The sequence below is a fragment of the Pantoea sp. M_10 genome (assembly GCF_008631515.1).
GTDB classification, from domain to species: Bacteria; Pseudomonadota; Gammaproteobacteria; order Enterobacterales; family Enterobacteriaceae; genus Pantoea; species Pantoea anthophila.
Genome location: NZ_VWUL01000003.1, coordinates 115,344 through 172,102, shown reverse-complemented (window position 1 = coordinate 172,102; position 56,759 = coordinate 115,344). Strand labels below are relative to the sequence as shown.

At 57.7% G+C, this 56,759-nt stretch carries 53 protein-coding genes and 1 tRNA gene (2 of these 54 cut by a window edge); 26 read left to right on the top strand and 28 right to left on the bottom strand.

Features of this window, described 5'->3' with window-relative positions:
• The 5 genes from rpoN to npr form a co-directional block, all read left to right on the top strand.
• On the top strand, positions 1-1,420 hold the 3' portion of the coding sequence (gene rpoN, locus F3I47_RS10605) for an RNA polymerase factor sigma-54 (RefSeq protein ID WP_009092468.1). The gene continues 14 nt to the left of window position 1, outside the view; 1,420 of the gene's 1,434 nt are visible here — the last part of the coding sequence; the start codon falls outside the window, past its left edge; it ends in the stop codon at positions 1,418-1,420.
• Positions 1,421-1,441: 21 nt separating this feature from the next.
• Positions 1,442-1,729 (top strand): ribosome hibernation promoting factor, encoded by a 288-nt coding sequence (gene hpf / locus F3I47_RS10600; RefSeq protein WP_009092471.1) that lies wholly within the window; start codon positions 1,442-1,444, stop codon positions 1,727-1,729.
• 149 nt (positions 1,730-1,878) lie between these two features.
• A complete protein-coding gene (gene ptsN, locus F3I47_RS10595; RefSeq protein WP_009092473.1) occupies positions 1,879-2,358 on the top strand; it encodes a PTS IIA-like nitrogen regulatory protein PtsN in 480 nt (159 codons plus the stop codon).
• A 47-nt stretch (positions 2,359-2,405) separates the two neighbouring features.
• Positions 2,406-3,260: an RNase adapter RapZ gene (gene rapZ / locus F3I47_RS10590; protein ID WP_003851114.1), complete on the top strand. Its 855-nt coding sequence runs from the start codon at positions 2,406-2,408 to the stop codon at positions 3,258-3,260.
• Positions 3,257-3,529 carry a PTS phosphocarrier protein NPr gene (npr, locus tag F3I47_RS10585; RefSeq protein WP_150028729.1) on the top strand — a complete coding sequence of 91 codons (273 nt, stop codon included), beginning with the start codon at positions 3,257-3,259 and terminating at the stop codon, positions 3,527-3,529. The genes rapZ and npr overlap by 4 nt, the downstream gene beginning before the upstream one ends.
• 2 nt (positions 3,530-3,531) lie before the next feature.
• On the opposite strand, the gene mtgA is transcribed toward npr, so the two are convergent.
• Positions 3,532-4,251: a monofunctional biosynthetic peptidoglycan transglycosylase gene (mtgA, locus tag F3I47_RS10580; RefSeq protein ID WP_111208264.1), complete on the bottom strand. Its 720-nt coding sequence runs from the start codon at positions 4,249-4,251 to the stop codon at positions 3,532-3,534.
• A gap of 886 nt (positions 4,252-5,137) precedes the next feature.
• Positions 5,138-7,471 (bottom strand): aerobic respiration two-component sensor histidine kinase ArcB, encoded by a 2,334-nt coding sequence (gene arcB / locus F3I47_RS10575; RefSeq protein WP_150028730.1) that lies wholly within the window; start codon positions 7,469-7,471, stop codon positions 5,138-5,140.
• Positions 7,472-8,363: 892 nt separating this feature from the next.
• Here arcB and F3I47_RS10570 point away from each other — a divergent pair.
• Together F3I47_RS10570 and F3I47_RS10565 are read left to right on the top strand one after the other, a co-directional pair.
• A complete protein-coding gene (locus tag F3I47_RS10570; RefSeq protein WP_150028731.1) occupies positions 8,364-13,895 on the top strand; it encodes a glutamate synthase-related protein in 5,532 nt (1,843 codons plus the stop codon).
• Positions 13,896-14,076: 181 nt separating this feature from the next.
• Positions 14,077-15,834 (top strand): sulfite reductase subunit alpha, encoded by a 1,758-nt coding sequence (locus F3I47_RS10565; protein ID WP_009092478.1) that lies wholly within the window; start codon positions 14,077-14,079, stop codon positions 15,832-15,834.
• Positions 15,835-15,947: 113 nt separating this feature from the next.
• Here F3I47_RS10565 and sspB read toward each other — a convergent pair whose 3' ends face one another.
• The 5 genes from sspB to zapE all read right to left on the bottom strand — a co-directional run bounded on the left by sspB (position 15,948) and on the right by zapE (position 19,600).
• Positions 15,948-16,433 (bottom strand): ClpXP protease specificity-enhancing factor, encoded by a 486-nt coding sequence (sspB, locus tag F3I47_RS10560; protein ID WP_009092479.1) that lies wholly within the window; start codon positions 16,431-16,433, stop codon positions 15,948-15,950.
• Positions 16,434-16,436: 3 nt separating this feature from the next.
• A complete protein-coding gene (gene sspA / locus F3I47_RS10555; RefSeq protein ID WP_009092481.1) occupies positions 16,437-17,078 on the bottom strand; it encodes a stringent starvation protein SspA in 642 nt (213 codons plus the stop codon).
• A 330-nt stretch (positions 17,079-17,408) separates the two neighbouring features.
• Entirely contained in the window at positions 17,409-17,801 is a 393-nt protein-coding gene (gene rpsI / locus F3I47_RS10550) for a 30S ribosomal protein S9 (protein WP_008925401.1), read from the bottom strand.
• 15 nt (positions 17,802-17,816) lie between these two features.
• Positions 17,817-18,245: a 50S ribosomal protein L13 gene (gene rplM / locus F3I47_RS10545; RefSeq protein WP_009092483.1), complete on the bottom strand. Its 429-nt coding sequence runs from the start codon at positions 18,243-18,245 to the stop codon at positions 17,817-17,819.
• A gap of 227 nt (positions 18,246-18,472) precedes the next feature.
• Entirely contained in the window at positions 18,473-19,600 is a 1,128-nt protein-coding gene (gene zapE, locus F3I47_RS10540; protein WP_150028732.1) for a cell division protein ZapE, read from the bottom strand.
• Between the two features lie 178 nt (positions 19,601-19,778).
• Between zapE and zapG the strand changes: the two genes are divergently transcribed.
• The 3 genes from zapG to degS all read left to right on the top strand — a co-directional run bounded on the left by zapG (position 19,779) and on the right by degS (position 22,813).
• Positions 19,779-20,180: a Z-ring associated protein ZapG gene (zapG, locus tag F3I47_RS10535; RefSeq protein WP_009092485.1), complete on the top strand. Its 402-nt coding sequence runs from the start codon at positions 19,779-19,781 to the stop codon at positions 20,178-20,180.
• A gap of 108 nt (positions 20,181-20,288) precedes the next feature.
• Positions 20,289-21,662, top strand: a complete 1,374-nt coding sequence (gene degQ / locus F3I47_RS10530) for a serine endoprotease DegQ (RefSeq protein WP_046101069.1) — start codon at positions 20,289-20,291, stop codon at positions 21,660-21,662.
• Between the two features lie 89 nt (positions 21,663-21,751).
• A complete protein-coding gene (degS, locus tag F3I47_RS10525; protein WP_046101068.1) occupies positions 21,752-22,813 on the top strand; it encodes an outer membrane-stress sensor serine endopeptidase DegS in 1,062 nt (353 codons plus the stop codon).
• A 151-nt stretch (positions 22,814-22,964) separates the two neighbouring features.
• On the opposite strand, the gene epmA is transcribed toward degS, so the two are convergent.
• A complete protein-coding gene (epmA, locus tag F3I47_RS10520) occupies positions 22,965-23,942 on the bottom strand; it encodes an elongation factor P--(R)-beta-lysine ligase (protein ID WP_009092488.1) in 978 nt (325 codons plus the stop codon).
• 135 nt (positions 23,943-24,077) lie between these two features.
• Between epmA and F3I47_RS10515 the strand changes: the two genes are divergently transcribed.
• Entirely contained in the window at positions 24,078-24,602 is a 525-nt protein-coding gene (locus F3I47_RS10515) for a lipocalin family protein (protein WP_111208268.1), read from the top strand.
• A 54-nt stretch (positions 24,603-24,656) separates the two neighbouring features.
• Here the strand turns inward: F3I47_RS10515 and F3I47_RS10510 are convergent, their stop codons facing one another.
• From F3I47_RS10510 to efp, 3 genes are all read right to left on the bottom strand, one after another.
• Positions 24,657-24,791 (bottom strand): entericidin A/B family lipoprotein, encoded by a 135-nt coding sequence (locus F3I47_RS10510; protein WP_003848302.1) that lies wholly within the window; start codon positions 24,789-24,791, stop codon positions 24,657-24,659.
• 101 nt (positions 24,792-24,892) lie between these two features.
• Positions 24,893-25,024: an entericidin A/B family lipoprotein gene (locus F3I47_RS10505; RefSeq protein ID WP_009092493.1), complete on the bottom strand. Its 132-nt coding sequence runs from the start codon at positions 25,022-25,024 to the stop codon at positions 24,893-24,895.
• Between the two features lie 50 nt (positions 25,025-25,074).
• Positions 25,075-25,641: an elongation factor P gene (gene efp / locus F3I47_RS10500; RefSeq protein ID WP_009092495.1), complete on the bottom strand. Its 567-nt coding sequence runs from the start codon at positions 25,639-25,641 to the stop codon at positions 25,075-25,077.
• Positions 25,642-25,684: 43 nt separating this feature from the next.
• Here efp and epmB point away from each other — a divergent pair, with 43 nt between their 5' ends.
• Positions 25,685-26,713, top strand: a complete 1,029-nt coding sequence (epmB, locus tag F3I47_RS10495) for an EF-P beta-lysylation protein EpmB (protein ID WP_009092497.1) — start codon at positions 25,685-25,687, stop codon at positions 26,711-26,713.
• 53 nt (positions 26,714-26,766) lie between these two features.
• On the opposite strand, the gene F3I47_RS10490 is transcribed toward epmB, so the two are convergent.
• From F3I47_RS10490 to F3I47_RS10475, 4 genes are all read right to left on the bottom strand, one after another.
• Positions 26,767-27,114, bottom strand: a complete 348-nt coding sequence (locus F3I47_RS10490; protein WP_009092500.1) for a DUF4156 domain-containing protein — start codon at positions 27,112-27,114, stop codon at positions 26,767-26,769.
• 320 nt (positions 27,115-27,434) lie between these two features.
• A complete protein-coding gene (groL, locus tag F3I47_RS10485) occupies positions 27,435-29,084 on the bottom strand; it encodes a chaperonin GroEL (protein WP_009092501.1) in 1,650 nt (549 codons plus the stop codon).
• A 48-nt stretch (positions 29,085-29,132) separates the two neighbouring features.
• Entirely contained in the window at positions 29,133-29,426 is a 294-nt protein-coding gene (locus F3I47_RS10480; protein ID WP_009092502.1) for a co-chaperone GroES, read from the bottom strand.
• 228 nt (positions 29,427-29,654) lie between these two features.
• On the bottom strand, positions 29,655-30,116 hold the full coding sequence (locus F3I47_RS10475) for an FxsA family protein (protein ID WP_181161912.1): 462 nt from the start codon (positions 30,114-30,116) through the stop codon (positions 29,655-29,657).
• Positions 30,117-30,443: 327 nt separating this feature from the next.
• On the opposite strand from F3I47_RS10475, the gene aspA reads away from it, so the two are divergent.
• The 6 genes from aspA to F3I47_RS10445 all read left to right on the top strand — a co-directional run bounded on the left by aspA (position 30,444) and on the right by F3I47_RS10445 (position 36,187).
• Positions 30,444-31,880 (top strand): aspartate ammonia-lyase, encoded by a 1,437-nt coding sequence (gene aspA / locus F3I47_RS10470; protein ID WP_009092504.1) that lies wholly within the window; start codon positions 30,444-30,446, stop codon positions 31,878-31,880.
• A 111-nt stretch (positions 31,881-31,991) separates the two neighbouring features.
• On the top strand, positions 31,992-33,293 hold the full coding sequence (locus F3I47_RS10465; protein WP_009092505.1) for an anaerobic C4-dicarboxylate transporter: 1,302 nt from the start codon (positions 31,992-31,994) through the stop codon (positions 33,291-33,293).
• A 68-nt stretch (positions 33,294-33,361) separates the two neighbouring features.
• On the top strand, positions 33,362-33,676 hold the full coding sequence (gene cutA, locus F3I47_RS10460) for a divalent cation tolerance protein CutA (RefSeq protein ID WP_009092506.1): 315 nt from the start codon (positions 33,362-33,364) through the stop codon (positions 33,674-33,676).
• The gene (locus tag F3I47_RS10455; protein WP_150028733.1) at positions 33,652-35,364 is read left to right on the top strand and encodes a protein-disulfide reductase DsbD; all 1,713 of its coding nucleotides are present in this window, start codon (positions 33,652-33,654) and stop codon (positions 35,362-35,364) included. Before cutA ends, F3I47_RS10455 begins: the two co-directional genes overlap by 25 nt.
• A gap of 64 nt (positions 35,365-35,428) precedes the next feature.
• Positions 35,429-36,004 carry a transcriptional regulator gene (locus tag F3I47_RS10450; protein ID WP_009092508.1) on the top strand — a complete coding sequence of 192 codons (576 nt, stop codon included), beginning with the start codon at positions 35,429-35,431 and terminating at the stop codon, positions 36,002-36,004.
• Between the two features lie 107 nt (positions 36,005-36,111).
• Positions 36,112-36,187 (top strand) — tRNA-Phe (locus tag F3I47_RS10445).
• A 219-nt stretch (positions 36,188-36,406) separates the two neighbouring features.
• On the opposite strand, the gene argE is transcribed toward F3I47_RS10445, so the two are convergent.
• The 5 genes from argE to F3I47_RS10420 form a co-directional block, all read right to left on the bottom strand.
• Entirely contained in the window at positions 36,407-37,558 is a 1,152-nt protein-coding gene (gene argE / locus F3I47_RS10440) for an acetylornithine deacetylase (RefSeq protein ID WP_150028734.1), read from the bottom strand.
• Complete coding sequence (locus F3I47_RS10435) at positions 37,551-38,225, bottom strand: DUF1028 domain-containing protein (RefSeq protein ID WP_150028735.1); 675 nt, start codon at positions 38,223-38,225, stop codon at positions 37,551-37,553. The genes argE and F3I47_RS10435 overlap by 8 nt, the downstream gene beginning before the upstream one ends.
• On the bottom strand, positions 38,222-38,656 hold the full coding sequence (locus F3I47_RS10430) for a RidA family protein (RefSeq protein ID WP_150028782.1): 435 nt from the start codon (positions 38,654-38,656) through the stop codon (positions 38,222-38,224). Before F3I47_RS10430 ends, F3I47_RS10435 begins: the two co-directional genes overlap by 4 nt.
• Positions 38,657-38,675: 19 nt before the next feature.
• Complete coding sequence (locus tag F3I47_RS10425) at positions 38,676-39,941, bottom strand: NAD(P)/FAD-dependent oxidoreductase (RefSeq protein WP_058957031.1); 1,266 nt, start codon at positions 39,939-39,941, stop codon at positions 38,676-38,678.
• 142 nt (positions 39,942-40,083) lie between these two features.
• Positions 40,084-41,001, bottom strand: coding sequence for a LysR substrate-binding domain-containing protein (locus tag F3I47_RS10420; protein ID WP_046101059.1), 918 nt, complete (start codon positions 40,999-41,001; stop codon positions 40,084-40,086).
• 463 nt (positions 41,002-41,464) lie between these two features.
• Between F3I47_RS10420 and F3I47_RS10415 the strand changes: the two genes are divergently transcribed.
• The 4 genes from F3I47_RS10415 (at position 41,465) to F3I47_RS10400 (ending at position 45,517) form a co-directional block, all read left to right on the top strand.
• A complete protein-coding gene (locus F3I47_RS10415) occupies positions 41,465-42,988 on the top strand; it encodes an amino acid ABC transporter permease/ATP-binding protein (RefSeq protein WP_150028736.1) in 1,524 nt (507 codons plus the stop codon).
• Between the two features lie 27 nt (positions 42,989-43,015).
• Complete coding sequence (locus F3I47_RS10410) at positions 43,016-43,888, top strand: phytanoyl-CoA dioxygenase family protein (protein WP_046101057.1); 873 nt, start codon at positions 43,016-43,018, stop codon at positions 43,886-43,888.
• 19 nt (positions 43,889-43,907) lie between these two features.
• The gene (locus F3I47_RS10405; protein WP_009092518.1) at positions 43,908-44,720 is read left to right on the top strand and encodes a transporter substrate-binding domain-containing protein; all 813 of its coding nucleotides are present in this window, start codon (positions 43,908-43,910) and stop codon (positions 44,718-44,720) included.
• A gap of 65 nt (positions 44,721-44,785) precedes the next feature.
• Positions 44,786-45,517 carry a class II aldolase and adducin N-terminal domain-containing protein gene (locus F3I47_RS10400; protein ID WP_150028737.1) on the top strand — a complete coding sequence of 244 codons (732 nt, stop codon included), beginning with the start codon at positions 44,786-44,788 and terminating at the stop codon, positions 45,515-45,517.
• Between the two features lie 12 nt (positions 45,518-45,529).
• Here the strand turns inward: F3I47_RS10400 and F3I47_RS10395 are convergent, their stop codons facing one another.
• The 3 genes from F3I47_RS10395 to F3I47_RS10385 all read right to left on the bottom strand — a co-directional run bounded on the left by F3I47_RS10395 (position 45,530) and on the right by F3I47_RS10385 (position 48,806).
• Entirely contained in the window at positions 45,530-46,702 is a 1,173-nt protein-coding gene (locus tag F3I47_RS10395; RefSeq protein ID WP_150028738.1) for a Gfo/Idh/MocA family protein, read from the bottom strand.
• 10 nt (positions 46,703-46,712) lie between these two features.
• Entirely contained in the window at positions 46,713-47,630 is a 918-nt protein-coding gene (locus F3I47_RS10390) for a TIM barrel protein (protein ID WP_009092521.1), read from the bottom strand.
• Positions 47,631-47,780: 150 nt separating this feature from the next.
• Positions 47,781-48,806 (bottom strand): LacI family DNA-binding transcriptional regulator, encoded by a 1,026-nt coding sequence (locus F3I47_RS10385; RefSeq protein ID WP_140922742.1) that lies wholly within the window; start codon positions 48,804-48,806, stop codon positions 47,781-47,783.
• Between the two features lie 260 nt (positions 48,807-49,066).
• Between F3I47_RS10385 and F3I47_RS10380 the strand changes: the two genes are divergently transcribed.
• The 3 genes from F3I47_RS10380 to F3I47_RS10370 all read left to right on the top strand — a co-directional run bounded on the left by F3I47_RS10380 (position 49,067) and on the right by F3I47_RS10370 (position 51,305).
• Positions 49,067-49,945 (top strand): sugar phosphate isomerase/epimerase family protein, encoded by an 879-nt coding sequence (locus F3I47_RS10380; protein ID WP_009092524.1) that lies wholly within the window; start codon positions 49,067-49,069, stop codon positions 49,943-49,945.
• 191 nt (positions 49,946-50,136) lie between these two features.
• Positions 50,137-51,000, top strand: a complete 864-nt coding sequence (gene yghU / locus F3I47_RS10375; protein WP_150028739.1) for a glutathione-dependent disulfide-bond oxidoreductase — start codon at positions 50,137-50,139, stop codon at positions 50,998-51,000.
• A gap of 11 nt (positions 51,001-51,011) precedes the next feature.
• Positions 51,012-51,305, top strand: coding sequence for a DUF1330 domain-containing protein (locus F3I47_RS10370; protein ID WP_009092527.1), 294 nt, complete (start codon positions 51,012-51,014; stop codon positions 51,303-51,305).
• A gap of 29 nt (positions 51,306-51,334) precedes the next feature.
• Here F3I47_RS10370 and F3I47_RS10365 read toward each other — a convergent pair whose 3' ends face one another.
• On the bottom strand, positions 51,335-52,276 hold the full coding sequence (locus F3I47_RS10365) for a LysR family transcriptional regulator (protein WP_150028740.1): 942 nt from the start codon (positions 52,274-52,276) through the stop codon (positions 51,335-51,337).
• Between the two features lie 64 nt (positions 52,277-52,340).
• Between F3I47_RS10365 and F3I47_RS10360 the strand changes: the two genes are divergently transcribed.
• Positions 52,341-53,411 carry a tartrate dehydrogenase gene (locus F3I47_RS10360; RefSeq protein WP_150028741.1) on the top strand — a complete coding sequence of 357 codons (1,071 nt, stop codon included), beginning with the start codon at positions 52,341-52,343 and terminating at the stop codon, positions 53,409-53,411.
• Positions 53,412-53,463: 52 nt separating this feature from the next.
• On the opposite strand, the gene F3I47_RS10355 is transcribed toward F3I47_RS10360, so the two are convergent.
• From F3I47_RS10355 to F3I47_RS10340, 4 genes are all read right to left on the bottom strand, one after another.
• Positions 53,464-54,795 (bottom strand): glycoside hydrolase family 28 protein, encoded by a 1,332-nt coding sequence (locus tag F3I47_RS10355; RefSeq protein WP_150028742.1) that lies wholly within the window; start codon positions 54,793-54,795, stop codon positions 53,464-53,466.
• A 103-nt stretch (positions 54,796-54,898) separates the two neighbouring features.
• The gene (locus F3I47_RS10350; RefSeq protein ID WP_009092533.1) at positions 54,899-55,714 is read right to left on the bottom strand and encodes a carbohydrate ABC transporter permease; all 816 of its coding nucleotides are present in this window, start codon (positions 55,712-55,714) and stop codon (positions 54,899-54,901) included.
• Positions 55,714-56,586: a carbohydrate ABC transporter permease gene (locus tag F3I47_RS10345; protein ID WP_009092534.1), complete on the bottom strand. Its 873-nt coding sequence runs from the start codon at positions 56,584-56,586 to the stop codon at positions 55,714-55,716. The genes F3I47_RS10350 and F3I47_RS10345 overlap by 1 nt, the downstream gene beginning before the upstream one ends.
• A gap of 57 nt (positions 56,587-56,643) precedes the next feature.
• Positions 56,644-56,759, bottom strand: partial view of an extracellular solute-binding protein gene (locus F3I47_RS10340; protein WP_046101049.1) — the 3' end only. It continues 1,216 nt past the right edge of the window; only the last 116 of its 1,332 coding nucleotides appear in the window; the start codon falls outside the window, past its right edge — the gene reads right to left on this strand; the stop codon is at positions 56,644-56,646.

Here is a 56,759-nt window from a genome sequence, read left to right as displayed (position 1 = left end):
ACAACTCAGGTTCAGCCAACAGCTGGCAATGACTCCCCAACTGCAGCAGGCGATTCGTCTGCTGCAGCTCTCTACGCTTGAACTCCAGCAGGAGCTACAGCTGGCGCTGGAAAGTAATCCCCTGCTTGAGCAGACGGACCCGCACGACGAGATCGACTCCCGGGACGCTGCAGAAGCGGAGGCGCTGGATACCCGCGAAGCGCTTGAGCAAAAAGAGATGCCCGATGAACTGCCGCTGGATGCCACCTGGGATGAGATCTACACCGCTGGCACACCTTCCGGCACCGGAACGGACTATCAGGATGATGAGCTACCGGTCTACCAGGGTGAAACGACGCAGTCCCTGCAGGATTATCTGATGTGGCAGGTCGGCCTGACGCCGTTCAGTGATACCGATCGCGCGATTGCGACCTCTATCGTCGATGCTATCGATGACACCGGATATCTCACCGTTTCGCTTGAGGAGATCCTCGACAGTATCGGCAATGACGAACTGGAGGTGGATGAAGTTGAAGCGGTGCTGAAACGCATCCAGCGCTTTGACCCGATTGGCGTGGGTGCGCGCGATCTGCGCGACTGCCTGCTGGTTCAGCTGTCACAATATGCACCCGACACGCCCATGCTGACCGAAGCACGTCTGATTGTCAGTGAGCATCTCGATCTGCTGGCCAACCACGACTTCCGTAGCCTGATGCGGGTAACGCGCCTCAAAGAAGAGGTGCTGAAAGAGGCGATGCTGCTGATTCAGTCGCTGGACCCGCGTCCCGGCCAGTCGATTAACACCGGCGAACCGGAATATGTGATTCCCGATGTGCTGGTGCGCAAGGTCGGCAGCCGCTGGACGGTTGAACTCAACGCCGACAGCCTGCCCCGCCTGAAGATCAATCAGCACTATGCGGCAATGGGCGGCACCACGCGTAACGACAGCGACACGCAGTTTATTCGCAGCAACCTGCAGGAAGCACGCTGGCTGATTAAGAGTCTGGAAAGCCGCAATGATACACTGCTGAAAGTGACGCGCTGTATCGTTGAGCAGCAGCAGGCGTTTTTCGAGCAGGGGGAAGAGTTTATGCGCCCGATGGTCCTGGCTGATATCGCTCAGGCCGTTGAGATGCACGAATCGACTATCTCCCGCGTGACCACGCAGAAGTATCTGCACAGTCCGCGCGGTATTTTTGAACTGAAGTACTTTTTCTCCAGCCACGTCAACACGGAAGGGGGCGGCGAAGCCTCCTCTACCGCGATTCGTGCGCTGGTGAAAAAATTAATTTCGGCGGAAAATCCAGCCAAACCCTTGAGCGACAGTAAACTGACCTCCATGTTGTCCGATCAGGGGATCATGGTGGCACGGCGTACCGTCGCAAAATATCGTGAGTCTTTATCCATCCCGCCATCAAACCAGCGTAAACAGCTGGTTTGACAGAAATGAGAAGGAAGACCTATGCAGCTGAACCTGACCGGGCAACATGTTGAAATTACGCCACCACTGCGTGAATTCGTCAGTGCTAAATTTGCCAAACTGGAACACTATTTTGAGCACATCAATCAGGTCTATATTGTCCTGAAAGTTGAGAAAGTCATGCAGGTGGCTGACGCAACACTCCACGTTAACGGTGGCGAGCTGCACGCTACGTCGGAAGCGGAAGATATGTACGCGGCGATTGACGGGCTGATCGACAAGCTCGCCCGTCAGCTGACTAAACATAAAGATAAACTGAAAAAACACTAACCTTCATGCTGGCTACGCGCGCCTGGCGCACTGAGCCGACAGGATGGGGCGGATAATCCGCCCCGTTTTGTCATCTGGCAGGCGTCATTTCCGTCACGTCAGAAGACGCCGGCGGTGAATGGCCTGGTGAACCCGCAAGTGAAACGATAATGAACAACGATCTTACACTGGAATTGAGCACGGTGCTTTCGCCTGACTGCACACGCAGTGGCGTACACTGCCAGAGCAAAAAACGTGCGCTGGAAATCATCAGCGAACTGGCCGCTAAGCAGCTCAACCTGCCGCACCAGACGCTTTTCGAAGCGATCCTGACGCGTGAGCGTATGGGCAGTACCGGTATCGGCAACGGGATAGCGATCCCGCACGGCAAGCTGGAAGAGGATACACTGCGCGCGGTCGGGGTCTTTATCAGCCTCGAACAGCCGATTGCGTTTGATGCCGTTGATAACCAGCCGGTCGATCTGCTGTTTGCCTTACTGGTTCCGGCTGACCAGTGCAAAACACACCTGCACACCCTTTCACTGGTGGCAAAGCGTCTGGCCGATAAAACGGTCTGCCGCCGGCTGCGCGCTGCGCAGAGTGATGAAGAGCTTTATGCCATTATTACGGAAAACCAGACAGAGCTGTAACGCGTCTTTACCGGCCGGGTGCCGGTTTTAAAACGGGAGAGAAGGTCATGGTGCTGATGATCGTTAGCGGTCGTTCAGGCTCGGGGAAGTCAGTGGCACTCCGTGCGCTGGAGGATATGGGGTTCTACTGTGTTGATAACCTGCCGGTGGTGCTGCTGCCGGAGTTAGCGAACTCACTGGCAGAGCGGAATATTTCGGCGGCGGTCAGCATCGACGTACGCAATATGCCTGAATCCCCCGAAATTTTTGAAACCGCACTGAATAATCTGCCCGACTCCTTTTCACCTCAGCTGCTGTTTCTCGACGCCGACCGCAACACGCTGATTCGCCGCTACAGCGATACGCGTCGTCTGCACCCCCTCTCCAGCAAAAATCTGTCGCTGGAGAGCGCCATTGATGAAGAGAGCGATCTGCTGGAGCCGCTGCGTTCGCGCGCCGATCTGATCATTGATACGTCAGAGATGTCGGTGCATGAGCTGGCCGAGATGCTGCGCACCCGCCTGCTGGGCAAGCGTGAACGCGAGCTGACCATGGTATTTGAATCCTTTGGTTTCAAACATGGCATCCCTATCGACGCGGACTACGTGTTTGACGTGCGCTTTCTGCCCAATCCCCACTGGGATCCGAAACTGCGCCCGATGACCGGCCTCGATCGCCCGGTCGCGGCCTTCCTCGACCGCCACACGGAAGTGCATAATTTTATCTACCAGACACGCAGCTATCTTGAACTCTGGCTGCCGATGCTGGAGACCAACAACCGTAGCTATCTTACCGTGGCGATTGGCTGTACCGGCGGTAAACACCGCTCAGTCTATATCGCCGAGCAGCTGGCGGACTATTTCCGCTCGCGCGGTAAGAATGTACAGTCACGCCATCGCACGCTGGAAAAGCGCAAATCATGACCGTCAAACAAACTGTAGAAATCAAAAATAAGCTGGGCATGCATGCCCGTCCGGCGATGAAGTTGTTTGAGCTGGTGCAGAGCTTCGATGCCGAAGTGTTACTGCGCAACGAGGCAGGCACCGAAGCCGAGGCCAGCAGCGTGATCGCCCTGCTGATGCTCGACTCGGCAAAAGGGGGACACATTGAGATTGAAGCCAGCGGGCCGGAAGAGGTCCCGGCGCTGGCTGCGGTCATTGAGTTGTTTGAAGCGGGCTTTGATGAAGAGTAAGGTCAGTTAAGCTGATTACGCTGTAAAAAGCCCTCTCCCCCCAGCTGACGCATCTGGCGCAGTATCCACTGCTGCCGCGACCTGACATAGCCTGAAGGCGCGGCGGCACGGTAACGAATCGGATTCGGCAGTACCGCCGCCAGCAAAGCAGCATCGGCCGCGGTGAGCCGGCTGGCAGGTTTGTGGAAATAGTGCTGTGATGCGGCCTCCACACCAAAGATGCCCGGCCCGAACTCCGCGATATTGAGATAGACGGTCAGAATACGCCGCTTCGTCCAGACCGTCTCAATCCCCACCGTCAGACCCGCTTCCAGCCCCTTACGGATCCAGCTGCGGCCATCCCAGAGAAAGAGATTCTTCGCGGTCTGTTGTGACAGCGTGGACGCTCCGCGCATCCGGCTGTCGCTATTATCCAGTACCGATTCAATCGCCGCCACATCAAAGCCCCAGTGGGTGGGAAACTTTTGATCTTCAGAAGCGATAACGGCCAGCCCCATCCACGGCGAGATCTCATCATGTCCGACCCAGTCTGAATGCGCCACATAACTGAAATCACCGCGCAACCACGCCCCCACCTGTCGCTCCACCATCACCGCGGAGAAGGGCACCGGTAAAAACGAAAAGAGTAAAATGCCGGCCAGCCACACGCCCAGCCAGACCAGCAGGAGACGGCCGGCAATCCGTCTGATACGCCGTCCGGCGCTTCCTTTATGCTTGTTCATGCAATCTTCCCATACCTGTTTCAGACGTTAATCAATTACTCATGTAATCACTGCCAGAAAAATCGCCTTTTTGCGATTTTCGGTGAAAATGAACGGTGCGTTTCCAGACTTCATGCACCTATTTTGCATCAACATGCGGCAACAGATCGAAATAGTTCAAGGACTTCCGAAAAAAGGAATCGGTTCCATTCATTGCCACTGCTTAGCATCTTTCCAGATAAACACTTAATAATGGGTAATAAACGCCGATTTAAATCATTCACCACCCTTAACTGTTATTTTTTTCTGTTGTCGTAATGGTTCAACTCTTAACCAGAACTATTCTTATAACGTCTAAATAAACAGCAGAGGTCAGCGTAAATCCTGTCATAAATGACCCGGTTTTCGATCCCTGCCCCGCAACCCGGCAGACGCAGAAAAGCGCAAAGTTTAAGATTCATTTCTGCCATTCCGAATCGTTTTGGATGATTCGGTTCATTTCAGGCTGCCGGCTTGCAATATCAGCGCGTTACGCGGACTGTCAGGGCAAATGAACCTGCCGGTTCGCTTTTACGCTGTACGGTCTTCGCGACATGGCGCAGCCGCATTAAAAGTACGCGAAAAAGGGTAAATCTGATTAAAATAGCAGCAACATAACGCGCAAATTAATTCCTTGCTTGACTGTGTTGCCAAATTAATGTTTTCTGTGTTTAAACGCTGCTCAACATCACACATTTTAATGAATCTTGTCACATGAGAAGATGAATTTGCTAAGGTGATGACAGTGTTAACCAATACCCTGCGGCGGCATTAATTATTCAAATCATAGCGGCCGCAACATTTTCCCTGGTGTTGGCGCAGTATTCGCGCACCCCGGCCTCGGCTGGGGTCATTTTTTTCTGCCGTTTCACTTCTCCTGTCCGGCAACCCAGTCGCGCAGAACCTGCACATCGTGTCGCCACTCATGTTTCAGCTCTTCAATCCATTCAACCACGTTGTCCCACCACGCCGGCAGCTCCGGACTCTGGATCTGTTTCGCCAGCATCTGTAAACGCTGCAGCCCGACGGACCCGGCCGCGCCTTTGATTTTGTGCCCCTCTTCCGCAATTCCTTTCTGATCGCGCGCCATCAGATTCGATTCCAGTACCGCAAGATAGTCGGGCATCATCTTCTCAAACATCGTCAGGCTCTGCGTAATCAACCCCGGGCCCACCAGCTCGATATACTGTTCGAGCATGGCGACATCCAGCAGCATCCGGGTTTTGTCATCGCTGACGGCGGGCGTTTCATCGTCCGTTTCTGCCTGATAGTCCCAGTATTTTTTGATCATTGCGGTCAGGGCAGGCACGGCCAGCGGTTTACTGAGCACATCATCCATCCCGGCGTCGAAATACTCTTTTTTATCTTTCAGCACGTTGGCCGTGAGCGCCACCAGCGGAGGCAGATGCGCGCCCTGATACTGCTGGCGAATCGCACGGGAGACATCCAGCCCGGTCATATCGGGCAGCTGAATATCCAGCAGCACCAGATCGAACTCCAGCGGGTCAAACATCGCCAGAGCCTCGCTGCCGGTCATGGCGACCTCCACGCTGCATCCCAGCTTCTCCAGAACGGAGCGCGCCACAATCACATTCAGTTCAATATCCTCAACCAGCAGCACATGCAGCGCAGGCAGAGGCAGGCTGTCGTCGACGCCTTCGTCAATCACTTCTTCTGCGATGCGTGGTGCTTTAATTTCGACGGTGAAGCATGAGCCCTGGCCGGGCGCACTCTGTACGCGGATATCTCCCCCCATCGCCTGGGCCAGTCGACGTGAAACCGCCAGCCCGATGCCGGTTCCGGTCGCCGGTTTCCCGCCATGCTGATCTTTAACCTGATAGTACATCGCAAAAATCTTGTCCTGCTCCTCCTGGCGGATACCCATGCCGGAGTCCTGCACCTCAAAGCGCAGTGTTTCATCCTGCTCATACGCGACGCGCACCACGATCTCGCCCTGCTGGGTGAACTTCACGGCGTTACCAATCAGGTTCCAGAGAATCTGACGCAGACGCGTTCCGTCGGTGGAGATCATGTGAGGCAGCGGCAGTTGCGGCGCGAGCACAAACTTCAGCCCTTTTGGCTGCGCCAGCAGGCCGGAGAGATTCTCTAAATCGGCGAGGAAACCGGTGAAGTCGAGCGGCTGATTATCCAGCTGAACTTTACGACGCTCGATTTTGTCCACCTCAATCACATCGTTGAAGATGTTGCCCAGCGTAATGGCCGAGACGTGGATGGTTTTCAGGTATTTCAGCTGTTCCTGGTTCAGATCGGTATCCAGCAGGATGCGGCTCAGGCCGACAATGCCATTAAGCGGCGTACGCAGCTCATGGCTGATGGTGGAGATAAAGGTGGTCTTTTCCCGGCTGGCGTTCTCTAACGCGTCCTGATAGCGCTTACGCTCGGTGATATCGCGGCCAAAGCCCATCAGCCCGCTGCGTTTGCCGACACGATCGTAATAGGGCACCTTGCGGATCTCAAAACAGGCTTTGCGCCCGTCGGGATATTGCAGCCACTGCTCATAGGTCAGGGAGACATTATGGCGGAACACTTTTTCGTCCGTTTCCAGCACCTTGGTCGCGGCTTCATCATCGTAGATATCGCGCGGCGTCAGGCCAATCAGCTGCTTTTCGCTTTTGCCGGTCAGCAGCTCCATGGCGCGGTTGCAGCCGGAGAACTGCTTGTCGATGTTGCGATAGAATACCAGGTCAGGTGACGCATCCAGGAAGGAGCGCAGGAAGGATGATTGCTGCTCCAGCTCAATCTGAGCCTGTTCGCGGCGGGTGACCTCTTCGCGCAGCTTGTCCATCACCTGTTCGCGCGCCAGCTCCGCTTTTTTACGATCGCTGATCTCCTGATTCAGCTGGGTGATGGTTTCCTTCATCTGCTGATTGAGTTCCAGGTCGCGGGTGCGCATCTCTTCCAGCTTATCCACCAGCCTTGCCAGCCGCTGCCGGGACTCCTCAAGCTGATCGACCACCACCGACAGAAAATAGACGGCCCAGGGCGTAATCAGCAGGCCAAAGAAGACCGAGCGCACCACATCGATACTCTCGACGTGCCCCCGCAATACCATCGTGACCGCCATCTGGACAATCATCGCCAGCACCACCAGCGCAGAGGCCAGCAGCAGCGAGAACCTGACCAGGCCAAGTTTGACCATTAAATCGACGTAATACTGCGCCAGCAGACGAATCTGTTTCATAACGACTCCCTGGAAAAGAAACAGCCCCATGATAGCGCAGTTAGCCTGCGGACGTCGCAGCACGTCACGCGAAGATGAGGGATTGAATGCGCTTTTATGGTGCATCCGCCCCTGCCGTTCGGCGACGTTTGGCACAAACCGGTTAAATCCCTTGACTGATTGTGCCAAATGAATAATCTGTAAGGCCGCCTGTGAATCGCAGATTTCACCCGACGGCCTTTTTTCAATATCCTGGCAGCGTCCTGTTGCGCAGGCTCTCTCCTTTATATGAATACTCATTCAACTTTAATGCTGTTTTAAGCATTCGCCTCCTGATTAATTTTTCTTATAACCAACCGCTGTTTCATTCAAATAGGCCGACATAAGAAAAACAGATACATGCTATGTATCAGGGGTGCCGGACAGCATTTAATGCTGCCAGACACCCTGTCACCAGCATGGTGCAGAGATATGACGCCTGCACTACAGTGAGTCAGTTCACATTTATCGGCCGATCACCAGGTGGCAGAGTGAGACATTTTAAACCATAAAAACCATTACTTTCATATATTTATACGAGAAAAGCGCCTGATAAGCCCGCCTGGCCGCCCTATTTGACCTGATTACGCTTTCCCGATAAGTTGGAAATCCGCTGAAAGCTTTCCTGACGGGCCATTGTCTCGGCATATCTATGCAACAAGAAGACTCCCGCGTGGTTTAAGTCATCTCCTTTACGAGACCGGAAATCGAAGAGCAGCTCAATAAAGGACGTTTTACGGATGTCTGGAGAGAAATGCTCAGGGCTATGACGCGCGCTCGACAGAGCATGGCGATGAAAATGAAGCTGCGCCTCAGTTGCGCCCAGACCCTGAAACAGTGCAGGTAATGTCAAAGCAGTTTAAGGAGACCCTCAATGTCCACTAAAAAACCTCAATCCTATGGCTTGTATGATCCGACAGCAGGCAGTGACAGCTGTGGTGTAGGTTTCATTACGCGTAAGGACGGCGAGCAGACCCATGAGATTCTGCAGATGGCGCACAGCGCCCTGTGCACAGTGCCGCACCGCGGCGGTATGTCAGCAGAAGGTGTCGGCGATGGCGCAGGCGTCAACGTTGACCTTTCACTGCACTTTTTCCGCAAGATTACCGGCCAGCCACTGGAAGCGGGTCGCTTTGGCGTCGGCAACTTCTTTGTGCCGAAAGATGCTGAGCTGCGCGCGAATGCCGAACGTCTGGTGGATGAGACCCTCAGCAGTTTCGGCCTGCCGGTGATCATGAAGCGCGACATGCCGCTCGACAGCAGCGTGACGCGTCCGGCTGCCATTCAGTTTCAGTTACCGATTCTGCAGTGGATCTTCACTGCGCCTCAGGACGTGGCCGATCAGAACGACTTCGAACAACGTATCTACCGCGCCCTGTTAACTATCGAAGCACGCGCCTTTACCGAAAGCGAATTTGGCGGTCTCTATCCGCTGTCGCTGTCGTCGCGCACGCAGGTATTTAAAGCGCGCCTGAACTCCAATGAAGTGATTCCTTACTTCAAAGATCTGACCGATCCCGATCATCAGGTCCGCGGGCTCTTTTTCCACACTCGTTTCTCGACCAACACCGATCCGCATACCACTATGGCGCAGCCGTTCCGCCTGATGGCGCACAACGGCGAGCTGAACACGGATCGTAAAAACCGCATCGCCGAATCGGCCCTGGCACTGGCGCGCGGCAAAAAGATCGTGCGGCCTAAAGGGCAGTCCGACAGCTCGCGTCTGGATCAGAGTATCCACAGCCGTCTGATGGAAGATAATCTCGATCTGATCACCGCCGTGGTTTCCATGATGCCGCCCGCCTGGGAAAATGACAGCTCGCTGTCAACCGAGGTGCGCGACATGCTGGAGTATTTCTCTCTGTATGAAGAGAAGAATGACGGCCCTGCCGCCTTAATCTTTGGCAATGGCGAAGTGATTGGCGCACGCCTTGACCGTCTGGGCCTGCGCCCGCTGCGCTCAGTCGAAACCGCAGACTATATCGGTGCGATGTCCGAAGCGGGCCAGATCGCCTTTCCTCCTGAAAGCGTCCTGCGGCGTGGTCGTATCGAAGCGGGCGGCATGCTCTACTTCGATCACCGTGAAAAACGCAGCTACACCACGCTGCAGGCGCTGGAAAAACTGGCCGCCGAGAAAGATTACTCCGCCCTGCTGCGTGAAGCGCGCGTCGGCCTGGACGATCTGCCGGAAATCCCGGCTGAGCAACAGGGTTCACCGCTGCGCTATCGCGGCGATCTGAAAACCTATCAGCGCTTTGTCGCCTACTACTACAACCAGGAAAGCTTCAAGTTCATGATGGACCCGATGCTTAACACCGGCGCAGAGAAGATCTCCGCAATGGGTTACGGCAACGCCATCAACGGCTTATCCGATCATGAAGGTGGCATGGCGCACTACTTCTCTCAGCGCTTTGCGCAGGTTACCAACCCGCCGCTGGACTCTATCCGCGAAGTGGATGGCATGACGCTGCGTGTGGCGCTGGGGGCGAAACCGCACCTGGGCCGCAGCAAAGGCCGTCAGATTGTGGTGCCGACACCGATTCTCAGCCATCTCGATATGCTGCGTTTGCGTGAGCAGACCGTTGCCCCCTACGCCCGCTTCGAGATGCTCTATGAGCCGGTCATCGGCAAAGATCTGCTGAGCACGACCGCCAACGCGAACGCCCTGGAAAAAGCGATTGATGACCTGGCGCAGCAGGTGGTGGATTTTGCCCGGACGCAGGGCGGCATCGCCGTTCTGACCGACCGCCACATCTCCTCGAAGCACGCCGCGATCCCGATGCTGCTGGTGGTTTCCGCCATCAACCAGCGCCTGGTGCAGGAAGGTCTGCGCCTTGATGTGTCACTGGTGGTGGAAAGCGGTCAGAGCATCTCCTCGCACCACATTGCCGCGACGCTGGGCTTCGGCGCATCAGCAATCTATCCGCTGGGCGTACAGATGCGCGCAGAGGAGAAATTTGGCGAGGGTGAAGAAGGCAATAAAGCCTTTAAGCGCTATGCCAAAGCTGCGGAAAAAGCCCTGATGAAAACCATGGGCAAAGTGGGCCTCTGTACCGTAGAAAGCTACAGCAGCGGCGAGTTCTTTGAGCCTAACTTCCTCAACACCGATGACCCGGTGCTGAAAAAGTACTTCCCGAATATCAAAACGCCGGTGGGTGGCGCAGGCTTCGCGGCTATCGCGCAGATGGCCGTTGACTGGCATCAGAGTGCCCTGAAGATTCAGGGTGAATCGGACGTACCATTGCTGGGTCTGTTTAAAGAGCGCGCAGAGGGTGCCGGTCACTCCTACGGCACGATTGCCGTACGCACCTTTATCGATATGACCGAAGAGCCGATTCGCTTTGCTGATAAAGCGCGCGAAGAGGATAACTTTATCCGTCTGATGACGCTGGCAAAACTGGATAACGCTTTTGGCATCAAGCCAGAAACCTTTAAAGACAGCAGCTTCGAGCGTATTCCGGATGAGGTGATCAACAACTTCGCGATCACGGCCGACTATCGTCAGTTCTCCAGCCTGATGTATGAGGAGCGTAAGCGTCGCCCGGCGGCCCTGCGTGACATCCTGACATTCCCGGCCGATCTGACCCATATCGACAGCGAAGCGGAGTTCCGCCGCAAACTGGGACGCTACTCACTGACCAACAACGGCTTTGCCATTCGTGGTCTGGTGTGTGAAGCGGTGGATGGCAGCCTGAATCACTTTATGCTGCGTCTGACCGATGCGATCGAAGGCCTGAAGCCAGAGAACGAGCGCCTGCAGAATCTCTCTAACGCCCTGAAGTTCCGCTTCGGCGACGATATCGAGAGCAGCGAGGTGGTGACCGGCGGTCTGAAAATAACCGCTTACGGTAAAGCGGCAGACTACCTGTCACGTATTTTCACCACTCTGCCCTCCCTGCCACTGAGCGACGTGCAGCCGGCGTGCGAAATCACCCGCACCTTTGCCTCCGGTGCGATGAGTCACGGTGCGCTGGTCGCCCCCGCGCATGAAGCGGTGGCGCACGGCACCAACATGGTCGGCGGCATGAGTAACTGCGGTGAAGGCGGCGAGCACTACTCCCGTCACGGCACCATCCGTGCCTCACGCATCAAGCAGCTGGCGTCAGGCCGTTTTGGCGTCTGGGCCGCCTATCTGGCGGACCCGATGCTGGAAGAGCTGGAAATCAAGATAGGTCAGGGTGCGAAGCCTGGCGAAGGCGGCCAGCTACCGGCGGCAAAAGTCACGGTTGAGATTGCGGCAGCACGTGGCGGTACGCCAGGCGTCGAGCTGGTCTCGCCGCCGCCGCACCACGACACCTACTCCATCGAAGATCTGGCGCAGCTGATCCATGACTGTAAAGCCGCGCGGGTGCGCGTGATTGTCAAACTGGTCTCCTCAGAAGGGATCGGCACCATCGCGGTCGGCGTGGCCAAAGCGGGCGCAGACGTCATTAACGTGGCGGGTAACACCGGTGGTACCGGCGCTGCGTCGGTGACCAGCCTGAAATACACCGGACGCGTGGCGGAAATCGGTATCGCTGAAGTCCATCAGGCGCTCTGCGCCAACGGCCTGCGTGAGAAAGTGCAGCTGCGCTGCTCGGGCGCGCAGCAGACCGGCAGCGACGTGGTGAAATCCGCGCTGCTGGGCGGCGACAGCTTCGAATTCGGTACTACAGCGCTGATGATGCTGAAGTGCGTGATGGCGAAAAACTGTAACGTCAAATGCCCGGCGGGCCTGACGACTAACGCCGAAGCCTTTGATGGCGATCCGCGTCAGCTGGCGCAGTATTTCCTCAACGTCGCCCATGAAGTGCGTGAGATCCTGGCGCGTATGGGCCTGCGTTCCCTGCGTGAAGCGCGCGGCCGGGCCGACCTGCTGCACCTGATGGATCACCCGCTGGAAGTGGGCAAGCTCGACTTACGCGCCATGCTCACCGTAGTGCCGGAGCTGAAGATCGAGAAGCCGGTCTATCTGGAGAAAGATTTTGAGCTGGATGATGGCTGGGTTGAGCAGCTGAAATCAGCGCTGGTCGATCAGGGCAATACCGACGTCGCACTGGGCAACGGCATCGTGCTGAACAACCGCAACAAAAGTGTGGGGGGCCAGCTGGCGATCGACATTGAACGCATGCTGAACCATCAGCTGAGTGCGGCGCAGTTGCAGGCGATGCCTGCGGTTCTGAGCGATGACCGCGGTCGCCATTATCTGGCACCTGCGACCGTAAAAATTTCAACCGCCGGTTCAGCCGGTCAGTCATTTGGCGCCTTCTGCAACGATGGCATGCAGCTGACCCACTACGGCACCTGTAACGACGGCGTCGGCAAGGGACAGTGTGGCGGTGAGCTGTTTATCATGTCGCCGGGCGGCGGCGCGCAGGATGGCGATGGTAACGTGCTGATCGGTAACTTTGCGCTGTTTGGCGCGACCGGTGGACGCCTGTTCGTGCAGGGCCAGGCCGGTGACCGCTTCGCGGTGCGTAACTCCGGTGCCACAGCCGTGGTCGAAGGCGTAGGAGATTTCTGCTGCGAATATATGACCAATGGTGCCATCCTCAACCTGGGCACCTTCGGTAAAGGCTTTGGTAACGGCATGAGCGGCGGCTTCGCCTATCAGTATGACCCGTATGGAACACTCGCCAGCCATGCAGCCGGTGATTCAGTACGCTTCGGTTCGATTGCCGATCAGGATGAGATGGCGCAGGTGCATAAGCAGGCCGTGCTGACCATGCTGAACTGGCATCTGGAGGCCACAAACTCACCGCGTGCCGCCTGGCTGCTGGAGAACTGGGAAACGGAGTGTCACCACTTTGTGTACGTGATGCCGCGCTCGCTGCTGCTCTATCAGGATGGCGGTGAGATCCTGAAAGCCAGAAGCCGTAAAGATCTGCTCGAAGAGCTGTCGACCGCGCTGGCCGGCCATCAGGTTGCGAAGTTCAAAGCGGCCTGGCGTCAGGGCAAGACCATTGCTGACGGTGCGGTACCCGCCTACGGCGCGACCGATACGCTGGAGATGTTTGTTCTGCTTAACAACTACACCGTTCTGAGCTTTGCTCAGCAGCTGGCCCTGAGTAAATTACCGAAAGGGACACCGGTTGAAGATCCGGCGGTAGAAAAAGCCGTGCGTAATCTGCTGATGACGGAAGACTTTTCGCTGATCAGCAAACTGCAGCGCCATGCCCGTTCCGCCATCGAAGCGTATAACGATGACGAACTGGCCAGTCTGATTGGTTCCAAACGCATGTCAGATTACAAAGCGGCGCTGACGCAGCGCAACATCCGCTCCATGGACAGCCTGGCCACCTATGGCTGGATCATGTATCAGGATGCCTGTAACCGGGAAGTGCTGGGCCACCTGCCTGATTTTGAAGAGCTGTTTGCACGTGCGGCCTTGCCTGAAATCGCCGCGGCGGTGGGCAAACTCTCCTGACAGTCACACTGTTCAGGCTGAACTGAATGTTATTCATTGATCATTGCCCGGAGTCGTCGTTGTACCGGACAGATGCAGAACCGCTCTCCCCAGCCGCACACCGCGGTGCGGGAAAGCGGAACCGCTTAAACCGGCCAGCGTTACTGATGACGGGGAAGAACGGGATTGAGTAAAAGTACCCATGAAAATTCCTTATATTCCAGAAGATGCACCTTTTAATGGCGATCAGAAATACTGGCTGGCTGGCTTTCTCGCGGGTCTTCACTCCCGTCTGCTGGTATTAGAAGACAAGCAGCAACCCGCTGCGGGCACAGGCGCAGCCGCGACCACGCAACTGCACATTCTCTACGGCTCACAGACCGGCAATGCCGAAGCGCTGGCGCAGACCGCTGCGAAATCGGCGCGTGCTAAAGGGCTGGTGCCGGTGGTTCAGGCGCTGGGCGACGTCGACCTCGACGTCTTTGCCACCATGCGCCATGTGCTGATCGTCACCTCAACCTACGGCGAAGGCGAGATGCCGGATAACGCGCAGCTCTTCTGGGATGCGATCTCTGCCAGTACCGCACCGCGCCTGGAGCAGATGCATTTTGCCGTGCTGGCAATCGGTGATACCGGCTATGACGGCTTCTGTCAGGCGGGCAAGTTCATCGATATGCGCCTTGAGCAGCTGGGAGCAAAACGCGTGGTGGATCGCATCGACTGCGATATCGACTATGAAGAGCCATCCAGCGAGTGGCTGAACAGCTCCATGCCTCAGTTTGCGGCCAGCGCCGGCAGCAGCGGCACCGTGCTGGAGAGCGCGCCTGAAGCACCGGTCATCCCGGGCAGCAACAAATCGAACCCTTACGCCGCGGCGCTGATCACCAACAAGCGCCTCTCTGGCGAGCAGTCTGCCAAAGATATCCGACATTTTGAGTTTGACCTGACCGACAGCGGCCTGAAGTATGAAGCGGGTGATGCGCTCGGCGTCATTCCGGTCAACGAGCCATCGCTGGTCAGCCTGCTGCTGACCCAGCTTAATGCCGACTACGAGACGCCAGTGCCCGGCTTTGACCGCAGCCTCGGCGACCTGCTGACCTACCAGTTTGAGATCTCTGAACCGTCGCGCAAGCTCATCGAATGGGTCGGGCAGAACACCACCAACCAGGAACTGCGTCATGTGTTACAGCACGACGACAAAGATGCGCTGGGTGTCTGGCTGTGGGGCAAAGATAGCCTTGACCTGCTGCAGCTTGACCTGACGCGCACGCTGGCGGTGCCTGAGTTTGTTGCCCTGCTGCGTCCGCTGCAGCATCGCGCTTACTCAATTTCATCCAGCTCTAAAGCCCATCCAAATCAGGTGCACCTGACCGTTGCCTCGGTGCGTTATCACAGTGGCGGCCGTAATCGTGGTGGCGTCTGCTCAACCTACCTGGCTGAGCGCGTACGTCGTGGCGAAAAGCCAGCCATCTTTATTTCGCCGAACAAAGCGTTCCGCGTCCCAGCCAATAACAGCGCTCCGCTGATCATGGTGGGACCTGGCACCGGCATCGCGCCCTTCCGGGCTTTCCTGCAGGAGCGTCAGGCAACCGGCGCGCAGGGCAAAAACTGGCTGTTCTTCGGCGATCAGCATCAGGAACATGACTTTATCTATCAGGATGAACTGCTCGCCTGGCGGGATAATGGCTTGCTGACGCGGCTTGACCTGGCGTTCTCCCGCGATCAGGAGAAGAAGATCTACGTGCAGAGCCGGATGCTTGAGCAGGGTGCAGAGCTCTATGCCTGGCTGCAGGAAGGCGCTTACTTCTATGTCTGTGGCGATGCATCACGCATGGCGAAGGATGTGGATAATGCGCTGTATGAAGTGGTTCGCCAGTTCGGTGGCCTCTCCAGCGAGCGCGCAGCGGACTATGTCGACCAGCTGAAGAAAGAGAAGCGTTACCTGCGCGACGTCTATTGATAGCGAAGGTGTGATAAAAAATCCGGTTTGCGCAGGCAGCCGGATTTTTTTATGGCTGACAGGCAAAAAAATACCCGCCGGAGAGGCGGGTATCTGTTTTAAGAATGCTGCGGTTATTTCACGACGCGCAGTGAAGGTCGTCCACCCCGCGGCGGTGGATCGTCATCAGGCGGTGTCTCATCATCGCTGGCATCGTCGGGACGATCGCCATCAATCACGGACATCATGGTCTCTTCCTGACCTTCTGACGCCTCCTGAATATCCAGCTCGTAAGCCGGTTCCGGTTCAAACATCGTTCCGGCACCGTTTTCCCGGGCATAGATTGCCAGAATTGCCGCCATCGGCACGTTAACCTGACGAGGAACACCCCCAAAGCGGGCGTTAAACGACACCTGGTCATTCGCCAGATCGAGGTTACCGACAGCACGGGGCGCGATGTTCAGGACAATCTGACCATCACGCGCGTACTCCAGCGGCACCTGAACACCTGGCTGATTGATGTCGACCACCAGATGCGGCGTCAGCTGGTTGTCGAGCAACCAGTCATAGAAGGCGCGCAGCAGATAGGGACGACGTGCAGTAAGTTGCGACATTTCCATACGTTAAGCCCGTGCTTGCAGGCGCATTTCACGTTCAGCTTCAGTTAATGAAGCGAGGAAAGAGTCACGCTCAAATACGCGATTCATGTAACCTTTCAGCTCTTTTGAACCAGAGCCGATCAAATCGATGCCCATTGAAGGCAGACGCCATAACAGCGGTGCCAGGTAGCAATCCACCAGGCTGAACTCTTCGCTCATGAAGTAAGGCGTGCGGCCAAACAGCGGCGCTATCGCCAGCAGCTCTTCACGCAGCTGTTTGCGTGCGGCTTCGGCTTCCTGACCGCTGCTGTTCTCAACCTTCCTCATCAGGCTGTACCAGTCCTGCTCGATGCGGTGCATCATCAGGCGGCTGTCACCACGGGCAACCGGATAAACCGGCATCAGTGGCGGATGCGGAAAGCGCTCATCTAAATATTCCATGATGATGCGGGATTCATACAGCGTCAGCTCACGATCTACCAGTGTCGGTACCGTGCGATACGGATTGAGGTCAATCAGATCCTGCGGCAGGTTATCCATTTCGACCTGCTCGATCTCTACGCTGACACCCTTCTCCGCCAGAACGATACGTACCTGATGGCTGAAAATGTCAGTAGGACCAGAAAACAGCGTCATTACCGAACGTTTGTTGGCAGCGACAGCCATGAAAACCTCCAAGTTTGTTCACAAAAAGATACTGCGAATAGCCAACCACACGGCGACTCACTTGCTTGTCGAACTCGCACGCAACCTGGTCAGCTGCGCCGTAAAACTGACGCCCCGACAGCGGGAAGGCGCATAACGCACCGGCCTGCGGGCGCAAAGTGACACAGAGTTTACCAGATTTTAGGCTGCTTGTGGGCGTGGAATGAATCTTTGCAGGTAAATTGAGCGCGGGCTTACGGTTTTCACCGTTATCAGACGGGAAGGCAGAAAATAAAAAACCCGCCGAAGCGGGTTTTTTGAGCCAATTGCCGCAGCCGGAGCTGCAAACAATTAACGCTTGGAGAACTGAGGACGACGACGTGCTTTACGCAGGCCGACTTTCTTACGTTCAACCTGACGCGCGTCACGCGTTACGAAGCCAGCTTTACGCAGCTCGCCACGCAGTGATTCGTCGTATTCCATCAGAGCGCGGGTGATACCGTGACGGATCGCACCAGCCTGACCAGAAATACCGCCACCTTTAACAGTGACGTACAGATCGAATTTACCAACCAGATCCAGCAGTTCCAGCGGCTGACGAACGACCATGCGGGCAGTTTCGCGACCGAAGTACTGTTCCAGAGAACGTTGGTTAATTACGATGTTACCGCTACCCGGCTTAATGAATACGCGAGCGGTAGAGCTTTTGCGGCGACCAGTGCCGTAGTTTTGAGTTTCAGCCATTGCCTTTAATCCCGATTAAATGTCAAGAACTTGCGGTTGCTGTGCCGCATGGGTGTGCTCGTTGCCTGCGTAAACTTTCAGCTTACGGTACATAGCACGACCCAGCGGGCCCTTCGGCAGCATGCCTTTAACCGCGATCTCAATCACACGCTCAGGACGGCGAGCAATCATCTCTTCAAAGGTCGCCTGTTTGATACCACCGATGTGGCCGGTGTGGTGATAGTAGATCTTGTCAGTACGCTTGTTGCCGGTAACAGCAATTTTTTCTGCGTTCAGAACGATGATGTAATCACCCGTATCAACGTGCGGAGTGTATTCCGCTTTATGCTTACCACGCAGACGGCGCGCCAGTTCAGTCGCCAGGCGACCCAAAGTTTTGCCCGTTGCGTCAACTACAAACCAGTCACGTTGGACGGTTTCTGGTTTAGCTGTAAAAGTTTTCATCGAAAAGCTTACCCAAATTAAGTTACACGTTGGTGAAATCCCAAACGCTTAAGTAAACGAATGAGGCTCACACGACCATTTTGACCAGCAAGCCACCCCTTCGGATAGAGTTACTGGAACACAGAGGATTTGGGAAAAAAATCCTTTGCTGTAACGTGGGGTCGCAAGATTATAGAGAAGTCGATTGCAAAAATCGAACCCTATTTCGGTATTTATCCTGATTATTCTCACGGCAGATGCGGCAGGCGCAGATACTCTTCGCTCTGCATCTCCTGAAGCCGCGATAAACAGCGCTGGTACTCAAACTTCAGCCGCGTCCCCTGATAGATCTCGGTCAGCGAGGTTTCTGCGGCCACGACCAGCTTCACGTGACGCTCATAAAATTCGTCAACCAGGGCCAGGAAACGGCGCGCCTGATCTTCGGTTTTGTAGATCATTACCGGCACGTCATAGAGCAGCACGCTGTGAAAACGGCGGGAAAGCGCGATGTAGTCATGCTGGCTGCGCCCTTCCCCGCACAGCGTCGTGAAGTTGATGGCCAGCACGCCGTCGCTGACGCCCAGCGTCGGCATCTTGCGATGGTTGATCTCCAGCACCGGCGCCTCCTCCGGCTGGCTGCCCGACAGCGCCTTAAACATGCGCGCCATCTCCGTGTGGGTGGCCTCGTTGAGTGGATAGTTCCACAGATGCGCCGAGGTCAGTGTCCGCAGCCGGTAGTCGATGCCGGCATCCACATTCATCACATCACAGTGCCGTTTTATCTGCTCAATAGCCGGCAGAAAACGCGCGCGCTGCAGGCCATTGCGGTAGAGGTCATCCGGCGGAATGTTCGAGGTTGCCACCAGGGCGATGCCGCGCTCAAACAGCGCTTCCATCAGCGTGCCCAGCAGCATCGCGTCGGTGATATCGGAGACAAAAAATTCATCGAAACAGAGGATGTCAGTTTCCGCTTTGAATTTGTCCGCGATAATCAGCAGCGGGTCGCTCTGCCCCTGCAGTTGCGTCAGTTCTTCATGCACCCGCAGCATGAAACGGTGGAAGTGAAGGCGCAGTTTGCGTTCGCCAGGAATAGACTGAAAAAAGAGATCCATGACCCAGGTTTTGCCGCGCCCGACGCCGCCCCACATGTAGAGCCCGCGAACAGGCTGGGGCGCCGCATTTTTCTCTTTACCGATCAATTTCGACAGGCGACCCAGCAGGCCGGATGAGGCGGGCGCGGCAGCCTGTTGCCGGGCAACCAGCGCCTGCTGCAGGGCGTCTAAACGGGTAATCGCTTCACGTTGTACGTCATCGGGCCTGAATTCGCCCTGCGACAGCGCCTGCTCATAACGTGCAAGCGGAGATGAGGTTTGCATTGTTGTTTCAAAGTCCCTGAATAGTGTCTGATTCATACCACGGTTGCTGAAAAAAAGGCCGTTCTACACTAAGCCATGCTGCTCCGGAGTTCCACATCCATAAGATTAACGGGTATAGTGACTATTATTGAAATGGTGCAACGCCCTACGGAACAATGGAAAAAACACGGGAGTCATTATGACCTGGGAATACGGGCTAATTGGTTTAGTGGTAGGTATTATTGTCGGCGCAGTCGCCATGCGTTTCGGCAACAAAAAGCTGCGTGAGCAGCGCAGCATGCAGTATGAACTGGAAAAATCGAAGGCCGAGCTGGCCGATTACCGCGAAGAGCTGACTAACCACTTCGCCCAGAGCGCCGAGCTGCTGGACAACATGGCGCGTGACTATCGTCAGCTTTATCAGCACATGGCGAAAGGCTCTAACGATCTGCTGCCGAATCTGCCGGGTCAGCAGAATCCTTTTGCCTATCAGCTGACTGAAGCGGAAGCTGACAACGATCAGGTGCCGGTGCAGATGCCGCGCGACTACTCTGAAGGCGCATCCGGTTTACTGCGTGGCGAGCGCCCTGCCCGCGACTAATCTTTTTGGGGCGCAGCCTGTCTGCGCCCACTGTTTTTGCGAACCCTGACCACAAACGACTGTCACACTCATTAAATCCTCCCACTTTGCAGCGAGAGCGTTGTAGCAATGAAAAAACAAGCACGCCTGTTTAGCGCATTAGCCTTGAGTATCGGGATGAGCCTTGCCGCCGCGCCAGACGCGATGGCAACGCTGCCAGCACAAATTGCGGGCCAGCCGCTGCCGAGCCTGGCACCGATGCTGGAAAAAGTGTTGCCTGCCGTGGTCAGCGTTCACGTGGAAGGCACCGATTCCGGCGAACAGGCTCAGGATATCCCTGAGCCTCTGAAACGTTTTTTCGGTCAGATGCCTGGCGGGAATAATCAGCCACAGCCGTTTGAAGGGTTGGGCTCGGGCGTGATCATTGATGCCGCGAAAGGCTACGTGCTGACCAACAATCATGTGGTGAACGGTGCCGACAAAATCAATGTGCAGCTTGGCGACGGCAGTGAGTATGAAGCCAAACTGATCGGTCATGATGAGCAGACCGATATCGCCCTGATTCAGATCCAGGGCGCGAAAAACCTCACGCAGATTAAAGTGGCGGACTCCGACCAGCTGAAAGTGGGTGATTTTGCGGTCGCAATCGGGAACCCGTTTGGTCTGGGCCAGACCGCCACCTCCGGTATCATCTCTGCGCTGGGCCGCAGCGGCCTTAACCTGGAGGGGCTGGAAAACTTTATTCAGACCGATGCCGCGATTAACCGCGGTAACTCCGGCGGTGCGCTGGTCAACCTGAACGGCGAGCTGATTGGGATCAACACCGCCATTCTGGCCTCCAGCGGCGGCAATATCGGCATCGGCTTTGCTATCCCGAGTGATATGGCGATGAACCTCGCGCAGCAGCTGATCAAATTTGGCGAAGTGAAGCGCGGTCAGCTGGGTATTAAAGGCACCGAAATGACGGCCGATATGGCGAAGGCATTCAATGTCGACGCGCAGCGCGGCGCCTTCGTTTCGGAAGTGTTACCGCAGTCTGCCGCACAGAAGGCGGGCATCAAGTCCGGCGACATCATTACCTCAATCAACGACAAGCCGATTACCAGCTTCGCTGAGTTGCGGGTAAAGGTAGGCACGACCCCACCAGGCGAACAGGTTAAGCTTGGCCTGCTGCGCGAAGGCAAACCGGTGACGGTCACCGTTACGCTGGAGCAGAGCGCTCAGACCACCGCCAGCGCCCAGCTGATGTCTCCGGCCCTGCAGGGTGCCACCCTGAGTGATGGACAGACCAAAACCGGCGACAAAGGCGTGAAGGTCGACACCATCGAAAAAGGGACACCGGCTGAACAGGTTGGCCTGCAGAAAGATGATGTGATCATCGGCGTAAACCGCAACCGGGTTCAGACCCTGGCTGAGATGCGCAAGATACTGGAAGGCAAACCGCCGGTTCTGGCACTGAACGTGGTGCGCGGCGATGAAAGTATCTATCTGTTGTTGAGATAAACCTCGCATTATGGCGGACACAAGCGCGTGTGTGTCCGCCGCTCTCATGTTATTCTGCCCAGCGATCTCCCCTGGCGTGATTTAACACCATGTTTCTTAAACTTTTGCGTGCCGTAGTGCTGGGCCTGATTGTGGCGGGTATTCTACTCGCAGCACTGCCTGCACTGCGTATGGGCAGCGACGCCCTCTATAACCACGACGATATTAACGACGAAACGCCCTTCAGCTTCAATCAGGGGGTGCGCCGCGCCGTGCCTGCCGTTGTAAACGTTTATAACCGGAGCGCCCACGGCAACAATAACCGTGGCATCACCACCCTGGGCTCGGGGGTGATTATGAATGCCAAAGGCTACATCCTGACCAACAAGCACGTCATCAATAATGCCGATCAGATTATCGTGGCATTGCAGGATGGCCGCTTCTTTGAGGCCACGCTGGTCGGTTCCGACGGCATGACCGATCTTGCCGTGCTGAAGATCACCGCCTCCGGCCTGCCTGTCATCCCGATCAATCCCAATCGCCAGGCGCATATCGGTGATGTCGTGATGGCGATAGGCAATCCCTATAACCTGGGGCAGACGGTGACGCAGGGCATTATCAGCGCCACGGGTCGGGTTGGACTGAGTTCATCAGGCCGCCAGAACTTCCTGCAGACCGATGCGTCGATCAATCAGGGTAACTCCGGTGGCGCGCTGATTAACTCGCTTGGCGAGCTGATGGGCATCAACACCCTGACCTTTGATAAAAGTAACGATGGCGAAACGCCGGAAGGCATTGGTTTCGCCATCCCCACCGTTTTAGCCTCGAAGATCATGGATAAGCTGATTCGTGATGGTCGGGTGATCCGCGGCTATATCGGTATTACCGGTCGTGAGCTGCCGCCGCTGCATGGACAGGGCAGCAATCTGGATCGGGTTCAGGGCATTATCGTCAGCGTGGTGACGCCGGATGGACCGGCGGACAAGGCCGGGATTCAGGCCAACGATGTACTGCTCAGCGTAAACGGTAAGCCAGCCATTTCGGCGCAGGAGACCATGGATCAGGTGGCAGAGATTCGTCCCGGTTCCGTGATTGATGTGCAGGTGCTGCGCAACGATCAGAAACTGACGCTGCCAGTCACCATTCAGGAATTTCCTGATAACAGTGGTTAGCTGAAACGGGTGCCCGGTCAGGGGTGGCCCGGCTGATCGCAAAGAAGGCCGCCATCCCTGGCGGTCGGCCTCGCCATCCTGGCTCGGACGCTTTGCTCTTCATCCGGGCCACCCCTTCCCCTCTGCTCCGTCATCGTCTGTGAGGCACGGACTAGCAGCGATCAACCGGAAAGGCGATCACCTCACTCAGTGACTCTGCTTTTAACGCCAGCATAATCAGCCGATCGATACCCAGCGCGACCCCGGAACAGGCGGGCATACCGTGCGCCAGCGCATCCAGCAGATAAGTATCAATAGGATGGACCGGCAGACCGCGCGCCGCACGGCGACGGTTATCCTGCTCAAACCGCTGACGCTGCTCGCGGCTGTCGGTCAGCTCACGGAAACCGTTCGCCAGCTCAATGCCTTTGTAATAGACCTCAAAACGTTCAGCTACGCGGTGATCTTCGGTGCTGATCTCCGCCAGTGCCGCCTGACTGGCCGGGAAATGATAAACGAAGCAGGGTTTGTCCTGGCCAATCTTCGGCTCCACGCCCAGCATAAACAGCAGCATCAGCAGCGTATCGCGATCCTCTTCTGCACGCGCCAGCTCGCCTTCGCCCAGCTTCTCTGCCGCTTCACGCAGCTGCGCTTTATCTGCCGACAGCGGGTCCAGATCCAAGTGGCGGATAAAGGCCTGCTGATAGGAGAGCGACTCTGCGCTGTCACACTCCAGCACCTGCTGCAGCAGATCGTCCACCTCATTCATCAGGCGGTACATGTCGTAGTGCGGCCGGTACCACTCCAGCATGGTGAATTCCGGATTATGATGACGTCCCGCCTCTTCATTGCGGAAACTGCGCCCCATCTGATAGATCGGACCACTGCCCGCTGCCAGCAGGCGTTTCATATGATATTCCGGGCTGGTCATCAGCCAGAGATCGCGCCCCTGCGACGCACCAGGCCCGACAAAACGCGTCTGGAAAGGCACCAGATGGATATCGGTAATAGTGGCCTGGCTCATCGCCGGCGTATCCACTTCCAGTACGCCACGATCGGCAAAGAAACGACGCACTTCCGCTAAAATCGCGGCGCGTTTTAACAAATTGGCGATGGATGCGCTTGGTTGCCAGCTTGCCGTTTCGCTCATGGTGATGACTCCTGATACAAATAAGGGGTGGAAGTCTACCTGCAATGCCTGCGGCAAACAATCTCATGCCGGCGATGCCAAAAACAGCGCTTCGGCTTCTATACTTAAGCAGTTAAATCACAAAGGAATCCCGCTATGTCTCTATGGAAAACCCTTGTCGCCAGCCTCAGCGCTTTTCTCTCCGTTGCCTGTAGCACCACGCCACCCAAAAACGTCACGGTTGTTGAGAACTTTGACAGCCAGCGCTATCTCGGCCAGTGGTATGAGATTGCCCGCCTCAATCATCCGTTTGAACGCGGTCTGGAGCAGGTCACGGCTAACTACAGCCCGCGTGAAGATGGCGGCCTGAAAGTGATCAATCGTGGTTATAACGTGAAAAAACAGCGCTGGCAGGAGAGCGTCGGTAAGGCCTACTTCACTGGTGAGCCGCAACGCGCCGCCCTGAAAGTCTCGTTCTTTGGCCCCTTCTACGGCGGCTACAACGTTATCGCCCTGGATCCCGACTACCGCTATGCCCTGGTGTGTGGCCCGAACCGCCACTACCTGTGGATACTGTCGCGGACACCGCAGCTGGAGCCGGGCGTCAAAGAGAAGCTGGTTGATCAGGCGCGCCGTGATGGCTTCCCGGTTGATGAGTTAATCTGGGTGAAACAGAAATAGTGCAGAGGTAACAAGCCGGTACAAAACCGTTTTCGTACCGGCTGTAATAACAGGTTACTTCGTGCTGTTCTGAATCGCCTGGCCACCCGCTTCGACGTCTTCACCCACGCCACGCGTGGTATTGCAAGCCGTCAGCAGTGAAGAGAGCACCAGTACAGAGAAGATCGCGGCAATACTTTTCTTTAACATGACAATGTCCTTTTTGATGGATGTAAAGTACAGCGCTTTAAGCATAGCCGGATTTCCGGCGGTTGCTGCCGCGGAACTTTAAAAAGGAGAAGCCGTTAAGGTCATTTTGCCGCACGCGAAATGGCACCACCTAAGTGGGAGACATCTTCGCCAAAACCGTGGAATGTGTTGCAGGCACTTAATGCAGAGGAGACCAGCAACGCGAATGCGATTAATTTTGCCAGCTTTTTCATTTTTTCTCTCAGACAAGAAAAAGGCGCATCCGGAGATGCGCCTGCGAATCTTACTTCACGCGTGACACGTATTCGCCAGAGCGGGTGTCAACTTTCACCACTTCGCCTTCCTGAACGAACAGTGGCACTTTTACAACCGCGCCGGTAGAGAGCTTGGCAGGTTTACCGCCGGTACCGGCAGTGTCACCTTTCAGGCCTGGATCGGTTTCCACGATTTCAGCTTCGATAAAGTTCGGTGGCTGAACGGCGATAGGACGACCGTTCCACAGCGTAACGATACATTCTGCGTTGTCCTGCAGCCATTTCGCTGCTTCGCCCACAGTCTTCTCTTCAACCGGGAACTGCTCAAAGCTTTCCTGGTGCATGAAGTGGTAGAACTCACCGTCGTTGTACAGGTAGCTCAGGTTGGTATCCATTACGTCTGCGCCTTCGGCGGAGTCGGTGGATTTAAAAGTTTTCTCAACGCGAGAACCCGTCAGCAGGCGACGCATTTTAACGCGTGCGAATGCCTGACCTTTACCCGGTTTAACGAACTCACTGGATTCGATGGCATACGGCTCGCCTTCGAACATGATTTTAAGACCGGGACGGAAATCGTTGCTAGAATAAGTCGCCATGAAGGCCCTCTACGAAAATTGATACTGGTACTAAGCCAAAAAAATGGCACACATTGTAACCCTAAAAATACCTTCCAGAGAAGATTGGTTGCAGCAACTTGCTGATGTTGTCACTGAACCTGATGAATTACTGCGTATTTTAGCCCTGGAACAGCATCCTGAGCTGGCCGCTGGCGCGGATGCGCGGCGGCTTTTCGCCCTGCGCGTTCCGCATGCCTTCATCAGCCGGATGAAAAAAGGCGATGCGCACGACCCGTTGCTGCTTCAGGTTCTGACGCAGCGTCAGGAATTCATCGATACGCCTGGTTATAGCACCGATCCGCTCGATGAACAAAGTAACGCGGTGCCCGGACTGCTGCATAAATACCGCAACCGGGCATTATTGCTGGTCAAAGGCGGCTGTGCGGTCAACTGCCGCTACTGCTTCCGCCGTCACTTCCCCTATCAGGATAATCCCGGTAATAAGCGAAGCTGGCAGGCGGCGCTGGACTATATCGCCGATCATCCGGAACTGGATGAGATTATCTTCTCCGGCGGCGATCCATTAATGGCGAAAGATCATGAACTCGCGTGGCTGATTGCCGCGCTGGAAAAGATCCCGCACCTGAAGCGGTTGCGCATCCACAGTCGTTTACCGGTGGTGATTCCGGCACGCATTACCGATCAGCTCTGTGAGATGCTTCGCGCGACCCGCCTGCAGGTGGTAATGGTGACGCACATCAACCATGCGCAGGAGATTGATGATGCGCTGCGTGAGGCGATGAGCAGCCTGAAGCGGGCCGGTGTCACCCTGCTGAATCAGAGCGTGCTGCTGCGGGGCGTGAACGATAATGCGCAGACGCTGGCCACCCTGAGCAATGCCCTGTTTGATGCGGGCATTCTGCCCTACTATCTGCATGTGCTGGATAAGGTGCAGGGTGCCGCACATTTCTTTGTGTCTGACGATGAGGCGCGCCAGCTGGTGCGGGCGTTACTGTCACAGGTTTCCGGCTATCTGGTGCCGAAACTGGCGCGGGAAATTGGCGGAGAGCCGAGTAAAACGCCGCTGGATTTACAGCTGCGTCAGGAATAAAAACGGCCAGCACAAGGCTGGCCGCTGAGATTCGCTGTACTACCTATGCCACATTATGGGCACTTGTAGACCTGACCGGTCATTTTGCTGTCCAGAGGCGCGAACGCAGACAGCAGATTCTGTGTCGGGCTGGTGGCACCATAAATCACATTGCCGCCCATCTCCGCGGCGCGATTGCGCAGATCATTAGCTGCACCGCGCAGTGCGCTGGTTTCGCCGCCTGCACCGCTCAGCCAGTTGCTCTGTGAGCCGGTAAGGTTGCCCAGAAGCTGGCAGGAACTGGCAGGCTGCTGATCGGTAAACGTCACGCGCTCGCCTGCCGAAGAGAGTTGCGTAGAGCTGCTGCAGCCCGCCAGCAATAACACGCCAGCCGTCAGTCCGGGCAAGAGGTTAATCCGCATTGTAATCCCCATTTATTATCATCAGAGTCGGGTGGCAGCGTAGCAGAAAAAAAGCACTTTTTTCTGCACATTCATTGCCTTAATCCCGTTATATCCCCTCAATATTTCATGTTACGTCTCGGCGACTCTGCCTGCCTGAAGAATGAACTGAACATCAGTGAATTCAGCCGGACAACTGCAGACAGCGTGCAGACAACGGGAAATATCAGGAGGAAAGACGTACGATTGCGCCACTACTTATACTATTTTCCTGCCCAAAAGAAAAACCCCCGGCCGTTTCCGGTCGGGGGTTCTTTTGTGACTCAGGCAGTCAACGGCAATTACATCATGCCGCCCATACCGCCCATGCCACCCATACCGCCAGCACCAGCGCCTAAATCAGGTGCGTCGCCTTTTGGCAGGTCAGTGACCATGCACTCGGTAGTGATCATCAGACCCGCAACAGAGGCCGCGTACTGCAGTGCAGAACGGGTCACTTTGGTTGGGTCCAGGATACCGAAGTCGATCATGTTGCCGTACTCTTCAGTCTGCGCGTTGTAACCGTAGTTACCGTCGCCCGCTTTCACGTTGTTCGCCACAACAGAAGGCTCTTCACCGGCGTTAGAGACGATCTGACGCAGTGGTGCTTCCATCGCGCGCAGCGCAACTTTGATACCGACGTTCTGGTCTTCGTTCTGACCACGCAGCTCTGACAGCTGTGCTGCAACGCGAACCAGCGCCACACCACCACCTGCAACCACGCCTTCTTCGACAGCAGCACGGGTTGCGTGCAGTGCATCTTCAACGCGCGCTTTCTTCTCTTTCATTTCAACTTCAGTGGCTGCGCCCACTTTCAGAACGGCTACGCCGCCTGCCAGTTTCGCGACGCGCTCCTGCAGTTTTTCTTTGTCGTAGTCAGAGGTCGCTTCTTCGATCTGCTGACGAATCTGGGTAACACGGCCCTGAATGGTGGTCTCTTCACCCACACCGTCGATGATGGTGGTGGTGTCTTTGTTGATCACAACACGTTTTGCCTGACCCAGATCTTCCAGCGCAGCTTTTTCCAGCTCCATACCGATCTCTTCAGAGATGACGGTACCGCCGGTCAGGATAGCGATATCCTGCAGCATGGCTTTACGACGGTCACCGAAGCCTGGTGCTTTAACCGCAGCCACTTTAACGATGCCGCGCATGGTGTTGACCACCAGCGTTGCCAGGGCTTCGCCTTCAACATCTTCCGCGATGATCAGCAGAGGTTTACCGGCTTTCGCAACGGCTTCCAGCACGGGCAGCATTTCACGGATGTTAGAGATTTTCTTGTCAGCCAGCAGGATGAACGGCGATTCCAGTTCAACCGCACCGGTTTCTGGCTTGTTGATGAAGTACGGTGACAGGTAGCCGCGATCAAACTGCATACCTTCAACCACATCCAGCTCGTCCTGCAGGCCGGTGCCTTCTTCAACGGTGATCACGCCTTCTTTACCCACTTTCTCCATCGCCTGAGCAATCAGCTGGCCCACGGTTTCATCGGAGTTAGCAGAGATAGTACCTACCTGCGCAATCGCTTTAGAGTCTGAGCAAGGTACAGACAGCGCTTTCAGTTTCTCAACGGCAGACACAACGGCCTGGTCGATACCGCGCTTCAGGTCCATCGGGTTCATACCCGCGGCGACGGCTTTCAGACCTTCGGTGATGATAGCCTGCGCCAGTACGGTCGCGGTGGTGGTGCCGTCGCCTGCAGCGTCGTTCGCTTTAGAGGCCACTTCTTTCACCATCTGCGCGCCCATGTTCTCGAACTTGTCTTCCAGTTCGATTTCACGCGCAACGGACACGCCATCTTTAGTGATGGTCGGTGCACCAAAAGATTTATCCAGAACCACGTTACGGCCTTTCGGGCCCAGGGTAACTTTTACTGCATCTGCCAGTACGTTCACGCCACGCAGCATTTTTACGCGAGCGTCATTACCGAATTTTACGTCTTTAGCTGCCATTTCAATTGTCCCTTAAATTCGTTTCGTTCAGTGAGTTACGCGAAAAAATTACGCTTCGACAATCGCCAGAATGTCGCTTTCAGAGATGATCAGCACTTCTTCGTTGTCGATCTTTTCGGTTTTAGCGCCGTAACCTTCGTTGAAGATCACCACGTCGCCAACCTTCACGTCCAGCGGCTTAACGTCGCCACTCTCAAGGATGCGGCCATTGCCGACAGCCAGAACTTCACCACGGGTAGATTTACCGGCTGCAGAACCGGTCAGCACGATGCCGCCAGCTGATTTAGCTTCAACTTCTTTACGCTTGACGATGACGCGATCGTGCAATGGACGAATTTTCATGTGATAGCTCTCCTTTGAGAAGTCCAATCATTCAGTTTTGGGGTTGAACACCGGGCTGCATGGCTTCCGGCCTCGTGACCTGTGAGATAGGGCCATCCCCACCCGCTTTCAAGGGGGCGAACAACAAATTTTTTCTATGGAAGCCATAAGTGATGTTTTTTTAAACAGACGACGGCACAAATAAAAAACGCAACCCGGAGGTTGCGCTTTCAGTGGTGACAATGACGGTTAACGATCCTGGTGATCGTCGTGATGCTCAAGGCGATCGCTGTTTTTACGCTCAAACTCGCCGTCCATCGTGTAGCCGCTGTCCGGTCCGGCTCCCGGCCCGCGCCAGACGCGCAGATGGGGCATCAGCTTCAGCGTCAGATGCTTCTGAACCGGGGGCAGCAGCAGCAGCAGGCCCAGCAGATCGGTAAAGAAGCCCGGCAGCAGCAGCAGGAAACCGGCGATGATCAGCGAGACGCTTTTGATCATCTCCGTGGCCGGGCTTTCGTTACGCGCCAGCTTCTCCTGCATCAGCATGAAGTTTTTCATGCCCTGATTTTTTACCAGCGAAACCCCGATGCAGGAGGTGAACACCACCAGCAGCATGGTCAGCAGCACGCCCATGACGTGTGCGACCTGGATGAACAGTGAAATCTCAATCCAGGCCAGAACAAAAAAGACTAATAACGGTATCCAGCGCACCGTACTCTCCTGTAAGTAGAGGCTGAACGGCAGCGTGCCGGTCAGCAGAAAGCGTTCATCCTGAGGAGGATAAGAAAAGAGATGGGCACCCGCGCCGCCCTTTTCAACCGATCCTGTCAAATTTATCCTGCGGGGTTAATTTTGTAACCAACTTCACATATCGTTAACCCGGCAGCAGCATTAGCGATCTGCATGCGTGCTTTTCCCGGGCATCAGAATATGATCGCACACGCCTCTATGAAGACGGATAATATGTCGGCACGGGCACACCACGACAAAATAAACACATCCTTTGTGATGGTTAGCGGCAACAACAAGAAGGTTATCATGGCGAACAACATTCGTATCGAAGAAGACCTGTTAGGTATGCGCGAAGTTCCGGCGGATGCCTATTATGGCGTTCATACTCTGCGTGCGATTGAAAATTTTTATATCAGCAACAGCAAAATCAGCGACATACCTGAATTTGTCCGCGGTATGGTGATGGTAAAAAAAGCAGCAGCGATGGCTAACAAAGAGCTGCAGACCATCCCGCGTAACATTGCCGATACCATCATTCAGGCCTGCGACGAAGTGCTGAACAAGGGCCGCTGTATGGATCAGTTCCCCGTGGATGTCTATCAGGGCGGCGCCGGGACCTCGGTCAACATGAACACCAATGAGGTGCTGGCAAACATCGGTCTTGAGCTGATGGGCCACCAGAAAGGGGAATACCAGTATCTCAACCCCAACGACCATGTAAACAAGTGCCAGTCGACCAACGACGCCTACCCGACTGGTTTCCGCATCGCGGTTTACAGTTCGCTGCTGAAACTGCTTGATGGCATCAGCCAGTTGTCTGAAGGCTTCCAGCGCAAAGCCGATGAATTCCAGACCATCCTGAAAATGGGCCGAACCCAGTTGCAGGATGCGGTGCCGATGACCCTGGGGCAGGAGTTTCACGCCTTCAGCGTACTGCTGAACGAAGAGACCAAAAGCATTCTGCGTACCGCCGAACTGCTGCTGGAGGTTAACCTTGGCGCGACCGCCATCGGTACCCGTCTTAACACGCCGGATGGCTATCAGCATCTGGCCGTACAGCGTCTGGCGGAAGTCAGCAACCTGCCGGTCATTCCGGCGGAAGATCTGATTGAAGCGACCTCCGACTGTGGCGCCTATGTGATGGTTCACTCGTCGCTGAAACGCCTGGCGGTGAAGCTCTCTAAAATCTGTAACGACCTGCGCCTGCTCTCCTCGGGTCCGCGCGCCGGCCTGAATGAAATCAACCTGCCTGAGCTGCAGGCGGGCTCCTCCATCATGCCGGCCAAAGTGAACCCGGTGGTACCGGAAGTGGTTAACCAGGTCTGCTTCAAGGTGATTGGCAACGACACCACCGTGACCATGGCTTCTGAAGCGGGTCAGCTGCAGCTTAACGTCATGGAGCCGGTGATTGGCCAGGCGCTGTTTGAGTCGATCAGCATCCTGACCAACGCCTGTTACAACCTGCTGGAGAAGTGCGTCAACGGCATCACCGCCAACCGCGCGGTGTGCGAGGCCTACGTCTTCAACTCAATTGGCATCGTGACCTATCTCAACCCCTACATCGGCCACCACAACGGCGACATCGTCGGCAAAATCTGTGCCGAAACCGGGAAAAGTGTGCGTGAGGTGGTGCTGGAGCGCGGCCTGCTGACGGAGAGTGAGCTGGACGATATCTTCTCGGTGCAGAACCTGATGTATCCGGTTTATAAAGCAAAACGCTACACCGATGAAAACGAGCAGTAGGGTTTAACCCACGCGGGTTAACCAAAGGCACACCGCGATCAACATGGTGTGCCTTTTTTTTTGGTACACAGCATTCCCGGAGTTCACCGGTTAACTTTGCAGGAGTGATTCATGTTTGTGGTTGAGCTGCTTGTCGTCCTGATGGCGATCTGGCTGGGCGCACGTCTTGGCGGCATTGGTATCGGATTCGCCGGCGGGATGGGGGTACTGATCCTGACGCTGGGCTTTGGCATGGCACCCGGCGCAATCCCGTTCGACGTGATAGAGATCATCATGGCGGTGATCGCCGCCATCGCGGCGATGCAGGTGGCGGGCGGCATGGACTATCTGGTGAGCCTGGCGGAACGCCTGCTGCGCCGACATCCGCGCCACGTCACGCTGCTGGCCCCGCTGGTAACCTACCTGATGACGCTGCTGGCAGGCACCGGCCACACCGCTTTCTCGACGCTGCCGGTGATCGCGGAAGTGGCCAAAGAGCAGGGCGTGCGCCCTTCCCGTCCGCTGTCGATTGCGGTGGTGGCGTCGCAGATCGCGATTACCGCCTCTCCCATCTCCGCCGCCGTGGTCTTTTTTGCCACGCTGCTGGAACCGCGCGGCGTCAGCTACATCACGCTGCTGGCGATTGCGATCCCCGCCACGATGGTGGGCCTCTTCCTGGCCGCGCTGGTCACTAACTTCCTCGGCAAAGAGCTTAAAGATGATGAGGTTTATCAGGCGCGTCTCGCCAAAGGGGAAGTTACCCTGCGGGGTGCCAGCGTCTACCAGCCGAAGCCGGGGGCGAAACGCTCGGTGCTGCTTTTTCTGACGGGTATTATTGCCGTGGTGCTCTATGCCACCGCCACCAGCGCCAGCGTCGGGCTGATCGCCGATCCGCCGCTGCCACGCAACGAAGCGATTGTGGTGTTTATGCTGACCATCGCGACGCTGATCAGCCTGACCTGCAAACTCGACACCAGCGAAATCCTCAGCGCCAGCACCTTTAAGTCCGGCATGAGTGCCTGTATCTGTGTGATGGGTGTCGCCTGGCTGGGCGACACCTTTGTCAAAGCGCATCTGGCAGAGATTCAGACGCTGGCGGGCGACACGCTGAAAACCTATCCATGGATGCTGGCGCTGGTGCTCTTCTTTGCCTCCATGCTGCTCTACTCACAGGCGGCGACCACCAAGGCACTGATGCCGGCCGCCCTGCTGCTGGGCGTCACCCCGCTCACCGCGATTGCTTCCTTTGCGGCGGTATCGGCACTGTTTGTGCTGCCCACCTACCCCACACTGCTGGCCGCCGTTGAGATGGACGATACCGGCTCCACCCGGATTGGTAAGTTTGTGTTCAACCACGCCTTTATCATTCCCGGCGTTATCGCTATCGCGCTGTCGGTGCTTTCCGGCTTCATCTTTGGCGGACTGCTCTTGTAGCACCGCCATCGTGTTATGAAGGGAGCGTGCTATCATCGGCGCTCTTTTCATCACACAGGAGTCACAGGATGAATGCCGTCGTTATCCTCTGTACTGCCCCCGATCAGGCCACGGCGCAACAGCTTGCGACCCTGGCGCTGGAAGCCAGGCTGGCGGCCTGCGTTACCCTGCTGCCCGGCGCGACCTCCTGCTATCTCTGGCAGGGCCGGATTGAGCAGAGCAGTGAAGTGCAGATGCTGCTGAAGTGCGACAGCGATCACCAGCAGGCGCTGTGCGATCTGCTTAAAGCCGCGCACCCTTACGACGTGCCCGAACTGCTGGCACTGCCGGTTCAACATGGAGACAGTGAATACTTGTCATGGCTGCACGCATCTCTCGCTTAATAACGCTTCTGCTGACGCTGTTTGTCTGTCTGCAGGCGCACGCTTCCCTCTTTTCCAGTCCGGCGACCGGCCGCTTTGTGCCCGTCGACCAGGCCTTTACGTTTGATTTCGACCAGCAGGGCGCGCAGCTCAACCTGCACTGGAAAGTGAAGTCAGGCTATTACCTCTATCGCCAGCAGATTCACATCACGCCACAGAATGCGACCCTCGCGCCGCTGACGCTGCCTGCCGGCGAGCCGCATGAAGATGAATTTTTCGGCAAGAGTGAGATCTATCCGCAGGATCTGACGCTGCCAGTGACGCTGCAACAGGCAGGCCCGGGTGCCACGCTCAGCGTGACTTATCAGGGCTGTGCTGCTGCCGGCTTCTGCTACCCGCCGGAGACGCGATCCGTGCCGCTGAATGCGGTAGCCGCAGACAGCCGGCCAGCGCCTGCCAGCCCTACGGCTGAGGTTCAGCCCGCCTCCGCCAGTCCGCTACCCTTTTCGCCACTGTGGGCGTTGCTGATCGGCATCGGCGTCGCCTTTACGCCCTGCGTGCTGCCGATGTACCCGCTGATCGCCGGCATTATCCTGGGCGGCCAGCGCCATTATTCGCTGGGACGCCTGTTTGCCCTGGCGATGGTCTACGTGCAGGGGATGGCGCTGACCTACACGCTGCTGGGCGTGGTGGTCGCCGCAGCCGGTCTGCGTTTCCAGGCCGCCCTGCAGCATCCCTGGGTGCTCATCACGCTCTCGCTGCTGTTTATCGTGCTGGCTCTCTCCATGTTTGGCCTGTTTACCCTGCAACTGCCCGCCAGTCTGCAAACCCGCCTGACCCTGTGGAGCAATCGCCTGCGGGGCGGATCGCTGCCCGGCGTCTTTCTGATGGGAGCGCTGGCGGGATTGATCTGCTCGCCCTGCACTACGGCTCCGCTCAGCGCCATTCTGCTCTACATCGCGCAGAGCGGAAATCTGTGGGCCGGTGCCGGCACGCTGTGGCTCTATGCCGTCGGGATGGGGCTGCCACTGATCGCCGTGACCCTGTTTGGTAACCGCCTGCTGCCGAAAAGCGGCCCGTGGATGCAGACCGTCAAGGAGGGCTTCGGGTTTGTCATCCTGGCGCTGCCGGTGTTCCTGCTGGAGCGCATCGTGGGCGAGGCCTGGGGATGGCGGCTCTGGAGTCTGCTTGGCGTGGCGTTCTTTGGCTGGGCGTTCAGCCTCAGCCTGCGTGCCAGCAGCGGAAAGTGGCGCGTCGTGCAGATTGTCATGCTGGCCGCTGCGCTGATCAGTGCGCGACCATTGCAGGACTGGGCCTTTGGCGATCCGGCCACGCAGCAGGCGGTAACCCCCCTGCCGTTCCAGACCCTTCAGACGCCGCAGCAGCTCGACAGTGCGCTGCAGCAGGCCCGCGGTCGCATCACGATGGTCGATCTCTATGCTGACTGGTGCGTCGCCTGTAAAGAGTTTGAAAAATATACCTTCAGTGACCGCGCCGTGCGCGATAGCCTCCGTCAGGTGCAGCTAATGCAGGCCAACGTCACCGACAACAACGCCCGCGACAACGCACTGTTACAGCATCTTCAGGTGCTGGGCTTACCCACAATTCTGTTCTTTGATGCGCAGGGCCGCGAAATCCCCGGTTCGCGTATCACCGGGTTTCTGGATGCCGCTGACTTCCGCGCGCATTTGCAGAAACTTACCCCGTAAACAACACTGGAGTCAGGTCATTGCCCGGTAAAACAGCCGGGCCTGCATACCAGAGGAGAGTCACTTGCAGCGTGAACAGATACTCGAGCATGCATTGAATGTGCTTGAACAGAACGGCCTCGCCGCCACCCTCTCATTGGAAAACCTGGCGGGTTCCGGATTACCTTCAGAGCAGCTCCGGCTGTTCTGGCCCGACCGCGACGCCCTGCTCTACGATGCGCTGCGCTATCACGGGCAGCAGATTGAAACCTGGCGTCGCCAGATCCTGCTGGATGGGTCGCTGTCGGCAGATCAGAAGCTGATGGCACGCTATGAAGTCCTGAGTGAACAGGTCAGTAAAGGGCGTTTTCCGGGCTGCCTGTTTATCGCCGCCTGCAGCTTCTACCCGCAGCCCGATCAGCCCATTCACCAGCTGGCCGAGCAGCAGAAACGCGGCTCCTGGCAGTTTACTCATGAGATTCTGGTGGAACAGGGTCTGGATAACCCCAGCATGGTCGCCGACCAGATGGAGCTGATTCTTGAGGGCTGCCTGAGCAAGCTGCTGGTGAAGCGCAACGTGCAGGATGTCGCCACCGCTCAGCGCCTGGCGGAAGATGTTTACAACATCGCGCTGTGCCGCAAAAACGGGGCGCTGGCCTGAGGTTTTATCCCTTTTGACTGAAAAGCAGGCAATCAGTCACGTTTTCCGGGGTTTTTTAGTGAAAGCCGTTGACGGCCTGCGGCCTTTACGGTTTAATGCGCCCCGTTGCCCGAATAGCTCAGTCGGTAGAGCAGGGGATTGAAAATCCCCGTGTCCCTGGTTCGATTCCGGGTTCGGGCACCATTTTTAAAGAACCCGCCTCTGGCGGGTTTTTGCTTTTCAGAGCGAACCCGTTATCGAACGTTCGATACACGCGCCACATCCTGTGGCACGCCCTTCGGGTCGTGCTGGCGCACGATGCAAAAATGCTCCCGGCATTTTTGTCCGGGTTCGGGCACCATATTTAAAGAACCCGCCTCTGGCGGGTTTTTGCTTTTATGCAGCAGCGCAACGGCACGGCCATTACGCCGCACGCATCCAGTCGCAGAGATGACCCAGCATCGCCATGCAGCGTTCAAGCTGCGCCACCGCGACAAATTCATCCGCTTTATGTCCCTGCGCCATACTGCCCGGCCCGCAAATCAGCGTGGCGATCCCCACCTCATTAAATAACCCCCCTTCCGTGCCAAAGGCCACGGTAGAGAAGGCCTCGCTGCCGCTCCAGTCAGCCAGCCAGCGGGCGAAGTCGCTCTGTGGATCGGTTAACAGACCGGGATAGGCTCCCAGCGGCTCAAAAGCAATATCGCTCTCTGGTGCCTTCTCCCGCATAGCGGGCAGCAGCTGATGACGCGCAAAGGCCGCAATATCCTCCAGCACCGCCCCGGCATCGGCCGTGGGTAGCGTGCGCAGCTCAAAATCGAACTGACAATCCTGCGGCACAATATTCAGCGACGTCCCCCCCTGAATCGTGCCGACCTGCAGCGTGCTGAATGGCGGATCGAACCGCGCATCCTGCGTCTGCTGTAGCGCCGTACCGACGCGGGTGATGTGGTTAATCAGCTTCGCCGCCTGCTCAATAGCGTTGACGCCGGACGGCGCATAGGCGGAGTGGCAGGCGTGGCCTCGCACCTGACAGCGCATCGCCACCTTTCCCTTATGACCATAAACCGGCTGCATATGGGTCGGTTCGCCGATAATGCAGAGCGCCGGTCTCTCCGGCGACGCCCGCAGGTGCGCCACCAGCGAACGCACGCCCAGGCAGCCCACCTCTTCGTCATAGGAAAACGCCAGATGAAGCGGCATACGCAGCGGCTGCGCCAGGAAGCGATCCAGCGAAGCAAGCACGCAGGCGATAAATCCTTTCATGTCGGCGCTGCCGCGGCCATAGCAGCGTCCGTCGCGCTCCGTCAGTGCAAAGGGGGGAACCGTCCAGCGCTGGCCGTCGACCGGCACCACGTCGGTGTGACCCGACAGCAGCACGCCGCCATCGCCCGCCGGTCCCAGTCGTGCATACAGGTTAGCTTTCGTTCCGCTCTCGTTATAAAAAAGCTCAGCCGTCATGCCGCGCTGTGCCAGGGCGTCACGGATAAAGGCGATCAGCGCCAGGTTCGATTCGCGGCTGGTGGTATCAAAGGCGAGCAGGGCCGAGAGCGTCTCGCGCAGTGCACTATTCATCGCCTGGCACGCCATAGGCCGGTGCCTCGCGCGGGTCGAGGGCGCGCGTCACGTAGGCCTCCATCTGCGGTTCGTAGGCGAGCCACAGGCGTGACAGTTCGCCGACCGGATCCTCATCGGCCCAGTCCACCCGCAGATCTACCAGTGGCCACGTGTAGTCATCCACCACCTTCACGGCGGCAGAGTGTACCGGCCCCGCCTCGCCGCCTCGCGCAATCCCCGCCTGCAGCGCGGCGATCAGCCGGCTGGTCAGCTCGCCGGAGGAGGCGTGAAAGGCCGCAATCATCGCATCGATCACCGCGCCGTCGGCCAGCATATTGCCCGCCGCCACGCAGTTTTCTCCCTGCGCGACCTTCCAGACGCCCAGGGTTTCGCTGCCGCTGAAGTGGGCCACCTCACCGCCGGAATCGATCACCGTGACCTGACGATACTCACTGAAGCGATCCTCCGCGAGAGCCAGCCTCAGCGCCTCCTGCGCTGAAGCACCCACTTCCAGCTGCGCCAGAATCTGCTGTCCCAGTGCGGGCAGCGTAATATTCTGGCTGGAGACCGCTCCCGTCCCCGCCTGCAGCCAGGGGCAGCGTGCCCCGACCGCAATGCTGGAGGAGCTGATGGCGACGCCCAGCTGCCCGCTCTCTTCGCAACGCGCACTTATTGAAAGGGTCATTGCGCCTCCTGGCGGTGCCAGTTATCCGGGATCACCGCAATCACGTCGATCTCCATCAGCCACTGCGGCTGCGCCAGCGCCGAAACCACCAGCCCGGTCGAGATCGGGAAAACGCCCTTCAGCCATTTACCGACTTCCAGATAGACCGGCTCGCGGAAGCGCGGATCGGTGATATAGGTGGTGGTTTTCACAATATGCGACAGGTCACTGCCCGCCTCTTCCAGCAGCTGCTTCACGTTCTTCATCGCCTGTGCCGCCTGCACGCCAGGCTCCCCCAGCCCGACCAGATTACCGTCGAAGTCGGTGCCGACCTGGCCGCGCACATAAACGGTGTTGCCTGCACGCACGGCCTGACAGAGATCGTTGTCGAGCGCCTGGTTGGGATAGGTCTCTTTGGTGTTGAACATGCGGATGCGGGTATGGGTTGGCATCATTGCTCTCCTGCTCGGTTTATAAGGACGACGCGGTCGGGTAGTGCTGGTACTGGCGCTGAATCGCAATCTGGTCAGCGATATATTTTGCGTCGTGCCACACGCCCCAGATAAAGGTAGAGCCGCGGCGGGAGAGCCAGGGCAGGCCGAGAAAGTAGACGCCCGGCTCGGTGGATACGCCACGATGGTGCTGCGGTTTCCCTTTCTCATCGAAAGCGTCGACCGCCAGCCAGCTGTAATCCGCCACATAGCCGGTCGCCCAGATGAGGCTGGTCACGCCCGCGCGGGCAAGGTCGAGTTCGCTGAGCGGATGAGTCACACAGTGGGGATCGGGCATAAAGTGACGCGCCTCCGGCTCTTCCGGCAGATCGAGTCCGTTGCGGGCAATCCAGGCATCCGCCGCATCCAGCAGCGCCAGATAGCTGGCGTCGCCGCGCGCGATGTTCTGCGCAAGGTCGGGCTGAAAGCGCACCGTGTCGCCGTCGAACGCCTGCGTCATGCCCACCAGATTCACCCCCTGGTGCGCCAGGGCGCGGAAATCCACCGTATGGCCGCCGCGCGCCCCGCTTACCGCGATAGTGACATGCTCTTTGCCCGGCTGGCTGGCCGCCGCATCCCACATGCCCAGTACGCCGAGCCACCAGCAGAAGTCGCGCTGACGATAGGCGCGCGGCGGACGATCGTGCGGACCCACGGAGAGATAGACGGTTTTTCCGGCGCGCTGCAGCTCATCGGCGATCTGCACGCCGGAAGAGCCCGCCCCGATGACCAGCACGCCCCCCTCCGGCAGCTGCTGCGGATTGCGATAGTCCGCCGAGTGGAGCTGTGTCAGACGGTCGCTCTCCGGCGCGACTGGCGGAATGACCGGCTTCTGAAAGGGGCCGGTGGCCGCGACGATGCGCTGCGCTTCAATGACGCCCTCCGAGGTGCGCACGGTAAAGCCTGCGCGCCCGCTGTTGCGTGCCACGTGCAGCACCTCGACGCCGGTGCGGATCGGCGCGCGAAACTTCTCTGCATAGGCGACGAAGTAGTCCGCCACCTTCTCTTTGGCGACGAAGCTGTCGGGTTCGCATCCCGGAAAGGCCATACCGGGAAAACGGTCGTGCCAGGCGGGACCGTTGGCCACCAGCGAATCCCAGCGTCCGCTGCGCCAGGCCTCGGCTATACGGTTTTTCTCCAGCACCAGATGCGGAACGTCGAGGCGGCTCAGGTGTTCGCTCATGGCGACACCCGCCTGCCCGGCGCCAATCACCAGGGTATCAATTTCTGTTTTCATCTCTGTCATTTCCGCGTCCTTCAACCAGCCGCCGGCTGATATATTCACCATAGGAGAGGTTTCCAAGACTATTTGAGCCGACAGAGCGGGTAAAATATTATAAAGCTAACACCTGCATAGGAATTTATTAGGCTGCGCGCCAGGCGCATTATTAACGCGCCGCAACCGGAAATAGTTCGGCGCGACGACAATACTCCATAAATAATTGCGCCGGTCGGGTTGGCTCATTATTTTGCAGGTAAGCCATAATGAGCGTCGAGTCCGCCATCTCATCTTCTATCTCCAGATGAATTAATTGCTGCCCGTCATAGGTCATATCAGAACAGGGACGCGTCACCAGCACGGAAAAACCTAATCCCTGGCCTACCATGCAGCGCACCATCTCAATCGACGGCGAGCTGTAGGCGACGTCGGGATGGTAGCCCTTCTCTTTAAAGATGCGGATAAAGTAATTTTTGCTCGGAATCGCATCCAGCAGGATCATCGGCTCGCGGCTCAGTTGCTGCAGCGTCACCGTCGCCTGACTCGCCAGCGGATGCGCGGCGGGCAGCAGCGCATAGGGGCGATGCGGCGCGTTCAGCGGCTCTTTTTTGATGGAGTGGTCAAGATCGAGATCGTAGAGAAACGCCAGATCGAAACGACCGCGGTGCAGCCCATGCATCAGCTCATGCTGCTCGCCGTCATAGAGTTCAATGGTGATATCGGGATAGATTTTTTTAAACCCGGCAATGAGTCTGGGCAGATAGAGCGGCGCAGCCGACTCAAAGCAGCCGACGGCGATGGTGCCGGAAACCAGCTGATGCTCGGCGCGCGAGTTCTGTTCAAACTCATAGGAGAGGCGCAGCAGATCGCGCGCCTTCTCGTAGAAGCGGCGACCGCCCGGCGTCAGAGAGACGCCCTGAGCGTGGTGGCGGATAAACAGCTGCTGGTCAAAGGTATCTTCGAGATTTTTGATGGCAATGGAGATAGAGGGCTGCGCGATATGCAGCTGGCGTGACGCTTCGGCGATGCTCTCGGTTTCGACCACCGTGACGAAGTACTTAAGCTGTTTCAGCGTGAATCGCATCATAAATTATCTCTGTTAGCGCGCTCGGCTGGCGCACTTTCTGGCAGGTTCTCTTCTGCTGCAAGGGTCATGCCACTCCTGCGCCCCGTAAACGGGCAGCGTCCCCGAACGCGACGCGGATCGCTTCATTCGCTTTGTGACTGATATTTCATGGCCGGAAGCGATTTTATTTTGTCACCCATACGTCTTAATTTTTTTATTGCCTCATTTTGGCTCAGGGCTGCTCTTTTTCAGAGCAGGCAGAGGAGACAATTTAATTTCCCGTATGGAAAAGATTCCCTGTTTAAATTAATCAGCGCCATGTATGTTTCGCGCCCTCTTTTTTTACTGGATAGTTTTTTTAAAGTCTGAAGGCAGCAATTTACTAATTGCCTGAAATTAGCCGCAGCCGCCATAGTGTCAATCAATCGACAGCGGCGAATTTTTATTTCTGAAATTCGCGTTATTTAAGCGAGTGAAATGCCTCATGACTTTTAACTGGAACTATATGTTCAGCCTGTTCAGCGACGCCGAATTCTGGCTGGCGAGCTGGACCGTCATAAAACTGAGTTTACTCACCTGGGGCATCAGTATCGTCGTGGGATTTGTGCTCGCGCTGGCAAAGCAGTCGAACCGCCTGGTGTTCAGCCTGCCGGCTCGCGGCTATATCTGGCTGTTCCGCAGCCTGCCGCTGCTGGTGCTGCTGATTTTTGTCTACAACCTGCCGCAGGCCGCACCGGGCACCTCCGCCCTGCTCAGCGATCCCTTCTGGGCGGGCCTGATTGCCATGGTGCTCAGTGAAAGTGCCTACATCGCTGAAATTCATCGCGGCGGGCTGCTCTCTATTCCAAAAGGCCAGAGTGAGGCCGCCCGCGCCCTGGGGCTGCGCTTCGCCGGTATCCAGTGGCGCATCATTATTCCGCAGGCGGTGCGCGTCGCCCTGCCCGCGCTGGCAAACGAATATATCGCCATCGTGAAGCTCAGCTCGCTGGTGTCGGTGATCTCCCTGACCGAGATCCTGATGGTCGGCCAGCGCCTCTATTCGCAGAACTTTCTGGTCATGGAAACCATGGCGGCGGTCGCCTGCTACTACGTGCTGATTGTCACGGTGTTCGATTTTCTGCTGAAACAGCTGGAGCGCTATCTCGACGTTACCCAGCGCCGCCCGGCTGGCAAGGTGGATGACGCGCTCTATGCCCTGGCGCAGCGTCGCGCGGCCACCCCGCTCGCCCGTCCGGTGGCGCAGAGCAGCGGCCCGGCGCTGCAGGCATCACGGCTGCATAAAGCCTATAACAACGTTGAGGTGCTGGGGGCGGTCAGCCTGCAAATTCAGCCGGGTGAAGTGGTGTCGGTCATCGGACCGTCCGGCTCCGGCAAAACCACGCTGATCCGCCTGCTGAACGGGCTGGAGCAGATCGATAATGGCGAAATCCGCATTAACGGCCAGCCCTTTATCCATCTCAGCCAGCAGGGCGAGCAGAAGCCGCGCTTCATTGAGCATGCCGAGCACCGCCTCAGCATCGGCATGGTGTTCCAGAGCTTTAACCTGTTCCCGCATCTCAGCGCCCTCGACAACCTGATGCTGGCGCCGCGCTATCACCGGCTGGCCTCGCGTGATGAACTCAAACAGCACGCCTGCGAACTGCTGCATAAAGTAGGCATGCTGGATCACGCATGGAAATATCCGCACCAGCTCTCCGGCGGCCAGCAGCAGCGCGTGGCTATCGCCCGCGCCCTGATGATGCGCCCGCAGATCATGCTGTTTGATGAGCCGACCTCCGCGCTCGATCCGGAAAAGGTAAATGAGGTGTTGCAGGTGATCGAAACCCTGGCGCACGAAGGCATCACGATGGTGATCGTGACCCACGAGATGAACTTCGCCTTTAAGGTCTCTGACCGCATCGTATTTATGGAAAAAGGGCGTGTGGTCTGTGATGACGCGCCTCAGGCAATGCGCAGCGGAGAGCATCCGCGCGTGGAAGCCTTTCTGAAGGATGTTTCTCTGGCTTAACCCATTTATCCGCACGAGGGGAAAATCATGATCGAGCAGTGGCAGGTAGAGCAGTATCACCAGCAGGGTTTTCTGGTGGTGGAGAATGTCCTCAGCGCCGACGACATCGCCGCGCTGCAGCAGGACTTTGATGGCTGGGTGGAAGAGAGCCGCACTCATCAGGCGGCCTGGGGCGAGACGCTGGATGGCCGCGCGCGTTTCGATCTGGAAGAGGATCATCGCGCCGACCATCCGTCGCTGCGCCGCGTCAGCTCGCCAACGGAGATTTCCGCCGCCTATCGCCACGCCGCGCTTCAGTCGCGTATGGCGCAGATCGCCGGTCAGCTCACCGGCAGTCAGGGCGCACGCTTTCACCACAGCAAGATCAACTCCAAGCTGCCGCACACCGCGACCAAAGTGGAGTGGCATCAGGATTTTCTCTTTACGCCGCACAGCAACGACGACATTGTCACCGCGCTGCTGATGGTGAGTGAAGTGACGCCGGAAAATGGCCCGCTGAACGTGGTGCCGGGCAGCCACAAAGGGCCGCTCTACTCTCACTGGCAAAACGGCCGTTTCACCGGCGCGGTCGATAAAAGCGTGGTCGGGGCGGCGTGTTCGCAGCCTGCGGCCTGTTTCGGACCGCCCGGTTCGGTCTGCTTTATGCATACCCGCCTGCTGCACGCCTCCAGCCCGAACGAGACCGAGCTGCCGCGCACGCTATTTATCGCCGTCTACGCGGCGGAAGATGCGCTGCCCTTTGGCGAAAACCCGCTGCCAAGCCGGGATGCCGGCACCCTGGTCGCAGGCGAAGAGAGCGGCATGGTGCGCAGTACCGTTAATGAGTTCCGTCTGCCGCAGAAACCGAGCGGCGCATCCTTTTTTGTCCAGCAGGCCGGAACCGATCCTGCCCGCGCGTAACCGCCACCACGGAGGCTTTATGAAATCTGTTGCCCTGACTTTTTTAGCCGCCAGCATCGCGCTGGGGTCGTTTAGCGCGTCGGCGTTCCAGCAGCCGGGAAAAATTATCGCCGGCTCTGACATGACCTTCTTCCCTTATGAGTACATTGAGAACAATAAACCGGCGGGCTTCGACATCGAGTTTCTCGACGGGCTGGCAAAAGTGATGGGCCGACAGGCGGTTAACCTCGACACCCGCTTCCCCAACCTGATTACCGGTCTGCAGGGTAACCGTTTCGATATCACCAACTCCTCAATGTACATCACCGCCGAGCGTCTGAAGGTGATCGATATGATCCCCTATCTCAAGAGCGGTGAGGCGATCCTATCGCTGAAAGGGGCCGCCTACCAGCCGAAAACGCCGGAAGAATTTTGTGGTCACAAAATTGGCTCAATGGGTGCCACCTCCTGGCTGCAGCAGCTGCACAAGCTCTCAGCCGACTACTGCGTAAAAAATGGCAAGCCGCCGATCGCCATCAGCGAATACACCACCGATCCGCAGACCACTCAGGCGATGCTTTCGCATGCGGTTGAAGCGCAGATCACCGATGCCGCCGTCGCGCGCGGCGTGGTGCAGAAGCTGGGCAACCGCGTGCAGATCTCGTCAGAAACGCTGATCTACCCGGTGCTTAACGGTTTCGGCGTGAAGAAAGGCAACGATGAGGTTAAGCAGGCGCTGATCGACGGGCTGGAGAAGTACAGCAAAACCCCGGAGTACGCCGCTCTGCTGAAGAAATATAACTTTGAGGCACCCAGCGCAGAGGATATTAAAACCCTGATGCCGACGCCGTAATCCCGATGCGGGCGTCAGCGAACCGACGCCCGCCTTCCTTTCTTACCCCCCATCAGGAGAGATTTATGGCGCTCTCATTTGAAGAACAGACCCGCATCGATCTTGCTGCGACCTTTCGCATTATTGCGCATCTCGGCATGCACGAGGCGGTCGCAAATCACTTCAGCGCGGCGGTCTCTGCGGATGGCCGGCAGTTTCTGCTTAACCCGAAGTGGAAGCACTTTTCCCGCATCCGCGCCAGCGATCTGCTGCTGCTCAACGCCGATGACCCCGCCTGCGCGCAGCGCGACGACGTGGACGCCACCGCCTGGTCGATTCACGGTCAGATCCATCAGCGGCTGCCGGAGGCGCGCGTGGTGCTGCATCTCCACCCGATTTACACCACCAGCGTCGCCTGCCTGGCTGAGCCGCATATCCCGCCGGTCGACCAGAACACCGCCCGCTACTTTAACCGTGTGGCGATCGACACCCTGTACGGCGGCATGGCGGACACGGCTGAGGAAGGCGCACGGCTGGCGGGTCTGCTGGCGGGCAAGAGTCGTCTGCTGATGGGCAACCACGGCGTGATGGTCACGTCGGCAAACATCGGCGAAGCCTTTGACGATATCTGGACGCTGGAGCGCGCCTGTCAGATCCTCGTGACCGCCTGGTCTACCGGCCAGCCGTTGAAGATCCTCAGCGACGCGGTGGCGGAGAAGACGGCGCGTGCCTGGGAAGGGATACCCGACTTTTCACGCCAGCATTTCGAGGAGATGAAAGCGCTGATGGTCGCCGCCGATCCCTCGCTGCTCGACTAGCCTGTCAGCCGCTCACGCGCACGGCACCCAGACCGCGCCCGCCTCTGCCGATTTCACGCACTGCGCGACCCAGCGCACGCCGGTTAATCCGGCATGCACATCGGGATACCAGAAATCCTGCAGGAAAGCGGTGTCGCGGCGATCGGTGGCGTCCATCGCCAGCGCGAAGCGGCGATAGAGATTTGACCAGGCCTCAAACAGCCCCTCCGGATGCCCGCCGCCGATGCGATCCTCTTCCAGCGCGCGCGGGGTGAGATAGCCCATGCCACGCTCCAGAATCCGCACCGGCTCACCCTGCACTTCATAGCGCAGCTGGTTGGGCTGCTCATCCCACCACTCCAGGCTGGCTTTCGCGCCAACGACGCGAATCTTCTGCCCATGCATGGAACCGGCATTGACCGCCGATGCCCAGAGCGTGCCGACCGCGCCGTTGTCATACTCCATCATCACAAAAGCGTTATCCTCCAGCGGCGCGCGCGAGGCAACAAAGCTCTGGCGCGCACAGAGCAGCCGCGTCATCTTCAGCTGCGGCAGCATGGTTTCGGCGATAAACAGCGGATGCGTGGCCAGATCGCCTAATACATAGCTCGGCCCGACAAAACGCGGGTCTACCCGCCAGCGGGTACTTTCACTCTGCAGCTCCACCGCCTCATTATGGAAACCGTGAGCAAACTGCATGTTCACAATGCGAATCTCGCCCAGCGCCCCTGCCGCGATCATCTCTCTGGCCTGATGGATCAGCTGATGCCCGGCGTAGCCGTAGGTGACGCCAACAATCTTCTGCTTCTCCCGGCTGAGCTGCTCGAGCTCATCGGCCTCATCGACCGTAAAACAGAGCGGCTTCTCACACACCACATGCAGTCCGGCATTCAGCGCTGCCCGACAGATGGCAAAGTGGGTGTTGTTTGGCGTGGCGATGGACACCGCTTCAATCCCCTCTTCCCGCGCAGCCTCGCAGGAGAAGAGGCTGGCGTAATCGGGATAGCAGCGATCGGGCGCCACGCCCAGCGCCTGACCAAACTCGCGTCCGCGCCCGGCATCAATATCGAATGCGCCCGCCAGCAGCGTGAAGTTACCGTCACGCTGCGCCGCCGAACGGTGGATGTAGCCGATCTGGCTGGTGCCGCCGCCGCCGATCATCCCCCAGCGCAGTGAGCGATTAGCCGCTTTTTTTCCGTTAATCATGCTGTTGCCCTCAGAATCCTGTTGATCGGAGATAGTCCAGGCTGGCTTTCACATCGCGCAGGCTGGTGTCGGCATGGCGTGGGTCACGCTCCTGTTCAATGGTGATCCAGCCGCGGTAATGGCGTTCCGTCAGCAGCGCATGCACGGCCGGATAGTCGATTGCGCCCTGGCCCAGCGGGCACATGACGCCCTCCGCGCAGGCGGTGAAGAAGTCGACTCCGCGCGTGATGGCGTCCTGCCAGACCCGCAGATTCACATCTTTAAAATGGAGATAGTCGATGCGCGTCCAGTACTTTTGCAGCGCCGCCACCGGGTCCATCCCGGCGTAACAGAGGTGGCCGGTATCCAGGCACAGCCCCGCGACCTGATGCGGAATATCCCTGACCAGCTGCGCCAGCTCGTCGGCGAATTCGATGCAGCCACCCGCGTGCGGATGGATCACCGGCCGCACGCCATACTCCCGCCAGGCAATGTCGCTCAGAATGGTGATGTGCTGCATCATGCGCTGCCACGCATCCGCGGAGAGCCGGGGGGCCTTCTCTGACTGACCGGCATATTTCGCCCGTTCCGGATTGCCGAAGTCGATAATCACCAGATAGGGCGCGCTGGCTCCCGGGGTTTTCGCTGCTGTCGGGACACGGGCGAGCGTGCGGCAGAGGTTGTGAGTCAGCGTCACCAGGGTGGGGAAATGGGCCTCACTGACCAGATCGTCAAAGATCGTGCCCGCCACCAGCGAAAGCTGATGCGCATTGAGCTGCCGGGTCAGCTCAGCCGGATCGGTGGGCAGGTAGCCCCACGGCCCCAGTTCGATGGCCGGATAGCCCGCCTGCGCGGCCTCGGTCAGGACTTTCTGCCAGGGTGGCAGCCAGGGATTGGCGGGATCGTCCACGCCCCAGCTACAGGGCGCATTAGCAATGTGAAAGGTCATCGTGTCTGCCTCTGCAGTAAGAACTGCCGGCAGTATCAAACAAACGTTTCATCTTAGACAACGATGAAAGTTTCATTTTTTGATAGAGATCGCTTTTAAAAATTGCATTAAATGATAGATTTCTATCATTAAAAAGCTAACACCTTCTTTCTACAGGTTTTCCCGCGTCACGATCTCAAAGGGCACGGTAATCTGCGCAAAATGAGCCCGCGGCTCCATCCGCCCGTTCAGACAGGCCGAGACCACCGCTTCGGCCATCGCCTCAATACGATGGCGCAGCATCAGCGTGATGGTGCCGTCAATCAGCGCCAGCTCGTCGCCAGGCAGCGGGCCGTGGCACACCAGGTCAATCTGCGTGCGTCCGCTCTCACGCAGCGCCTGCACCACGCCCTCAATGCCGCCGCAGGGGGCATAAATCATGACCAGATCGTCATGACTCTCCAGCAGCGCCCGGGTGGCCTGGTAACCCCCCTCTGCCGTCTCGTGCGTTTTCAGCGGCTCCAGCACGCGCTGGCTGATGCCCGACTCGCGCAGGGAGGAGCGAAAACTGATTTCGCTGCTCTCCTGACAGGTAAAGCGATGGTCGCCGATCAGCACGCCCACGCACCCTGGCCGGCGCAGCAGGTGGCGGGCCATCCAGGCGGCAGTGCGTCCCGCCTTCTGGCTGTCGATGCCGATAAAGCCTGCATGTTCACAGGCGGAGAAGTCGGAGAACAGGGCGTAAACCCGCACGCCGAGCCGCGAAACATCCTGAATCGCGTGACGAATCAGCGGATGATCCAGCGCCACCAGCGCGATCACGTCGCAGCACTGCGCCAGCTGCCGCACTGAACGGGCAACCGCCTCCACGTCATGAATATCATGCCAGCAGAAGACCGGTTCACTGCCTGCAGGCTGCTGCTGCTCCGCCTGCTGTTTCAGCGCCTCGCCCAACTGCTGATAGAGCGAATAGCGCGCGGGCAGCAGGATAAAGCCAAAGCGTAACGCCTGCGCGGCGGGCGACGCGATATGCTGGCTGTGGGCCTGTGTCAGCTGATAGCCCAGCGATTTGGCGGCCGCCATCACCTTCTGCTCTGTGGCGCTGCGCACCGGTGCGCGACGGTTCAGCACCCGATCCACTGTGGCTACCCCCACGCCCGCCGCCTGGGCAACGGCGGTCATCGTCACTTTTGGCATCCTGTTTCTCCCTCTTCACGCTCTGTTGTGGTGACTGACGGTAACACTCTATCCCGGCACGCTCTTTTTCTCTCATTTATTTGATAGAAAATCTCACGCAAAGTTGATCGCTTTCGCAAAAATGAAACATCCGTTTCTTTCTGCGTTCTCTTTAAAACAGTCATTTGCTAAAACCGGTGAAAAGCTTGTGCGAAAGCGGCGCGCAAACAGGCGTCCTCTTCACTCAGGAACCGTTCCTTCAACCTTGCCGGAGCAGAGAGATGAAAATCGCTTTTGATGTGGATGTGATTAAAGAGCTGGGCATCACCCGTATGGTTCATCAGGTCGCCGACTGGGGATATCAATATATCGAACAGTCGCCGCATCCACAGATCAACCCGTTTTATAAACATCCCAAAGCCAGCCGCGAAATCATCACCGAATATAAAAATGCGCTGCGTGCGACCGGCCTGGCGATCTCCTCGTTTATCGTCGTCTATCGCTGGTCCGGCCCGGATGAGCTGCGTCGTCAGGCGGCGGTGAAGAACTGGAAGCGGATGATTGAGATCGCGGTTGAGATGGGGGTACCAGTGATCAATACCGAACTCTCCGGCACGCCAAACGAGCCGGAAATCTGCGAAGAGATGTTCTATCGCTCGATGGAGGAGCTGCTGCCGATCCTCGAACGTGAAGGAATACGCGTCGAAATTCAGGCGCATCCGTGGGACTTCTGCGAAGAGAACAACGAAACCGTGGATATCGTGAAGTCGTTCCGCAGCGATAACGTGAAGTATATCTACAGTGCGCCGCACACCTTCTTCTATGACAAAGGCAAAGGCGATGTGAAACCGATGCTGGAGTATGCCGGAGACGATCTCTCCCATATGCTGATTGCCGACACCATGAACCACACCCGCCACTGCCGCTACATCGTCAATCCGCCAGGCGTCGACGCCACTATTCATCAGCACGTCGGCGTTGGTGAAGGTGAGGTCGATTTCGACACTCTCTTCCAGACCCTGCGCGACACCGGCTTTGCCACACGCCGTTACAAAGTTGGCGGAGAGCCGATCATCGCGGCCTCGCTGTTTGGCTACCCGGAAAAGATGTCGGTTCAGGCCATCGAAACCCGCGAACGGATTGAGCGCGAACTGCTCTGATCCCCGCAGCCATGCAGCCCGGCAGTGATCCTCCGGGGCGATAACCGCCCCGCTTTTCCTTTTTTCATCTTCCCGATCGCCCAGACATCAGCGGATTGCCGCGCGCCCTCACGCAGCCAGCAGAGTTAAACCGCCTTTTCAGCACCTGCTACACTCCAGACAAACATCACACCACGAGGCGAACGTTTATTATGTCGGAAAATGCATATCAGCCTGCAACAGTCTGGAACTGGGATCCTGAAGCCAAAGGCAACGGCGCGAAAACTAATCGTCCGTTCGCGGGTCCTACCCATGAAAAAGCGCTGCCGGTCGGTAAACACCCTTTACAGCTCTACTCACTCGGCACGCCGAACGGTCAGAAAGTGACGATCCTGCTGGAAGAGCTGCTGGCGCTGAACGTTAACGACGCAGAATATGATGCCTGGCTGATCCGTATTGGCGAGGGGGATCAGTTCTCCAGCGGGTTTGTGGACGTGAATCCTAACTCAAAAATCCCGGCGCTGAGCGATCACTCCGTCACCCCGCCGCTGCGGGTGTTCGAGTCGGGCAATATCCTGCTCTATCTGGCGGAAAAGTATGGCTACTTCCTGCCAAAAGATATCGCCGGCCGCACTGAAACCCTGAACTGGCTCTTCTGGCTGCAGGGCTCTGCGCCTTACCTCGGTGGCGGTTTTGGTCATTTCTATCACTATGCGCCGGAAAAAATTGAGTACGCCATTAACCGCTTCACGCTGGAAGCGAAGCGTCAGCTCGACGTGCTGGACCGCCAGCTGGCAGATCATCGCTATCTGGCCGGTGAGGATTACACCATCGCTGACATCGCCACCTGGCCGTGGTACGGCAACATGGTGCTGAATGATCAGTATGGCGCGGCGGAATTCCTGGATGTGCAGTCCTATAAAAATGTGGTGCGCTGGGCGAAAGAGATCGCGCAGCGTCCCGCTGTCATTCGTGGCCGCAAGGTCAATCGTGTCATGGGCGACCCGGCCGATCAGCTGCATGAGCGTCATGATGCTGCTGACTTCGATACCCAGACCCAGGATAAAAAAGCGTAAGGAGCTAACCTGTGAGTGCATACGTCGTATTTATTCGTGATAACACCCTGAACCAGGACGAAATGAACACCTATTCTGAGAAAGCGGGCCAGGCACGCGGCGATCATCCGATCAATCCGCTCGCCTTTTATGGCGCGCTGGAAACGCTGGAAGGTCCGGAAGCGGAAGGCGTGGTGATTCTGGAATTCCCGACCCGCGAAGCGGCGCACGCCTGGTATGACAGCCCGGAATATCAGGCTGCCAAAGCGCACCGTCTGAAAGGGGCGAACTATCGCGTGGTGCTGGTGCAGGGCATCGACAAATAACACGCAGGGCGGCAGCGATGCCGCCTTTTTTACGCCTCCACCTTCTGCAGCGTCTGCTGCAGAAACGCCACGAACGCCGTCACGCGTGCCGGAAGCTGACGCTGCGCCTGCCAGACCGCAAAAATGTCGCCATCGGGTGCCTGCCATTCAGGCAACACCGGCAGCAGATCCCCCGCCGCGAGGCTGTGCTGCGCATCCCACCAGGAACGCAGCAGAATGCCATGCCCATCCATCGCCAGCCGCATCGCCACTTCGCCATCGTTGGTCATCAGACTGCCGCGCACCTTCTGGCTGATGCTCTGCTCACCGCGGGTCAGTCGCCACAGGGTAAAATCGCTGTCGTGCTGACGCAGTAGAATGCAGTTGTGTTCCGCCAGCTCGCTGACCGTCGCAGGCAGGCCGTGCCGGGCAGCATAAGCGGGGGAACAGCAGAGAATACGCGGATTGGTTCGCAGCTTACGCGCCACCAGCCGCGAGTCGGGCGGCTCACCGACGCGAATATCGATATCAATGTGCGCATCGAGAAAATTCAGCGGCTGGCTGCTGAGGTGCAGAGACAGCGCAAGCTGCGGATGCAGCGCGGCAAAGGCGGAGACGCACGGCGCGATATGGCGACGGCCAAACCCGAATGAAGCGTTGATATTCAGCGAGCCGCGCAGCTGAGCGGTTTCACCGCTGACCGCCTCTTCCAGCGCCACCAGCTGATCGAGCAGCGGGCGGGCACCTGCCAGATAACGGTGGCCTTCCGGCGTCAGCTCCAGCCGTCGTGTGGTGCGGCGCAGCAACTGCACACCCAGACGCTGCTCCAGCTGGCTCAGACGTTTGCTGACGGCCGCCAGCGACAGACCCAGCTCACGTGCCGCTGCGGTCAGGCTCTCCAGCCCGGCCAGGCGAACAAAGAAGGCCAGGTCATCGGTGGAGGTGCGGGATTCTCTACTTTTATTCAACACTGGTTTGCGTTTCAGACCCATTATTTCCCCGGAAGCGACAGTTATACTGCGGTCACAATTCGAACATCAACCGGAAAGGTGCCCTGTGACTGAGAAAATCCATCGTATTGCCGTGATCCCCGGCGACGGTATCGGTAAAGAAGTGATGCCGGAAGGCGTCCGCGTAATGAATGCCGCCGCCGAAAAATTTAACATTCCGCTGCGCTGGGAGTGGTTTGATTACGCCAGCGCTGAGTACTGGCAGCAGCACGGCAAAATGCTGCCTGACGACTGGTTCCCGCAGCTGAAAACCTTCGATGCCATCTACTTTGGCGCCGTCGGCTGGCCGGAGGTGGTGCCTGACCACGTCTCCCTGTGGGGGTCGCTGTTACAGTTCCGCCGCGAGTTCGACCAGTACGTCAACCTGCGTCCGGTGCGCCTGATGCCCGGCGTCAAAGCGCCGCTGGCCAATCGCCAGCCGGGCGATATCGACTTCTATGTGGTGCGCGAAAACACCGAGGGCGAGTACTCCAGCGTGGGGGGCACCATGTTCCCTGGCACCGATCGGGAAGTGGTGATTCAGGAGACGGTGATGACGCGCACCGGCGTCGATCGCATTCTGAAGTTTGCCTATCAGCTGGCGCAGAGCCGGCCGAAGAAACATCTGACCTCGGCCACCAAATCCAACGGCATCGCCATCACCATGCCTTACTGGGACAGCCGCGTCGACGCGATGTCCGGCCAGTTCCCGGAGGTTCGCGTCGATAAGTATCACATCGATATTCTCACCGCCAACTTCGTGCTGCACCCGGACTGGTTCGATGTGGTCGTCGCCAGCAACCTGTTTGGCGATATCCTCTCTGACCTTGGCCCGGCCTGTACCGGCACCATCGGCATTGCCCCCTCCGCCAACATCAACCCGGAGGGTCTCTTTCCCAGCCTGTTTGAGCCGGTTCACGGCTCCGCGCCCGACATCGCCGGTAAAGGCATTGCCAATCCCATCGGCCAGATCTGGTGCGGTGCGATGATGCTGGAGCATCTCGGCTACAAGGCGGCAGGCGAAGCGGTTCTGGATGCCATTGAACGCACGCTGGCGGCGGCTAAGCACCTGACGCGTGACCTCGGTGGCTGCGCCAGTACTGAAGAGCTGGGGGCGGCCATCGCCGCCGCACTGTAAGTGAATCTCGCTGCCGCCCGCCCCCGGCGGCGGCCCCTCACCACCGCGCTGTTTATTCCGGTAGCCGGACGACCATCGCCGGATGCCACCCTGCGGGTAAGGGATCCGGCCGCACGATGTTCAGGTTATGCAGGTGCAGGTTCTCTACGCCGCGCGCAAACAGCCCTGGCAGCCCGCCGGGATAGGACTCAACCCCAAATGCTTCTCCGGATGCCGGGTCAACCCGGTAGGCGTTATCCAGGCCCATGCCGGTCGGGGCGTCCGGGTTGCAGGGCGGCCGTATGTCGTAGTGACCCTGGGGCAATGACGCCACCGCCTGCTGCATCTGAAGCTGGCTGATAACCACATCGCGTATCCAGCCCGGTTCTGCCGCATGCAGGTTAATCGCCCCCTCGGCCACGCCGGTTATGGTACTGAACTGCACCTGCTCCACGACGCCGGGTGTGATGGCGGGATCGCGGCGGCGTACCGAAATATGCAGCGGATCGGCTTTGCCCCAGTGACAGGGCGGCGCGTGGTGACAGGCAAACGTCAGATTGCTGAACAGCAGACGCCGCATGGCACCGCCGTCGCGCGACAGAATGCCAATCCCCCGGTTCGAATCAAAAATGGTGCAGCCGGTCACCGTGACATCTTCCACATCGTCCCAGGTTTCGGTGCCAATCTTCAGGGCGCAGCTGTAGCTGCGCAGCAGGCAGTTGGTGATCATAATCTGCCGCGCCGGCCGCCGCAGTGCGGCGGGTTTATGGGTGGTTTTGATACAGATGGCATCGTCGGCGGCGCTGAAATAGCTGTTGCTGACAAACACCGCTTCGCAGCTGTCGATATCCAGCGCATCGGTGTTGGGCATCGTCATGGCGTTGTCGATGGTGAGGTGATCGATATGCACATGGCGGCAGCTCACCAGGTGGACCGTCCACATCGGTGCCTGCACCAGCGTAAAGCCGGTCAGCGTCACCTGCTCACAATCTTCAAACACAATCAGGCGTGGCCGGTCAGCGTGCGGCAGGCGATAGCCCTGCGCATCCCGCTCAGCGGCAAACCAGGCGTCACCCTCACCATCAATGCGGCCGGTGCCGCTGAGGGTGATATTGCGCTGGCCCAGCGCGTAGAGCAGCACGTTGTGGGATTTCTCCGCGCAGCTCAGCGCCTGCACCGCCTGATAGTCAGCCAGCTGCTGACTGGCGATCAGCACCGCACCCGCGTCGAGATGCAGCTCAATGTCTGAGGGCAGATTCAGGCAGCCGCTGCGATAGCGTCCGGCAGGCAGTGTCAGACGGCCGCCGCCCGCCGCCGCAATCTGGTCAAGGGCGCGCTGCAGCACCGCGGTGTCCGGGGTTTCGCCGTCGGCGGCAGGATGAAAATCAGCAAGGGAAAGGTGCATGGTGCGTCTCCCGCAGGTTTGAGGAGGAAAAATTGCAGCACGAAACGGCGCAGCAAACCTTTGTCTGGTCGCCAGTTCGCCGTTTCGTGCGGGCTGTCACAGATTACTTCACGGCCCCTTCCGTCACGCCGCTGATAAATTTGCGCTGGAAAATCAGGAACACCAGGATCAGCGGCATGATCACAATCATCGCCCCCGCCATCAGCACCGGAATGTCGATGGTATTTTTATTCTGGAAAAACATCATGCCAATCGGCAGCGTCCGCAGCTCATCTTTGTTCACCAGAATCAGCGGGATCAGGAACTCATTCCAGGTCCAGATAAACAGCAGCAGCCCCAGCGTGGAGAGGGTTGGCCAGATAGCGGGTACCAGAATGCCCCACAGGATTTTGACCCGCGACGCGCCGTCCATCACCGCCGCCTCCACCAGCTCTTTCGGCACCTGCTGAAAGGCGCTGGCGATCATCAGCGTGGTAAAGGGCAGCGACAGGGCAATCTGCGGCAGGATCAGCGCCAGATAGGTGTTGGTCAGCCCCATCCAGCGCAGCTCGTGATAGAGCGGAATGATAAAGGCCTCACTCGGCAGCACCATCCCCAGCGCCAGCATCGCGGCTATGACCTTTTTGCCGGGAATCTTCAGCCAGGCAAAGCCAAATCCGGCCAGAATACCCAGCAGCACGCTGAACAGCACCACCGGGATCACTACCAGCACAGAGTTAAGGAAGTAGACGCTGAAGTGTCCCTGCTGCCACGCGGTCAGGTAATTTTTAAAATTAAGCGAGGCGGGCAGCGTAAAGACGCCCTGAAACAGCTCCATCTGGGTTTTAAATGAGGTCATCAGCGCCATCAGAAACGGCAGAATCGTCATCAGCGCCACGATCCAGATCAGCGCGCGTGAAATGACCGGCGTGCTTCGCATCAGTAACGCTCCCTTAAGGCCAGATGGATCAGGTAGTTAATCCCCAGAACAATGATCATGCTGAACACCGCCACTGACGAGGCATAGCCAAAGTAGTGCAGGTCAAAGCCCTGCTTATACATAAAGATGTTGGTGACCATGGTGGAGGTGCCCGGCCCGCCCTGGGTCATGACATAGACCAGGTCGAAGGCTTTGAGGCTGGCGATCACCGTCAGCAGCAGGGCAATCCGCAGCTCGGGTCGCAGACCTGGCAGCGTGATGCGCATAAACTTCTGACGGCGCGACGACCCATCCAGGTCGGCCGCCTCCAGCAGGGAGGGGTCCATACGCTGCAGGCCCGCCATAAACAGCACCAGACAGAAGCCGAAGAAGTACCAGGTGGCGACCAGACCGACCGCGGGCAGCGCCCAGGTAAAATCGCCCAGCCACGACAGGGCCAGCTGCGGCAGGCCGACGGCGCGCAGTATCTGATCGATTGGGCCAAACGCCGGGTTATAGAGCCAGCGCCACACGACCCCCAGCACGGCCATCGGCATGATGTAGGGCAGGAAAAAGAGAATGCGCAAGACGCTGCGTTCCTTATTGTTGCGCGTCTCATAGAGAAAACTGCACAGCAACAGGCCAACGCCGATAGGCAACAGGGTATAGAACAGCATCAGGATGGCGTTATTGCCCAGCGCAATCCAGAACACCGGATCGCTGAACATCCGCATATAGTTACTGATGCCGCTGAACACCGGCAGTGAGGTGCCATCCCATTCGGTAAAACTGATGCCCAGCGAGGCCAGCAGCGGAAAGAGCAGAAATACCGCATAGACCAGCACCGCAGGCAGCACATAGAGAAAATTACGCCAGCCGCTTAAATTCAACATAACCCTACTCGTGACTCAGAACAGTGCTCAGGCCCGGCGCTTCGCCGGGCCTCCGGCTTAGTGTTTCAGGGTTTTCAGGTAACGCTGATAGTTGTTATCAAAGTTGACCACCATCTGATCGGCAGTCTGACGACCCGCCAGCAGCAGCTGGACATTCTGATTCAGCTCGGCAT

Coding starts and splice junctions, on each gene's coding strand:
- hpf (WP_009092471.1), top strand. CDS start 1,442: ATGCAGCTGAACCTGACCGGGCAACATGTTGAAATTACGCCACCACTG.
- ptsN (WP_009092473.1), top strand. CDS start 1,879: ATGAACAACGATCTTACACTGGAATTGAGCACGGTGCTTTCGCCTGAC.
- rapZ (WP_003851114.1), top strand. CDS start 2,406: ATGGTGCTGATGATCGTTAGCGGTCGTTCAGGCTCGGGGAAGTCAGTG.
- npr (WP_150028729.1), top strand. CDS start 3,257: ATGACCGTCAAACAAACTGTAGAAATCAAAAATAAGCTGGGCATGCAT.
- mtgA (WP_111208264.1), bottom strand. CDS start 4,251: ATGAACAAGCATAAAGGAAGCGCCGGACGGCGTATCAGACGGATTGCC.
- arcB (WP_150028730.1), bottom strand. CDS start 7,471: ATGAAACAGATTCGTCTGCTGGCGCAGTATTACGTCGATTTAATGGTC.
- F3I47_RS10570 (WP_150028731.1), top strand. CDS start 8,364: ATGTCCACTAAAAAACCTCAATCCTATGGCTTGTATGATCCGACAGCA.
- F3I47_RS10565 (WP_009092478.1), top strand. CDS start 14,077: ATGAAAATTCCTTATATTCCAGAAGATGCACCTTTTAATGGCGATCAG.
- sspB (WP_009092479.1), bottom strand. CDS start 16,433: ATGGAAATGTCGCAACTTACTGCACGTCGTCCCTATCTGCTGCGCGCC.
- sspA (WP_009092481.1), bottom strand. CDS start 17,078: ATGGCTGTCGCTGCCAACAAACGTTCGGTAATGACGCTGTTTTCTGGT.
- rpsI (WP_008925401.1), bottom strand. CDS start 17,801: ATGGCTGAAACTCAAAACTACGGCACTGGTCGCCGCAAAAGCTCTACC.
- rplM (WP_009092483.1), bottom strand. CDS start 18,245: ATGAAAACTTTTACAGCTAAACCAGAAACCGTCCAACGTGACTGGTTT.
- zapE (WP_150028732.1), bottom strand. CDS start 19,600: ATGCAAACCTCATCTCCGCTTGCACGTTATGAGCAGGCGCTGTCGCAG.
- zapG (WP_009092485.1), top strand. CDS start 19,779: ATGACCTGGGAATACGGGCTAATTGGTTTAGTGGTAGGTATTATTGTC.
- degQ (WP_046101069.1), top strand. CDS start 20,289: ATGAAAAAACAAGCACGCCTGTTTAGCGCATTAGCCTTGAGTATCGGG.
- degS (WP_046101068.1), top strand. CDS start 21,752: ATGTTTCTTAAACTTTTGCGTGCCGTAGTGCTGGGCCTGATTGTGGCG.
- epmA (WP_009092488.1), bottom strand. CDS start 23,942: ATGAGCGAAACGGCAAGCTGGCAACCAAGCGCATCCATCGCCAATTTG.
- F3I47_RS10515 (WP_111208268.1), top strand. CDS start 24,078: ATGTCTCTATGGAAAACCCTTGTCGCCAGCCTCAGCGCTTTTCTCTCC.
- F3I47_RS10510 (WP_003848302.1), bottom strand. CDS start 24,791: ATGTTAAAGAAAAGTATTGCCGCGATCTTCTCTGTACTGGTGCTCTCT.
- F3I47_RS10505 (WP_009092493.1), bottom strand. CDS start 25,024: ATGAAAAAGCTGGCAAAATTAATCGCATTCGCGTTGCTGGTCTCCTCT.
- efp (WP_009092495.1), bottom strand. CDS start 25,641: ATGGCGACTTATTCTAGCAACGATTTCCGTCCCGGTCTTAAAATCATG.
- epmB (WP_009092497.1), top strand. CDS start 25,685: ATGGCACACATTGTAACCCTAAAAATACCTTCCAGAGAAGATTGGTTG.
- F3I47_RS10490 (WP_009092500.1), bottom strand. CDS start 27,114: ATGCGGATTAACCTCTTGCCCGGACTGACGGCTGGCGTGTTATTGCTG.
- groL (WP_009092501.1), bottom strand. CDS start 29,084: ATGGCAGCTAAAGACGTAAAATTCGGTAATGACGCTCGCGTAAAAATG.
- F3I47_RS10480 (WP_009092502.1), bottom strand. CDS start 29,426: ATGAAAATTCGTCCATTGCACGATCGCGTCATCGTCAAGCGTAAAGAA.
- aspA (WP_009092504.1), top strand. CDS start 30,444: ATGGCGAACAACATTCGTATCGAAGAAGACCTGTTAGGTATGCGCGAA.
- F3I47_RS10465 (WP_009092505.1), top strand. CDS start 31,992: ATGTTTGTGGTTGAGCTGCTTGTCGTCCTGATGGCGATCTGGCTGGGC.
- cutA (WP_009092506.1), top strand. CDS start 33,362: ATGAATGCCGTCGTTATCCTCTGTACTGCCCCCGATCAGGCCACGGCG.
- F3I47_RS10455 (WP_150028733.1), top strand. CDS start 33,652: ATGGCTGCACGCATCTCTCGCTTAATAACGCTTCTGCTGACGCTGTTT.
- argE (WP_150028734.1), bottom strand. CDS start 37,558: ATGAATAGTGCACTGCGCGAGACGCTCTCGGCCCTGCTCGCCTTTGAT.
- F3I47_RS10435 (WP_150028735.1), bottom strand. CDS start 38,225: ATGACCCTTTCAATAAGTGCGCGTTGCGAAGAGAGCGGGCAGCTGGGC.
- F3I47_RS10430 (WP_150028782.1), bottom strand. CDS start 38,656: ATGCCAACCCATACCCGCATCCGCATGTTCAACACCAAAGAGACCTAT.
- F3I47_RS10425 (WP_058957031.1), bottom strand. CDS start 39,941: ATGACAGAGATGAAAACAGAAATTGATACCCTGGTGATTGGCGCCGGG.
- F3I47_RS10420 (WP_046101059.1), bottom strand. CDS start 41,001: ATGATGCGATTCACGCTGAAACAGCTTAAGTACTTCGTCACGGTGGTC.
- F3I47_RS10415 (WP_150028736.1), top strand. CDS start 41,465: ATGACTTTTAACTGGAACTATATGTTCAGCCTGTTCAGCGACGCCGAA.
- F3I47_RS10410 (WP_046101057.1), top strand. CDS start 43,016: ATGATCGAGCAGTGGCAGGTAGAGCAGTATCACCAGCAGGGTTTTCTG.
- F3I47_RS10405 (WP_009092518.1), top strand. CDS start 43,908: ATGAAATCTGTTGCCCTGACTTTTTTAGCCGCCAGCATCGCGCTGGGG.
- F3I47_RS10400 (WP_150028737.1), top strand. CDS start 44,786: ATGGCGCTCTCATTTGAAGAACAGACCCGCATCGATCTTGCTGCGACC.
- F3I47_RS10395 (WP_150028738.1), bottom strand. CDS start 46,702: ATGATTAACGGAAAAAAAGCGGCTAATCGCTCACTGCGCTGGGGGATG.
- F3I47_RS10390 (WP_009092521.1), bottom strand. CDS start 47,630: ATGACCTTTCACATTGCTAATGCGCCCTGTAGCTGGGGCGTGGACGAT.
- F3I47_RS10385 (WP_140922742.1), bottom strand. CDS start 48,806: ATGCCAAAAGTGACGATGACCGCCGTTGCCCAGGCGGCGGGCGTGGGG.
- F3I47_RS10380 (WP_009092524.1), top strand. CDS start 49,067: ATGAAAATCGCTTTTGATGTGGATGTGATTAAAGAGCTGGGCATCACC.
- yghU (WP_150028739.1), top strand. CDS start 50,137: ATGTCGGAAAATGCATATCAGCCTGCAACAGTCTGGAACTGGGATCCT.
- F3I47_RS10365 (WP_150028740.1), bottom strand. CDS start 52,276: ATGGGTCTGAAACGCAAACCAGTGTTGAATAAAAGTAGAGAATCCCGC.
- F3I47_RS10355 (WP_150028742.1), bottom strand. CDS start 54,795: ATGCACCTTTCCCTTGCTGATTTTCATCCTGCCGCCGACGGCGAAACC.
- F3I47_RS10350 (WP_009092533.1), bottom strand. CDS start 55,714: ATGCGAAGCACGCCGGTCATTTCACGCGCGCTGATCTGGATCGTGGCG.
- F3I47_RS10345 (WP_009092534.1), bottom strand. CDS start 56,586: ATGTTGAATTTAAGCGGCTGGCGTAATTTTCTCTATGTGCTGCCTGCG.